Consider the following 55441-nt stretch of genomic DNA (forward strand, 5'->3'; position numbering starts at 1 on the left):
GGGCCGCCGGGGGGGGGGCGCCCCCCGGCCCAAGGGCGGGGGGCGCGCCGCGGTCTGCAGGCGCTCCGGCAGCAGCGCCATCGCGCCGCCGCCGGTCGCGCCGATCAACCGCAGACCCGGGTACTTGTCCAGCCATCCCGCGAACGCGATCATGGCCATGCCCAGGGTGACGTCGTCGAACCGGCCGATCTGCTCGACGAAGCCGATCTCGTCCACCCGTTCCGTACCGACCGGTTCGGCCGGCGCGTGCACCAGGACCGGCACTTCCGCCTCCGCGGCCAGCGCGAAGAAGGAGTCGGCGCGCTGCGAGCCGAGCAACTCCCCGTGGACGCTGGACGTGGTGATCAGGCCGACGAAGGCGGGATCCTCCAGGGTCTCCCGCACCCCGTCGAGATGATCGTCGTCTCCGAACGGGTTGGCGTAGACGTACCCGCGCAACTGGTCCGGGAACTTCCGGATCAGGTCTGACATCCAGGCGTGGAAGCCGCGCAGCCGGTCGCGGGGCTGGGCGTAGTTGTCGACGCCCGGTACGCGCGCCATCGCGCCGGCCCCGACGGGGCTGCCGATGATGGTGAGATCGATTCCTGCCTCGGCGCGAGCGGCGAGCATGCCGTCGACGTCGGTCAGGCTCGGGGGCATGGGGAAGCGTTTGGCCGCTTCCGGTGGGGACAAGTGTCCGTGTATGTCGATGATCACGTGTCGGGTCCCGGTTTCGGTGTGAGTGCGCGGACGACCGCGGCACAGTCCTGGTCGCCCAGTCCTTGCTCGGTGGCGCGGACGTGGGTCTCCGCCGCGGCGGTCGCCAGCGGCAGACTCAGGCCGACTGCTGCTGCCTGCTTGGAAGCGAGCATGAGGTCTTTCGCCATCAGCCGCAGCCGGAAGTCCGGCTCGTCGAAGCGGTCGGAGGCCAGGCGCCGCGACTTGAACGCCATGACCGGCGAGGCGAAACCGCTGCCCGCGATGGTCCTGAGGACCTGCTGTCGGTCCAGGCCGCAGGCGGCCCCCAGCGCGCCGGCCTCGGCCATCGCCTGCACCTCGATGCCCATCAGCAGGTTGAGGAGCAGTTTCATCCGCATGCCGGAACCGAGTGCGCCCAGATGGACGACCTCCTTGCCCAGCGTCTCCAGCAGCGGTCGGGCAGCCTTGAACGCCTTCTCCTGGCCGCCGACGAAGAACCGCAGCTCTCCCTCGCGGGCGTGGTCACGGTTGCCGAGCATGCCGACGTCCAGGACCGAGGGGACGTCCCCGGCGATCTGCACGACCTCGTCGGGGGAGACGGTGCTGGCGCAGATCAGGACGCCGGGGTAGGGGCCGTCGGCCAGTACGCCACCCGGTCCGTGCAGCACGGCGCCGAGGGCCTGGCCGTCGGCCACGACGCAGATGGCGGCGCTCGTCCCCGCCACGGCCTCGGCGGGGTCGGAGGCGATGCGGGCGCCCGCCTCGGCAAGCGGCCCGGCCCGCTCCGGGGTACGGTTCCAGACGCGGACCGGTATCCCCTGGTCGAGGAGGCGACGCGCCAGGCCGGAGCCCATGGCGCCCAGACCGAGGACGGCGACGGGGCTCTGGGTGGTGCGCGTCATGACGACACCCCCTTGGTCTCCTTGATGATGCGGAACCGCATCGACTGCCTCTGGTCGACCCACTGGCGCAGCGGGGCCACGAGCTCCTGGTGTTCCTCGCTCTGCTGCCACGCGAAGAAGTGCTCGGGTGTCTCCCACTCGCTGGTGATCACCCACATACGGGAGTCGTCGACGGGCTCGCCGAGCCTTTCGACGATGTGGCCGGGGGTGCTGGCCACGGATTTCCGGAGCTGCTCGTACAGATCCAGGAATCCCTGCTCGCCGCCCTCGATCACGCGGACCGCGAAGACGACGCCCATGCGTTCGGCCGACGGGCTCTTGTGGTTGGTGCCCATGTCTCCTCCTGATGGTTGAGATCCGGCAGGACACGCATCCAAGGACTCATGTCGCCCATACGGCTGCAACTCCGAATGGGGGACGGCCCAGTCGGGACAAGGGGTTCACGTTCCGTGATTAGGCAATTCGGGTGAGTGATGGGCTGCTCCATCAGGGGGGTGTCGGCGGTGAGGAACGGGCCTGGCGGTCCTCGATCACGCGGGCCAGGGCGGGGAGTGCGACCGTCACCGCGCGCTGCTCCGGCTCCGGCAGTTCGTCGATGAGCTGCTGCAGGGCGGCGGCGCGCTCGGTGCGCCGCCGCCGGAACAGCTCGAGGCCGGTGTCGGTGGCCTCCACCAGGACGCCCCGGCCGTCGGTGCGGTCGGCGGTGCGGCGTACGAGGCCCGCGCGCTCCATGCGGGTGACGAGCTGGGTCATGTTCGGCTGGGAGACGTTCTCCGCCCGGGCCAGCTCGGTCAGGCGCTGGGGCCCCTCGCGGCCCAGCCGGCCGAGCGCCGAGGAGGCCGCGGTGCTCAGCCCCCCGGCCGTGGCGCTGCGGCGTACGTACCGGACCAACTGCTCCACGGCGATCATCAGGCCCTCGGCCGACCCGTTCCCGGGAGCAGGCTCCATAACATGCTTATGCATATCCAGATCATGCATCCTCGCGCACGTCGGGGCAAAACAGGCCGCGCGCGGTTCGACGCGGCCGAATCCGACTCGAACTGCGGTCGCACGGTGTGCGCGGCTGCAACGAGGCGCGAGCCTCCGATGGTTGGGCCGTCACCGGGCTCGTCCGATCCCAACGCGGGTGACCCTGGCCGTTTCTGACACGCGAACTTAACGTTCCTGATGGTGAGGAAGTGGCGTAGGCCACGGTGATCGGTGCCGTGATCAAGGTACGGTCTGACTCGTACCTCCGAATCAGGGGGTACCTGAATGCACGAGCAAAAAAGGGGGAACTCCGCCATGTCCGCAACCCTGGACGGCACTCTCAGCTACTCGAACACCGTGCCGCGTGCCGGCGTCCACCGCGCCGCCATCTGCGAGGTGTTCCTCACCGACTCCACCCGGGTCGGCGAGGACGAGTACCTTTTCGCCGCGCAACTTCCGCGTGTGCACAGCTACTACAGCGATCACGTCACCGCACCCGCCGCCTACGACCCGCTGCTCCTCGTCGAGGTCTTCCGGCAGGCGTCGATCTACGCGGCGCACACCTTCCTCGACGCGCCGCTGGACAACAAGTTCATCTTCAACGGCGGCGAGCTGATCGTCACCGACCCGGCCGCGCTGCACATAGGGGCGCGGCCCGGCCAGGCCGAGATACGGGCCCGGCAGACCGGACTCAAGCACCGGGAGGGCCTGGTCACCGGCAGCACCCTCGACATGGTCCTGACGATCGACGGGCAGGAGGCCGCCACCATGCGCACCACCTGCCAGTGGATGCCGGGCCCCGCCTGGAACCGGATGCGCGACAAGGGCCGCGCCGCCCTCACCCTCACCCCGGCCCGCCCGCACCACACCGGACGCCGCGTGGCCCCCATCACCGTCGGCCGCACCTCGCCGCACAACGTCGTGCTGGCCGAGGCCGAGGTGCGCGACTGCGAGGTGCTCGCCCAGGTCGTCGTCGACCAGGCCAACCCCGCGCTGTTCGACCACCCGCTGGACCACATCCCGGGCGCGCTGATCTTCGAGGGCTTCCGGCAGTCCGCGGTGTACGCCGCCTACGAGCTGTTCGGCCTCTCGCCGCGCGGCCTGCTGCTGTCGCGTGTGGAGACGGACTTCACCCGCTTCGGCGAGTTCGAACTGCCCACCGACTGCCTGGTGCGGGTCGTGGACTCGCCGGCGCCGGACACGGTCGCCTTCGAGATCACCATGGTCCAGGAAGCGGAGCAGATCGCCCGGGCCCGGGTGCACCTGGCCCGCACGAGCCCCATCACCGGCGCCCTGGTGAATCGCTTCTCCTATGCCGCCAGTGTCTGAACCTCCTGGGCCGTCTGAGCGACCCGAGCCCTCCGCCCCACCGTTTCCGGTACCACAAGGAGACATCGCAGTGCCCCAGCCCATGATCTGGTTCGACTTCGGCGGCGTGCTCTCGCCGCCGCTGGACGACCTGTTCGACGCGTACCACGCGCGCACGGGCATCACTCCCCGTCAGTTGAAGACCGCCCTCGCCGCCGTCGGCGCCGAACTGGGCGTCGAACCCCTCGCACCCATCGAGCTGGCCCTGCTCACGGAGGCCGAGTGGGGACGGTCCATGGTCCGCGTGCTGCAGAAGGCGAACCCCGGCATCGATCTGTCGCGGGCGCGCTTCGACCGGTTCGGCGAGCAGTGGTTCGAGGGAGTGCGCGCCAACCCGGTGATGACCGCGACCGTGCGGCACGCCAAGGAGCACGGATTCCGCGTCGGCATCCTCAGTAACAACGTTGTCGAATGGGAGCCGTACTGGCGTGCGATCGTGGCGCCCGCCGGTGAGGTCGACCACGTCGTCGACTCCTGCAAGGTCCGCGTCCGCAAGCCGGACCCGGAGATCTTCCGCCTCGCCGAGCGGGAGGCGGGCGTGGCCGCCGAGGAGTGCGTGCTGGTCGACGACCTGCCCGAGAACTGCGCGTCCGCCCGGCGGTGCGGCTGGCGCGCGGTGCGCTTCCGCAACAGCGCCCAGGCCGTACGCGAACTCGCGGCCCTCACCGGCCTGCCCGCCCTCGTCTGACCCACCGCCCCTGTCCTGGAGGACACATGACCACCGCTGTCCCGCCCGCGACCGTCGCCGTCACGGACATCCCCCACCTTGACCCCGTCCCGGCCTTCACCCCGCTCGCCGAGCGCGGCCCGGGCGGAGTGCCGCTGATCCTGCTGCCCAGCGGCCACCGGGCCGTCCATCTCACCCGCTACGCCGATGTGCACCAGGTCCTCACCGACCCCGCGTCGGGCCGCACCGAGACCAACGTCGAGGGCGGACCGAGCTTCCTGCCCACGGTGATGCCGAAGGAACTGCTGCTCAACCTGGACGCCCCGCACCACGCCCGGGTCCGCGGCTTCGTCGCCGCCGACTACAGCGCGGCGGGCGTGGAGCGGCTGCGCCCGGTGCTGGACCGGGTCCTGGACGAGGGGATCGCGCGGCTGCGCGCCGCCGAGTCCCCGGACCTGTTCTCCGACCTGGCCGACCGCGTCCCGATCACCGTCAACTGCCACTTCCTCGGGGTGCCGGTCGACGACGTGCCGTACTTCCGGCCGTCGGCGCGCGTCGTGCAGATCGCCTCGCACGAGAACGTCCCCGATCTGGTCGAGCACTTCTACCGCGTCTACGGCTATGTGCAGGACCTGGTGACCGGAGTCCGCCCGGCGCTGCCCGACGGGCTGATCGACCGGTTCCGGGCCGGCCGCGACCGTGCCGAACCCCCGCTGGACGACGCCGAGTTGACCGGCATCTTCTTCGGCTCGCTGCTGGGCGCCGACCAGAACATCGTGTCCGTGCTCACCAAGTCCCTGTACGTGCTGCTGTCCGCGCCCGCCCTGTGGCGCCGGCTCGTCGAGGAGCCGGAGATCGCCCCGCGCCTGGCGGAGGAGCTGATCCGGCTGATCCCGCTGGGCACGATCTCCGCGTTCCCGCGCATCGCGGGCCGCGACCTCGAGACCAGCGAGAGCGTCGTGCCGCGGGGCAGCGTGGTCTACCCGGACGCCTTCGCGGCCAACCGCGACCCCGAGGTGTTCCCGGACCCGCTGGTCGTCGACCCCGACCGGCAGCCGGCCAAGCGGCACCTGCAGTTCGGCTACGGCATGCACCACTGCATGGGCGCTGCCCTGGCCCGCATGGAGATCGTGGCCGTACTGACCCGGCTGGCCCGGGAGTTCCCGACGCTGGCGCTGGACATCGACCCGGCGCAGGTCCCCTGGGACAACGGCACCGTGCTGCGCCGGCCCACCTCGCTGCCCGTGCGCTGGTGAGGAACCCCGGCGGACGCCGCCGGGGACGACCGGTGCCGTGAGGCACCGCGAAGGGCGGGTGCGGGACGCCGTACCCGCCCTTCGGCGCGCCGTCATCGCGGCTCGCCGAACCACTCGCGCAGCGTGCCGGTCAGCGGGCCCCCGTCGGAGGCCCAGGCGACGTAACCGTCCGGGCGGAGCAGGACGGCGTCCCAGGGCAGCGGCCGGGCACCGGCGGCCCGTACGGCCCGTACCGTGCGCAGCACATGGGACCAGCCCTCGGCCTGCTCCGCGTGGGTCGCCCCGTCGCTGCCGAGGAGGAGCAGGACCGGGCGGCCGTCCAGCAGCAGCCGGGTCACGTCGGTCGGCCCGTCGTCCGTGGTCAGGGGCAGGTTGGGCAGGAAGTGCCCCTCCCAGCGGGAGGCGTCCGCGGTGCGCGCCGGGTACACCGTGTCCTGCGCGCTGATCATGTTCCCGAGGTGGGCGTTCGCCTCGTCCAGGCCGAGCAGTTCGGCGACCAGTTCGCGCAGCGGGTCGAGTCCCGGGTCGGGCCGCATCAGGGCGAGCTGGGCGCGGGTGTTGTCGACCACGCGCCGGGCGGCGGGCCGGCGTTCGGCGTCGTAGGTGTCGAGCAGGTCCTTGCCCGCGGTGCCCGCCAGGGTGTGGGCGAGCTTCCAGGAGAGGTTGAGCGCGTCCTGGAGACCGAGGTTGAGGCCCTGCCCGCCCACGGGGAAGTGGACGTGGGCCGCGTCGCCGGCGAGGAACACCCGGCCCTGGCGGTAGTCGCACACCACGCGGGCGAAGTCGCTGAACCGGGAGAAGAACACGGGGTCGGCCATCGGCACGGGACGGCCGAGGATGCGCTCGCCCTCGGCGCGCAGCTCCTCCAGGGTGAGCGGGGAGTGCCGGTCGGGGTGGGGTCCGCGGAAGTCGATCGTGATGAACCGGCTGTGCCCGTACGGGTTCACGCCCGCGACCGTCCAGCCGCGCGGGGTGCGGTGCCAGCCGTAGGGCACGCTCCCGGGGTCGGTCAGCCGCACCAGGCCGAGCAGCGCGGACACGGTCGCCGGATGGGTGTCGGAGGCGAAGCCCAGCAGTTCCCGCACGGTGCTGCGGGCGCCGTCGGCGCCGACGACGTACCGGGCGGTGAGGCGCCGCACGCCCTGCGGACCGTCCGCGGTGACCTCCACGGAGTCGGGCCCCTGCACGAGGTCGGTCACCCGGTGGCCGCGCAGCACGGTGACGCCCCGCTCGCGGGCCCGGCGCTCGAAGTCCCGTTCCAGATCGGCCTGGGAGCGGCCGACGACGGGTCCCGGTTCGGTGGCGGGGGCGGTGATGACCAGGCCCGGCATCCCCGCGAAGTGGAAGCCGTCGGCGGACTGCCGCGCGAGGCGCTCCTCGGTGGCGGGGTGCGCGCGCAGATGGCCGCGCCGGGCCAGCCCCTGCACGGTCCGGGCGTGCAGCGTGCCGGCCTTCGGCTGGTCCACCGTCTCCGGGTTCGCCTCCAGTACGACCGTGGAGACGCCGTGGTGTCCCAGCTCGGCGGCGACGAGCATCCCCACGGGACCGCCCCCGACGACGACCACGTGGGCGTCGACGGGGGCGGTGGCGGAGTCGTCCAGGGGGCGGTGCATGGCGTGGAGTCCTTTCCGGTTGCCCGCCCGCGCGGCCCGGGCGCGTGGCCCGGACCGGGCGGACAGGGGAGGCCCGGCGCCGCGACGGGGGGATGGGGGCGCCGGGCCGGTCTCGGGGTGACGAGCACGGTGCTCAGTGCTCGGTTCGCTGGGGCCCTTTAAAGCGTGCTGGTCTGCCAGCGTGCTGGCCTGCCGCTCAGCGGTTCAGGCGGCGCTCTTGCGCGGTCCGCCGCGCAGCAGGGCCGCGATGACGAGGCACAGCACCAGGCAGACGGCCGCGAGGCCCCACAGAACGGTGTGGAAGGCGGAGTCGTAGGCGTGCGCGAGGAAGTCCACGAAGCCCTTGCGGTCCGTGGCCCCCGACAGCTTCGCGGCCCCGGTCAGGTCGCCGCCCGCCGCCTGGTCGGCGACCCGGTCGGCGCCCGAGGCGCCGGCGTGGGAGCCGATGCCGTCGTGGATGCGGGAGCCGAGCACGGTCGCGAGCGCGGAGCCGTAGACCGCGACTGCCACGGCCTCGCTGCCCAGCCGCAGCGTGTTCAGGAAGCCCGCCGCCATGCCCGCCTTGGCAGGGTCGACCAGTTCCAGCGCCTGGCCGTCGACCAGACCGGCGGACAGGCCCATGCCGGCGCCGGTCACCAGCATCGGTACGGCGACCGCCACTACGGCCACGTCCGGGGAGAACAGGGTGAGCGCCACGTCGCCGACGACCAGGCAGGCCAGGCTGACGTAGATCAGGGTGAGCGCGGAGACGCCCTTGGTGACCAGCTTGGCCGCGAGCATCGGGCAGATCAGCACCGGAGCGGTCAGCAGCAGCATGATCAGGCCGGCGGCGCCGGTGTCGCGGCCGGTGACGGCGGTCAGGTAGCTCGGCAGGTAGGTCAGCATGGTGACGAAGCCGAAGGACGCGGCGACCGGGACCAGGCACAGGCCCACGAAGCGGCGGTCGCGCAGCACGCTCAGGTCCAGCATGGGGTGCTCGACACGGTTCTCGACGACCGCGAAGACGACGAGGGCGACGACCGCGCCCGCGAACAGCCCGAGCACGCCGGCGCTGCCCCAACCCCACTGCGAGCCCTGCACGATGGCCGTGGTGAGCAGTACCATCGCCACCACGAACAGCGCGCTGCCCGGCACGTCGACGCGCGCGCCGCTGCCGCCGTCGGCCGGCATGGCACGGGAGATGGCGGGCACCGCGAGCAGCACCAGCGCCAGGGCGACGGCGTGCACCGCGAACACCCAGCGCCAGCCGAGGCCCTGCACCAGCGCTCCGGCGAGCGAGGGGCCGATGGCGACACCGACACCGGCGATGGTGCCGAACAGCGCGAAGGCCTTGGCGCGTGCCGGGCCGTCGAAGACGGTGGACACGATCGCCGCGCCGCACGAGAAGATCGCCGCGCCGCCGATGCCCGCGAGGGCGCGGGCGACGTCCAGCCACAGCACGTCGGTGGCGACGGCGCTGGCCAGCGAGGCGACGGCGTACACGGCGGCGCCGGCCGCGAAGGCCTTGACCCGGCCGACGATGTCGGCGACCGAGCCCCAGACGAGGGTGAAGCAGGCGAACGCCACGTTGAAGGCGTTCACCACCCACTGGAGGGGGGCGAGGCCGGCGTGCGTGTCCGTACCGATGTCGGGGAGGGCGACGGCGGTGCCCGAGATGGACATGGGCACGACGAACACGGCGAGCAGGACGGCGGCCAGGGTCAGCGCACGGCCGGGCTGGGTCCCCTCCGCCGCCACGGGGGGCGCCGACGACGTGGTCTGCGTACTCATCAGGGCACAACTCCAGGTTCGGCCCGGCCGTTGACGGCCAGGTACGGATTTCATCGAACCTTAAGCTGGCACACTCGGCAGGTACGATGCAACCCATACCTCTGGAAGGAGGGTCCGATGCCCGACCTGGAAGGCCACCCCGCGCTCGAGGAAATGGACCTGCGCGCGGTCCTGAACGCACTCGCCGACCCACTGCGCTACGGCGTGATCTCCGCCCTGCTCCGGGAACCGGAGGGCACGGCACGCACCTGCGCCTCCTTCAACCTCCCGGTCTCCAAGTCCACGACCACGCACCACTTCCGCATCCTGCGCGAGTCCGGGCTGGTCCGGCAGGTGGACCGGGGCAACAGCAGGGCCGCCACGCTGCGCAAGGACGACCTGGACAAACGCTTCCCCGGCCTCCTGGACCTGATCCGCGCCAACCCCTGACGGGAGCCGACGGCACAAGGGGAACGGGCCACGCCTCGACGCCGTTCCCCTTCCTTGACCCCCTCGGCGCACCGGCCTAGCCTTGAAATGGACACGTCTGGACAGGTAGAGCGACTGGACAGGTAGGTCGGCGATGACGCACCCGCAGGTCCCAGTCGGCAGCAGTGAATCCGACCGCCATCGGATCCAGCTGGAGATCCACGGACTCGACGTGATCGGGGACGCGGAGCGCAAGGGCAGTCCCCGGACGCTGTTCTGGCCCTGGTTCGGGGCGAACGTCTCCGTCCTCGGCCTGAGTTACGGCGCCTTCGCCCTCGGCTTCGGCATCTCGTTCTGGCAGGCCCTGGCGGCCGGAGTGCTCGGCATCGTCGTCTCCTTCCTGTTGTGCGGCTTCATCGCGGTCGCGGGCAAGCGCGGCTCGGCGCCCACGATGGTGCTCAGTCGCGCCGCGTACGGCGTGCGCGGCAACCGGCTGCCGTCCGTGATCTCCTGGGTGCTCACCGTCGGCTGGGAGACCGTCCTCACCGCGCTCGCGACCCTGGCGACCGCGACCGTCTTCAGCCGGCTCGGCTGGGGCGGCGGCACCCAGACCAAGGTGGTCGCCCTCATGGCGGTGGCCGCGCTGACGGTCGTCGGCGGAGTCATGGGTTTCGACCTGATCATGCGGCTGCAGGCCGTGATCACCCTCGTCACCGGCGTGCTCACCGTCGTCTACATCGCTCTCGTCGCCGACCGGATCCACTGGAGCACCGTCAGCGCCCTCCCGGCGGGCTCCACCCAGCAGTTCATGGGCGCGCTGGTGTTCATGATGACCGGCTTCGGGCTCGGCTGGGTCAACGCCGCCGCCGACTACTCCCGCTACCTGCCCCGGAGCGCGTCCAGCCGGGGCGTGATCGGCTGGACCGCCTTCGGCGGCGCCCTCGCCCCGCTGCTCCTGCTGGTCTTCGGCCTCCTCCTGGCCGGCTCCTCGGGCAGCCTGAGCCAGGCCGTCGCCGCCGACCCCATCGGCGCGCTGACGACCCTGCTGCCGACCTGGTTCCTGGTCCCGTTCGCCGTGGTGGCCGTGCTCGGCCTGGTCGGCGGTGCCGTGCTGGACATCTACTCCTCCGGCCTGGCCCTGCTCTCCGCCGGACTGCGCGTGCCCCGGTATCTGGCCGCGCTCCTCGACGGCATCCTGATGATCGCCGGCTCGATCTACATCGTGTTCTTCGCCGACACCTTCCTCGGCCAGTTCATGGGCTTCCTCACCACACTCGGCGTGCCGATCGCCGCCTGGTGCGGCGTCATGCTCGCCGACCTCGCCCTGCGCCGCCGGGACTACGACGAGGGCGACCTGTTCCGCCCGAACGGCCGCTACGGCGACGTACCCCTGCCGCCCCTCGTGCTCACCCTCGGCGCCACGGCGGCCGGCTGGGGACTGGTCACCAACACCGCGGCGGACTGGCTCACCTGGCAGGGCTATCTGCTCCAACCGCTCGGCCTCGGCGGCAAGTCCGGGACATGGGCCCCCGCCAACCTCGGCGTCCTGGTCGCCCTGGCGCTCGCGTTCCTCGGCACACTGCTGCTGGGCCGGGGCCGGGTCCGCGCCCAGGAGGCGCGGGCGTCGAGCCCGCCCCTGCACGAGGGGGAACACGTCACATGACCGGCCCGGCCCCGTCCGAGCGGGAATCCGCCCCGACACAGGCGGGTGCCGCCCCCGCCGGGCTGCTCGCCGTCATCGACATGCAGCGTGTCTTCGCCGACCCCGCGAGCCCCTGGGCCACCCCCCGGTTCGCCGACGCGGCGGCAGGCGTACGACGGCTGCTGCCCGCCTTCGGCGACCGCGTCACCTTCACCCGCTTCCTGGCACCCGAGCGGCCCACCGGCGCCTGGCGCGCCTACTACGCCCGATGGCCCTTCGCCCTCCAGCCCCCGGACGCCGAACTGTGGCAGCTGACCGACGAGTTCGCCGGCCTGGCCGACCACGTCGTGGCCACCACCACCTTCGGCAAGTGGACCCCGGAACTGGCCGCCCGCGTGGGCCCCGAGGGCCGTCTGGTGCTGGCAGGCGTCAGCACCGACTGCTGCGTGCTGTCCACCGCCCTGGCCGCCGCCGACACGGGCACCGAGGTGCTGGTCGTCGCGGACGCCTGCGCCGGCGCGGACGACGACTCGCACATCAAGACCCTGCACGTACTGGACCTCTACCGCCCCCTGGTCCGCGTCACCACCATCGACGACCTGCTCGCGGAGGCCGGGCCGTGACCGGCGTCCCGCTCAGGCACCAGCGCGTCAGCCGGGTCCTCGCCCGGGAGATCCGGGGCGGCCGCCATCCGGCCGGGGAGCGGCTGCCCGGCGAACACGCCCTCGCCGAGCGCTTCGGCGTCAGCCGTACGACGGTCCGCGCGGCCCTCGCCGAGCTGTTCGAGCAGGGCCTGATCACGACCCGCAGCGGCAAGGGCTCCTACGTCCTCTTCGACGGCCGCCCGCCGGACGACCCGCTCGGCTGGGCCCGCGCCCAGGCCCTGCGGGGCGACGCGAGCCGGGAGCGCCTGCTGGCGGTACGCGAGACGCACGACACCGCACTGGCCACCGAACTCGGTCTGGAGAAGGACGCGTTCGTGTGCGTGGAGCGGACCCGGGAGCTGGTCGCCGACGGCACCGTGCTGTCGTACGAGCGCAGCCACCTGCCGCCCGTGCCCGCCGTCCGGGAACTGCCCGCCCGCGGGCTCGGCACGGGGGAGTCGCTGTCCGAGGTGCTGCTGCGGGCCGGGCTGCGCCCGGACCACGGCGAGCAGCGGGTGTGCGGGCGGCGCATCGACGCCCACGAGGCGGAGCTGCTGCACAGGGCGCCGGGGGAGTGGTTCCTGGAGACGCGGCGCACCAGCCGGACGGCCGACGACGCCTTCGTCGAACACGTCGTCAGCCTGCTCGACCCCGACCACTTCCGCCTGACCCTCACCTTCGGCTGACCCGCGACGGACGGCGCCCCGGGTGTCCGGTGCCGCCCGCCGCGTCAGGTGCGCCCGGTGCCCCGGATACAGGTCCAGTTCTCCGTCCAGTTCCACGGCGAGCACGGTGGCGTGCTCGTCCACGTCGGGCGTCGTGGGCGCGTCGATCCAGGTCACGCCGGGCACCTCGTGCAGTCCGCCCTCGACCTGAGGGCCCAGCTCGGCGCCGGTGCCGAGCACGGTGACCCGGCGGACCCGGTTGTGCAGCCCGCGCACCGACACCGCCTCGCGCGGCGGGTCGAAGCAGACCAGGTACAGCGTGCGCCGGTCGGCCGAGAGGGAGCTCGGGCCGTAGTGGTGCCCCGCCGGCAGCCCCGCGACCGTCCCGTACACGGCCGCCGCATGCCGGCCGATCCAGGCCCCCAGCCCCTCCAGACGTTCGGCCTGCGCCGCCGGGATCGTGCCGTCCTCGCGCGGGCCCACGTCCAGCAGCAGATTGCCGCCGTCCGGGCGCCGGCCCTCCCCGGAATCCTCACGCATGCCCCGAGGCCGACGGGGTACGCGGCCGGAAGCACGCGCGGGTGCCACCCGTGCGCGAGACCGTACGACCGCCGCTATCTGGGGATCTGCCATGGACACACCCACTCACGACGCCTTTCCGACGCCGGCCCAGCAGGCGCTCGACGCGCTGGCCGTGAATGCCGAGGACCAGGCCGCCCTGGACACCCTCGCCCACAGCGACGTGCTGGTCCCGGTGCCGGACGACGCGGCGGACATGGAGGCCGCCGACCCCTCGACGGTGTCCCTGCCCGTCCTGGACCAGCCCGGAGGAGAGCCGGTCGTCCCCGTGTTCACCACGGAGGGGATGATGGCCGAGCTGCTGCCGCAGATCCACCGCTACCGGCTGATACCGCTCGGCGCACTGGCCTCCCAGTGGCCCGAGGAGGACCTGTCGCTCGTGATCGACGGCAGCTCGCCCCACGGGCTCACGCTCACGTCGCAGGGGGTGCGCACCCTGCTCGCCCGGTGAGACCACGATGAGCCCCGGTGAGCCCACGGTGAGCCGGGGCTTTGTCCCGCCGGACGACACAATGTCCGCATGGCACTGATCTCCGGTGTGGCCGGCGGGCTGGTCCTCGTACTGGTCCTCGGCAGCATCCTCCGCACCCTCGTCGTGCCCCGAGGCCTCTACTCCTCGCTGGTGTTCCGGCTGTGGTGGGTGCTGCGCAGGCTGCTCCGGCTCACCACGCTGCGCCGCGGCTACGACGCCATCGACCGTACCCAGACCTGGCTCGCCCCGCTGATGCTGGTCGGCACGCTCGCCACCTGGCTCGGCGGGGCCCTGCTCGGCTTCGGGCTGCTGCTGTACGCACTGTCCCCGCTGTCCTGGGCCAGCGCGTTCCGCGAGGCCGGCTCCAGCCTGTTCACGCTCGGCTTCGCCAGCGGCGCCCGGCTGAAACTGTCCGTGATCGACTTCATGGCCGCGGCCACCGGCCCCGTCCTGATCGCCCTCCAGATCGCCTACCTGCCCACGCTGTACGGCGCGTACAACCGCCGTGAACTGGAGGTCACCCTGCTGCAGGCGCGGGCCGGAGAGCCCGCCTGGGGGCCGGAGATCCTCGCCCGGCAGTGGCTGGTCGACACCGAGAGCGCGCTGCCCGAGCTGTACCGGTCCTGGGAGCGGCTCGCCGCGGACATCGGGGAGAGCCACTCCACCTACCCGATCCTGCTGACCTTCCGCTCCCCGCGCCCGCACTGCAACTGGCTGGTCGGACTCATCGCCGTCATGGACGCGGCCGCGCTGCAGCTGGCCCTGGCCCCGCGGACCGCCCCGCCAGAGGCCCGGCTGGTGGTGCGCGCCGGATTCACCGCCCTGCGTGACATCGCCCGCGCGCTGCGCATCCCCTTCGACCCCGACCCGATGCCCGAGACGCCCGTCCAGCTCACCTTCGAGGAGTTCGACGCGGCCGTCGCCATGCTGGAGACGGCGGGCTTCCGGGCGGAGCGGACCCCGAAGGAGTCGTGGCCGCACTTCCGGGGCTGGCGGGTCAACTACGAGGCGATCGCCTACGAGCTGTGCCGCCGCTGCGACGCCGTACCCGCCCTGTGGACCGGTCCGCGCGACTTCCCCGGCGAGCCCGTCCCGCCGCGGCGCCCGACGGACCGGCGGCCGCCCGAATCAGGACGGCCGGAACTTCCCCCCGCCTCCGGGTAGTCAGCCCGCCCTCCGGAGGGAAGATCCCAGCGGAAAGGTCCGCGCCTGTGCGAAGGAGCCGATGATCGTGAGGGTCGTTCTGCTGGGCACCGCCGCCGGGGGCGGCTTCCCGCAGTGGAACTGCGCCTGCGCGCTGTGCGCGGCCGCCCGGGACGGCAAACTGCCCTCCCGCACCCAGGAATGCGCCGCCGTCACCGGCAACGGCCGCGACTGGTGGCTGCTCAACGCCTCCCCCGACCTGCGCACCCAGCTCACCGCCACCCCGGCCCTGTGGCCGGGCCCCGGGCCCCGGGACACCCCGCTGCGCGGTGTGCTGCTCACCGACGCCGAGGCCGACCATGTCACCGGGCTGTCCGCACTGCGCGGAGCCGCGGGCCTCAAGGTCTACGCGGCCCCGCCGGTCCGTGCCGTCCTCACCCCCGCACGCGCCGCCCTGGACCGCTACGCCGCCTGGGAGTGGGCCGACAGCCAGGCCGACGGGGGCTTCGTGCTGGCCGGCGGGCTGGTCGTCACGGCCCACCCCCTGGGCACCAGGATCCCGAGGTACGTGCCCGCACAGGCGCCGCAGCCGGAGGGCCCGTGGGTGACGGCGTACCGCGTCGAGGACCTGGCCAGCGGGGGAGTGCTGGTCTACGCGCCCAGTGTCGGGGCCTGGAGCCCCGCCCTGGACGAGCTGTGCGCGTCGGCCGACTGCGTGGTGCTGGACGGCACGTTCTTCGCCGCCGACGAGATGGGGACGGCGGTGCGGGCCGGTGCCGGGCAGGCGGCCCTGGGACACCTGCCGGTCACGGGCCCCGAGGGATCGCTCGAGGCACTGGCCCGCCACCTGGGCACCCGCCGGATCTACACCCACCTCAACAACACCAACCCGCTGCTCGACCCGGCCTCACCCGCACGCGCGCGCGTGGCCGAGCACGGGGTGGAGGTCCTGCCGGACGGGACGGAGCTGCTGCTGTAGGGCCTGTCTTCCGGATCTTGCCGCGTCGCGGACCCTAGCCGACCCGTTCGGCCAGCATGCGCTCCAGCACCGCTCGCTGCAGTGGCAGCACCTCGGCGTACAGCTCGCGGCCCCTGGGGGTGAGCGCGACCCAGACACCGCGCCGGTCCTCCGCGCACACCGAGCGCTCGACCAGGCCCTCCTTCTCCAGCCGGCCGATCAGCCGGGACAGCGCCGACTGGCTGAGATGGACCCGTCCGACCAGGTTCTGCACCCGGCACTGGTCGCCCTTCCCGGGCGGCTCGGTGGCCAGCAGGTCCAGCACCTCGAAGTCGCTGGCGCCGAGCCCGTACGGGTGCAGAACCCGGTCGATCTCGCACATCGTGTGCGCGTGCACCGTGAGGATGTCCCGCCAGCGTTCCTCGAGCCGGGTGTCGGCCGTCTTGACTGCCATACCCGCACCGTAGCACCGTTTCGGCCAATTGTTGAGAGTGCAACTAGTGCGGGTGCAAGCGCTCGTACGCCGCTCGGGCGGCGGCTCAGGCGGCCGGGTCCTGGAGCAGCCCCACCATGTTCCCGTCCGTGTCCTTCACCGAGGCGATCAGCCTGCCGCCGCCCACGTCCTTCACGTCCTGCACCAGCTCCGCGCCCGACTCCAGCAGAGCCGCCAGCCGCTCCCGCAGATCGGTCACGTGCCAGTACGGCACCGGACCGGTGAGACCCTTCGCATGCCCGCTCGGGTCGAGGCCGACGTCCTGCCCCTCCGCCTTGAAGCCGACGTAGTAGGGCTCGTCCGCATACGGCTCGACCCCCAGCAGGGCGGCGAAGAGGGGCTTGGCCTTCTCCAGGTCCTTCACGGGGTAGATGATCGTCTGCAGGCCGGCGCTCATGGCACTCACTCCTTGTCGATGCGTGTCCGACGGGCTTCCGTCGGTGCATTCACGCTAGAGAAGGGAGCCCGCCGCCGCTTCTCCGATCCTGACCGGTTGCGGCGGCGGGCTTCCCGGACCCCGTCTCACTCGTTGTGCAGCACCTCGGCGACGGTCAGACGGGCGGCGCGGCGGGCCGGGACGAGTGCGCCCATGACCGCGATGACGACACCCGCGAGGGCCGGCCCGGCCAGCGTCGGGGCGTGCCAGACGTCCGTCATGTACGCCGGCAGGGTGATGTCGACCCCCGCCGCCATCCGCGGCAGCACCAGCTCGTAGCCGACGATCCCCAGCGGGATCCCGATCAGGGAGCCCACCGCGCCCAGCACCGCCATCGAGGTCACCGTCATCACCGTGACCTGGCGGGGGGTCATCCCGATCGACTTGAGCATGCCGAGGTCGCGGCGCCGGTCGTGGGTGTTGAGGACGGCCGTGTTGAACACGCCGAGCGAGGAGACCAGGGCCAGCATCAGGGTGAGCGCGGACGCGGAGCCGACGATCGTGCGCGTGACGTTGTTCGGGCCGCTCACCTGGGGGGACAGACCCGGGTCGGCGGCCCGCACCGCGCGCGCGTAGGCCTGCCGGTCGGCGCCCTCGCGGAGTCTGACGTGGTAGGCGATCGGCTGCACGTCCGGCATCAGGGCGGTGACCGTCGGCCAGGCGCCGACGACCAGCCGGTCGTTGTCCATGGTCTCGCCGACGATGGTCAACCGGACCTCGCGGCCGCCCTCGCGCAGCCGCAGGTGATCGCCGACGTGCAGGCCGTTCCGGTGCAGGAACGCCGTGCCGGTCACGACCTCTCCGGTGCGGTGCATCCAGTGGCCCCGGACGAGAATGCCGTTCAGGGGCAGTTCACCGCGCCGGCCCTCGAACATGACCACCTCGGTGGAGCCGACGAGCAGCGCCTCCTCGTCCGACCGCGCCGTGACCCGGGTCGCTCCGGGCAACGACTCCAGCAGGGCCTGGAGCTGCCGGTCATCGTGCACCGGCCGCACCTCCTTGCCGTGCCGGTGGTTGCCGACGTAGACGGTGACGTCGAAGGGGTGCTGTCCGGCGTTCCCGAAGTCGGTCAGCGTCGCCGCCAGACCCGTCGCGAACGTCACCGTCGTCACGCCGAGGGCCACGGCGGCCAAGGTGAGCGCGCTGCGCGCCGGACGGGCGAACGGCAGCCCCAGGCCGAGGCTCACCGACCGGGGCAACCGGGCACTCGCCAGCCGTCGCTGGATCCCGAGCGCCCGCCCGGCCCGTGGAGCGCTTCCCGCGCTGATGGCCCGCGCCGCCGACATCCGGCGCGCCCGCATCGCGGGTCCCAGCGCGGCCAGCACGCAGACGAGCGGCATGCCGAGCAGCGCGACCACGTTCACCCAGGGCGCGATGCCGACGCTGTCGTGCAGCACCCCGGAGTTCGGCCCGGTGAACACGAACTGGAAGAACGGGTGCGCCAGCAGGTTTCCGGCGACCGCCCCGAGCGCACAGCCCAGGACGGACGGTACGGAGATCATCACGAGGTAGACGCCCAGCACCTGCCCCGGCGTGAACCCCAGCGCCTTCAGGATGCCGATGTGCCGGAACCCGGAGACCACCGCCCCGCCGACCACGTTGGCGACGATCAGCACCGCCACCAGGATGCCCAGGACGCCGAACGCCATCAGGTACGGCGCGTACGCGCGCGCGTTGCCGCCGACCCGGTGCTTCAGCGCCAGATACGTCTCGGATCCGGCGAGCGCGCCCTTCGGCAGGCTCTGCGTCACCTCGGCCAGGCCCGCGCGCAGCGCGCTCTGCGACGACGCGTCCCGGAACCGGAACAGCATCTGGGTGCCGGTCGGGTGCAGGGCCGCGATCTGGTCCGGGACGACCCAGGCGTCCGCCGTGTGGCTCAGGTCGAAGGCGAACCCGACGACGGTGAGCGTGGGCCCCGACGGCACGCGGAACTTCTTGCCCATGTCGTCGGCGGTCCAGTCGGACTGCCGGTTCAGGACGATCTCCCCGGGCCGGCCGGGCCACCGGCCCGCCCAGAGGTTGACCCGGTCCACCGGCCCGCCGGGACCGGAACGTCCCACCACCGTGACCTCGCCGCCGAGACCGAAGTCGTTCGCACCGCGCGGATGGTCCACCGTCGCCCGCCGGAACGGTCCGGCCGTCGCCAGGACCCCGGACCGCCGTGCCGCGTGCGCGAGTTGGGCGTCCGACACCTTGGCCGAGTCGAACGCGGCGACGACATGCGGCCCGTGCTGCTTGCCGAAGGCCCGGTCGAACGGCGCCGACGCGGCGTCCACCAGTCCCAGCGCGACCACCATCGACCCCGTCGACACCAGCGTGACCAGCCAGATGACCAGCGTCTGAAGTCTCCGCCTGCGTACGGCCGCCCGGGCGGCCTTCCACACCGCCCTCATGCGGACGGCTCCAGGGTGTGCTCGCCGGTCACCCGGCCGTCGGCCACCCGCACCAGCCGGCTCGCGCAGCGCCGCGCCAGACGTTCGTCGTGCGTGACGATGACCAGCGTCTGGCCGATCTGGTTCAGGTCCAGCAGCAGGTCCATCACCTGCTCCCCGGCCCGGCTGTCCAGAGCCCCGGTCGGCTCGTCCGCCAGCAGCAGCGCCGGACGGTTCATCAACGCCCGTGCCACGGCGACCCGTTGCCGCTCGCCTCCGCTGAGGACCGCGGGGTACGCGTTGCGGCGGTCCGCGATGCCCAGCTCCTCGAACAGCTCCAGCGCCCGCCGCCGGGCCTGCCGGGCCGGCGTCCCGGTCAACTGGGCGGCCAGGGCCACGTTGTCGAGGGCCGACAGGTCGTCGACGAGGTTGAAGAACTGGAAGATCATGCCGATCCGGCGCCGCCGGTACAGCGCGAGTCCCTTCTCGCTCAACTCCCCTACGTTCTCGCCGTGGACGACGACCGTGCCGGCCGACGGCCGGTCGAGACCGGCGATCATGTTGAGCAGCGTGGACTTGCCGCATCCCGAGGGCCCCATCACCGCGACCGCCTCCCCGGCCCGGATCTCCAGCGACATCCCGTCCAGGGCGACCGTCTCGCCGTACTCCTTGCGCACCCCGTCGAGCCGTACGACGGTGTCTCCCGTTCCCACCTCAGTGACCATGCACAGGACGCTAAGGGGGAGACGGGGCCCCGGGCATCCCTCCCCGGACGGCACTGCGCGGCGGGACTCATCCCAGGGATGCAGGGCGCTGAATCCCCAGGTCGATGCGGATGTCAGTGCCGTCTGAGAGAGTGAAGCCATGGGGGAGTACGACGTGTTGACGGCGGCGCTCGCGGTGGCGTGCGCGGCCGTCGTGGCGCTCACGGTGGCGCTGGTGCGCACCCGGCGCCGCTGGCAGGCGGCCGTGGGGGAGCGGGGCTGGCTGCTGGAGCGGGAGCGGGAGAGCGCCGCCGAGGCCGCGATCGCGGCCGAACGCGACCGGATCGCCCGGGAGTTGCACGACATCGTCAGCCACAACGTCAGCCTCATGGTCGTCCAGGCGAGCGCCGCCCGCGAGGTGCTCGGCACCATGCCCGACGAGGCGGCGACCGCGCTGCGGGCTGTCGAGGACGCGGGGCGGGGCGCGATGACCGACCTCAGACACCTGCTGGGACTGCTGGCGCCCGCGCAGAACGGCGAGGACGCCGACCCGGGCCCGGCCCGCGCAGTCGACCCGGGCCCGCCCCGCGCCGACTCGGGAACGGTCCGCGCCGCCGACCCGGGAACGCCGCTCGCCCCGCAGCCCGGTCTCGACCGGCTCGGTCACCTGGTCGACCGGATATCGTTCGCCGGCCTGCCGGTCGAGGTCCGGATCTCGGGCGAGCCGCGTCCGCTGCCCCAGGGCATCGACGTGACCGCCTACCGCATCATCCAGGAGGCCCTGACCAATGCGCTCCGGCACGGCGACGGCGGCAAGGCGGAGGTGACCGTGCGCTATGCCGACCACGCCCTGCGCGTCGAGGTGCTCAACACCGGCCCCAGCGTGCTGACCGGCACCGCACCGGCTGCCGCGCTGGCAGCACCGAGACCGCACAGCGCGGGCACCGGGCGCGGCCTGCTCGGGCTGCGCGAGCGGGTCGCCGTCTACGGCGGTGATCTCGACGCCCGGCGAAGACTCGGCGGCGGCTACCGCGTCCGGGCCCGCATCCCCCTGGACCGCCCGTGACCGCGCACGAGCCCGAGCGGGCGCCCCGCGTGCTGATCGCCGACGACCAGACCCTGATCAGGACCGGCTTCCGGCTGATCCTCACCGCCCGGGGCATCGAGGTGGTGGGCGAGGCCGCCGACGGCATCGAGGCGGTCGCCGCCGCCCGCGAACTCGAGCCGGACGTCGTGCTGATGGACATCCGGATGCCGGCCATGGACGGCCTGGAGGCCACCCGGCTGATCCTGCGGCAGTCCCCGGACCGCAAGGTGCTGATGCTGACCACCTTCGACCTGGACCGCTACGTGTACACGGCCCTCGCGCTCGGGGCCAGCGGCTTCCTGCTCAAGGACGTCACCCCCGAGCACCTGGCAGCGGCCGTACGGCTCGTCGGCACCGGCGACGCCCTGCTGGCGCCGCAGATCACCCGGCGCCTGGTGGAGCGCTACGCGGCCGAGGCCGAGCGGACGGCCCAGGCCGTTCCCGCCGACCTGGCCGCCCTCACGCCCCGCGAGCGGGAGGTGCTGACCCTGATGGGACGCGGCCTGTCCAACACCGAACTCGCCGCCGAACTCACCCTGAGCGAGGCCACGGTCAAGTCCCACGTGGCCCGGATCTTCGCCAAGCTGGGTCTGCGCGACCGCGCCCAGGCGGTGGTCGTCGCCTACGAGACGGGGCTGGTCAGACCGGGCCGCTCCTGACGGCACCGCCGCACTCAGGTCGAATCGCGGCGCACCAGTTCCGTCGGCAGGATCACCGCGGCCGGGTCCTCGCCGCCGATCTGCGCGAGCAGCACCCGCACCATCTCGGCGCTGATCCGGTCCCCCGGCTGGCGGATGGTGGTGAGCGCCGGGGAGGCGGCGGTCGCGGCGGGCGAGTCGTCGAAACCGCCGACGGCGATGTCCTCCGGCACCTGCTTGCCCGCCCGGGTGTGTTGGCCCGCCAGTGACGGGGACCTTGGGCGGGAAGTTCACCAGCGGGTGGACGGGGTTGTCCTCACAGTTGAACTCCATCAGCTCGCAACGGCTCGACGACTGAACCGGCTCGGCCACGACGACAGGGCGTTCTCCCCGATGACGTGGTTCGGCCATCGCCGGTCCACCCCGGGCCGGGCTCGGCCGCGAGGGGGCGGCCGGGCCCTTCGTCTTGGCAGGCCCGGCCCGGGCGTGTACATACCGCAGTCGTACGGCCGTTCGGTACCGGACAACGGCGGCCGAGACCCGGACGCGATCGTGCTGCCTGCGCCACAGTGGGGAACACCGCGCACGAGGACGCCGGGAACGGAGGCGGACGCATGATGGGCACTCCCTCGGGCCACATACGGCGGACCATTCTGGCCTGGCTCCAGGACCCGGCGGCCCACTTCCCCACGGGCCGCCGCCGCGACCCCGCCGAGACCGGCGTGACCGCGCGGGCCGTCGCCGCCAAGCTCGGCGTTCCGCGCCGCACCGCCACGGCCCACCTCGACTTCCTCACCCGGCTCGGCCTGCTGCGCACCCACCGCGTCCGCTGCCGCACCTACTACCGCCGCGACGAGATCCGCATCGCCGAGGTGACCCGCATCTTCGAGAAGGGCTGGTGACCACCGGCACCGGCCCGCCCCCTCCCGCGATCCGCGCGGGAGCGGGCGCCGGAGGGCCCGGATGGCCTGGGCGGTCCCGATGGCCCGGCTGGCCCCGGCGGCCCGGCTGGCCCGGCTGGCCCCGGCGGCCCGGCTGGCCTGGGCGGCCCCGACTGTCCGGTTGGCCTGGGCGGCCCCGGCGGGCCGGACGGCCTGAGCGGTCCCGGCGGCCCGGACGGCCTGAGCGGTCCCGGCGGTCCGGTTGGCCTGGGCGGTCCCGGCGGTCCGGTTGGCCTGGGCTGCCCCGGCGGTCCGGTTGGCCTGGGCGGCCCCGACTGTCCGGTTGGCCTGGGCGGTCCCGGCGGTCCGGTTGGCCTGGGCGGTCCCGGCGGTCCGGTTGGCCCGGCTGGCCCCGGCGGTCCGGTTGGCCTGGGCGGCCCCGGCGGCCCGGACGGCGTGAGCGGTCCCGGCGGTCCGGTTGGCCCGGTTGGCCCCGACGGCCTGGCTGGCCTCGGCGGTCCCGACGGTCCGGTCGGCCTCGGCGGCCCGGGCGGCCCCGATGGGCCGGGCGGTAACCTGGTGCCCGGCCGTGATCGCCCGTCGGGGCGGGGGTCGAACAGGAGATCTGCGCACATGACAGCCCCGGAAGCCGAGAGCATCCGTGTCCGCCCCGGACCGCCGCAGCGGCCCGAGTGGCGTGCCCAGGCGCCCGTCGTCGCGGTGGTCGCCGCGGGCGGTGCCCTCGGGGCGACGGCCCGCTACGCGCTGCTCCTGGCGTGGCCCACCCCGCCCGGCCACTTCCCGTGGCCGACGTTCTGGACCAATGTCATCGGCTGTGCCGTGATCGGCGTGTTCATGGTGCTGATCACCGACGTGTGGGCCGCCCACCGCCTGATGCGGCCGTTCTTCGGCACGGGCGTGCTCGGCGGCTTCACCACCTTCTCCACCTACGCCGTCGACATCCGCCGCCTGATCGGCGTCGGCCACGCCGGTACCGGGCTGCTCTATCTCGCCGCGACCCTGCTCGCGGCCCTCGCGGCGGTGTGGCTGGCCTCGGCCGCCGCCCGCCTGCTGTTCCTCCGGAGGCGGCGATGACCTCACTCGACGGCAGGGCCCTGCGGCTGACCGTCTACATCGGCGAGGACGACACCTGGCACCACAAGCCCCTCTACTCCGAGATCGTGCACCGCGCCCACGCCGCCGGGCTGGCCGGTGCCAGCGTGTTCCGGGGGATCGAGGGGTTCGGTGCCTCCTCCCGCATCCACACCAGCCGGCTGCTGTCCCTGAGCGAGGACCTGCCCGTGGCGATCGTCGTGGTGGACACGGAGGAGCGGGTCCGGGCCTTCCTGCCGCAGCTGGACGAGCTGGTCGGCGAAGGTCTCGTGACGCTTGAGGAGTGCGAGGTCGTCCGGTACGTGGGCCGTGCGCCCGGCCCGGACGGAACGGATGCGAAGGGTAAGAACTCGTTGTGAACTGGCTGCTGGTCGTCCTGGGGGCCGTGGTCGGCGCACCCCTGCGCTATCTCACCGACCGCGCCGTCCAAGCCCGCCACGACTCCCTCTTCCCCTGGGGCACCTTCGTGGTGAACATCACCGGCTGCCTGATCCTGGGCCTTCTGACCGGCGCGGCCTCGGCCGGGGCCGCGGGCCCGCACCTGCAACTGCTGCTGGGCACCGGTCTGTGCGGCGCCCTGACGACGTACTCGACCTTCTCCTACGAGACCCTGCGGCTGACCGACGCCGGTGCCTGGCTCTACGCTGCCGGGAACGTGGTCGCGAGCGTGACCCTGGGCCTGGGGGCGGCCTTCGCGGGCACCGCTCTCGCCGATGCCTTGTGGGGCCAGGGTCCCTAGGGTCGGTCCGCCGGACAAGGCCTAGGCGCTTGGCGTACGGCCGGGCATAGTAAGTACTGTCTACAGCACTGTCGACCAACTCTCCTCAGAACTGGATTCCATGAGTGCCATCTCCGTCGGTCAGGCCGTCGTCCTCGGAGTAGTCGAGGGGGTGACCGAGTTCCTCCCCGTGTCCTCCACCGGCCACCTCAAGATCGCCGAGGGGCTCATGGACATCCCCGTCGACGACAAGTCCGTCGTCGGGTTCTCCGCCGTCATCCAGGTCGGCGCCATCGCCGCCGTGCTCGTGTACTTCTTCAAGGACATCAAGCGGATCGTCTCCGCGTGGTTCCGCGGCCTGACCAACCGCGAGGAGCGCTACCACCACGACTACAAGTTCGCCTGGTGGGTGATCGCCGCGACCATCCCGATCGTGCTGGTGGGCCTGGCCGCCAAGCCGCTGATCGAGGGCCCGCTCGCCTCGCTGTGGGTGGTGGCCGGATCGCTGATCGTCGGCTCGGGTGTGATGTGGGCGGCGGACCAGATGGGCCGGCACAAGCGCGGTGAGGACGACACCTCCTTCAAGGACGCGATGCTGGTCGGCTGCTCGCAGATCCTCGCCCTGCTCTTCCCCGGCTTCTCCCGCTCCGGCGCCACCATGTCCACCGCGCTCGTCCTGGACCTGGACCGCGTCGCCGCCACCCGGCTGTCCTTCTTCCTCGGCATCCCGGCGCTGACCGGCGCCGGCATCTACGAGCTCAAGGACGCCCTCGGCGCGGGCGTGGGCGCCGCCCCGCTGGCCGCCGGCACGATCGTGTCCTTCGTGGTCGCCTACGCCTCCATCGCCTGGCTGCTGAAGTTCGTCGCCAAGCACTCCTTCAACGCCTTCGTCATCTACCGCATCGTCATCGGCGTGGCCCTGCTCGGCCTGCTCGCCAGTGGCACGCTCAGCAGCTGAGCGCACCTCTCACCACCCCACGGGGTGCGGATGCCCGTATTCAGGGCGCCGCACCCCGTGCATGTTTTCGTACATCCCGCCTTGACAGGCGCCTTCCGCAACCCGCAGGATCGCTCCCGTGAACCTGTCAGACAGCCAGACAGGTGGTCGGACCCCGCGGCGCGTGAGCGCCATGGAAGCGGTTCTCGGCCACCTCCGCGGCGCCATCGAGCGCGGCGAGTACGCCATAGGCGACAAGCTCCCCTCCGAGGCCGAGCTGTGCCGCACCCTCGAGGTGTCCCGGCCCGTGCTCCGCGAGGCGCTGCGCGCGCTGCAGACGATGGGCCTGACCATCTCCCGGACCGGCAGGGGCACCTTCGTGGTGGCCAACGCCGTGGAGGACCCGACCTTCGGCGACTACGCGGCCAGCGATCTGCTGGAGGTGCGCCGGCACGTCGAGATCCCGGTCGCCGGGTACGCGGCCCTGCGCCGCACCCCGGAGAACCTGGACCACCTGGCCCACCTGCTGGACCGCATGGAACGGGAGACGGACACCACCGCGTGGGTCGCGATGGACACCCTCTTCCACCTCGCCGTGGCCGAGGCCGCCCAGAACCCGGTCTTCCGCCGGGTCATCGAGGAGATCCGCGACGCACTGGCGCGTCAGTCGGCCTTCCTCAACGAGCTGGGCGGGCGCCGCGAGCAGTCCAACCGCGAGCACCGGGCCATCGTCGAGGCGCTGACCGACGGTTCCGAGCACGACGCGATCGAGGCGATGAGCCACCACCTCGACCGCGTCGAGACCACCCTCACCGACATCGTGCGCCCCGGGCGCACGGAGCAGCCCACGGAAGGCGGACCCGAGGCGTGAGCGAACAGCACCTCAAAGACGAGACGCGCCCATCGTCCACCCATGTAGACGCCGGAGACGCCGGCTACAGCAAGAGCCTGAAGCACCGGCACGTCAACATGATCGCCATCGGCGGTGCCATCGGCACCGGCCTCTTCCTCGGCGCGGGCGGCCGGCTCGCCGACGCCGGACCCTCCCTGTTCGTCGCCTACGCCGTCTGCGGCGTCTTCGCCTTCCTCGTCGTCCGCGCCCTCGGCGAACTCGTGCTCTACCGCCCGTCCTCCGGCGCCTTCGTGTCGTACGCCCGGGAGTTCCTGGGCGAGAAGGGCGCGTACACCGCGGGCTGGATGTACTTCCTCAACTGGGCGACCACCGGCATCGCCGACATCACGGCGGTGGCCACGTACACCCACTACTGGGGCATGTTCTCCGACATCCCGCAGTGGGTGATCGCGCTGATCGCCCTGGCCGTCGTCCTCACGGTGAACCTCATCTCCGTGAAGATCTTCGGCGAACTGGAGTTCTGGTTCGCGATCGTCAAGGTCAGCGCGCTGGTCGTCTTCATGTGCATCGGCATCTTCCTGCTGGTCACCCAGCACCCCGTGGACGGCGGGACCCCCGGTCCCTCCCTGATCACCGACCACGACGGCGTCTTCCCGAACGGGCTGCTGCCCATGCTGCTGATCATCCAGGGCGTCGTCTTCGCCTACGCCTCCGTCGAGCTGGTCGGCGTCGCGGCGGGCGAGACCGAGAACCCCGAGAAGATCATGCCCAAGGCGATCAACTCGATCATGTGGCGCGTCGGCCTGTTCTACGTCGGCTCGGTCGTCCTGCTCTCGATGCTCCTGCCCTGGAACGAGTACACCGCCGGCGAGAGCCCCTTCGTCACCGTCCTGTCCCACATCGGCGTCCCCGCGGCCGGCGACGTGATGAACCTGGTCGTCCTCACCGCGGCCATGTCCTCGCTCAACTCCGGTCTGTACTCCACCGGCCGCATCCTGCGCTCCATGGCGGTCAGCGGCTCGGCCCCGAAGTTCACCGCGAGGATGAGCCGCAGCCAGGTCCCGTACGGCGGAATCCTGCTCACCAGCGGTATCTGTGTCCTCGGTGTCGGCCTGAACTACGTCGTCCCGGCGGACGCCTTCGAGATCGTCCTCAACTTCGCGGCGATCGGCATCCTCGCCACCTGGGGCATGATCATGATCTGTCACCTGCTCTTCTGGCAGAAGACCCAGAAGGGCGAACTGGCCCGGCCCTCCTACCGGCTGCCGGGATCCCCGTGGACCGAACTCGTGACGCTGGCCTTCCTCGCCACCGTCCTGGTCCTCATGTACGCCGACGGCGGCGCCGGACGCACCACCGTGCTGTGCCTGCCGCTGATCGTCGGAGCGCTGGTCGCGGGCTGGTACGCCATCCGCGGACGCATAGCGCGCACGTCCACCACCGGAGCCGACGCGTGATCCGCGCCGCACTCCCTGACAAGCAGGCAGTGATGTACAGCAGTTCCCCTGCGGACGCACCCATCGTCCGCGAGCCCCTCCACGCCCCCGTCGCCCACCTCATCCGCGGCGGCGTCGTCGAGGGCATCCACTACGGCTCCGTCGTCGTCCTCGGCGCCGACGGCCAGGTCCAGTTCCAGCTCGGCGACATCGAGGCCGCCTTCTACCCGCGCTCGGCCATCAAGCCCGTCCAGGCCGTCGCCATGCTGCGGGCCGGGCTGCCGCTGGACGGCGAACTCCTCTCGCTGGCCGCCGCCAGCCACTCCGGCGAGGAACGCCACCTCGCCGGCACCCGGCGGATCCTCGAACTCGCCGGCCTCACCGAGGACCGGCTGCGCAACGTCCCCGACCTGCCGTACGACCCCGCGGTCCGGGACGCCTGGATCCGGGAGGGCCGTGCGCCCTCCCGGCTGGCGCAGAACTGCTCCGGCAAGCACGCGGCGATGCTCTGGACCGCGCGGCTCAACGGCTGGTCCCTGGAGGACTATCTGGACCCCGCGCACCCCCTCCAGCAGGCCATCGCCGAGATCGTCGAGGATCTGACCGGCCAGCGCGTGGCCCAGGTGACCGTGGACGGGTGCGGCGCGCCGCTGTTCTCCATCTCCCTGCACGGCCTCGCCCGCGCCGTCTCCCGCATCACCACCGCAGCTCCGGGCACGCCCGAGGCCCGGGTCGCCGACGCGATGCGCTCGCACGCCGACATGGCCTCCGGCAAGGGGCGGGACGTGGCTGCGTTGATGCGGGCCGTGCCGGGGCTGCTCGCCAAGGACGGCTTCGAGGGCGTGCAGGTCGCTGCGCTGCCTGATGGCCGGGCCATCGCCGTGAAGATCGCCGACGGGGCGAATCGCGCCCGCGTTCCGGTCGCCGCGGCGGCGCTCGCGCGCGCGGGCGTCGACCCCGGGCTGCTGACCGAGTTCGCCGGAGAGGCGCTGCTCGGGGGCGGGGAGCCGGTGGGCTGCGTGCGCGCTGTCCGCGCGCTGGACCCGGTTCCGCTGACGGCTTGCGCCTGATGGTCTGCGGACCGGCGCGTTCGTAGGGGCGCTCCGGTCGCGTTCTCGCTGCGGGCCGTCTGTGGCTGGTCGCGCAGTTCCCCGCGCCCCTTCCAGGGGCGCTGTCACCTCTGTATCTCAGAAAGAGAACCTCTTCGTCATGACTGCCGCCACCCGCCCCGAGCACGATCTCCTCGGCGACCGTGACGTACCCGCCGACGCCTACTGGGGGGTTCACACCCTGCGCGCGACGGAGAACTTCCCCATCACCGGAACTCCGATCTCCGCCTACCCGCACCTGATCGACGCGCTGGCCGCCGTCAAGGAGGCCGCCGCCCTCGCGAACGAGGAACTCGGTCTGCTGGCGCCGGAGAAGGCGGCCGCGATCGTCGCCGCCTGCCGGGAGATCCGCGACGGCAAGCTGCACGACCAGTTCGTCGTGGACGTCATCCAGGGCGGCGCCGGCACGTCGACCAACATGAACGCCAACGAGGTCGTGGCGAACCGGGCGCTGGAACTGCTGGGCCACGCCAAGGGGCAGTACGCGTTCCTGCACCCCAACGAGGACGTCAACCTCGGCCAGTCGACCAATGACGTCTACCCGACCGCCGTCAAGATCGCGACGGTGTTCGCGGTACGGGGACTGCTCAAGGCGATGTCCGTCCTGCAGGACGCCTTCGCCCGTAAGGCCGTCGAGTTCCGTGGCGTGCTCAAGATGGGCCGTACCCAGTTGCAGGACGCCGTGCCGATGACGCTCGGCCAGGAGTTCTCCGCCTACGCCGTCATGATCGAGGAGGACCGCAGCCGTCTTGCCGAGGCCGTCGAGCTGATCCATGAGATCAACCTGGGCGCCACGGCGATCGGCACCGGCCTCAACGCCCCCGTCGGCTACGCCGAAGCCGCCCGCCGCCACCTCGCCGCCATCACCGGGCTGCCCCTGGTCACCGCCGCCAACCTGGTCGAGGCCACCCAGGACTGCGGCGCGTTCGTGCAGATGTCCGGCGTGCTCAAGCGGATCGCGGTCAAGCTCTCCAAGAGCTGCAACGACCTGCGTCTGCTGTCCTCCGGTCCGCGTGCCGGCCTCGGCGAGATCAACCTGCCCCCGGTGCAGGCCGGTTCGTCGATCATGCCGGGCAAGGTCAACCCGGTGATCCCGGAGGTCGTCAACCAGGTCGCCTTCGAGGTGATCGGCAACGACGTGGCCATCACCATGGCCGCCGAGGCCGGACAGCTCCAGCTCAACGCCTTCGAGCCGATCATCCTGCACTCCCTGTCGGAGAGCATCACCCACCTGCGGGCGGCCTGCGTGACCCTCGCCGAGCGCTGCGTGGACGGCATCAGCGCGAACACCGAGGCACTGCGCGCCACCGTGGAGAACTCCATCGGCCTGGTCACCGCGCTCAACCCGCACATCGGGTACACGGCCGCCACCGACATCGCCAAGGAGGCCCTCGTCACCGGCCGGGGCGTGGCCGAACTGGTCCTGGAGAAGGGCCTGCTCCCGGCCGAACGGCTGACGGATCTGCTCCGCCCGGAGGTGCTCGCCGGCACCCCCACCGCGCCGGCCATCTGACGGAGCCGGCAGGCCGCGTGCCGCCCGCCCGACCGGGAACACGGGACGGGCGGGCGGCACGCGAGTTGCGTCGTCACCCCCGGGGACAACACCCCCGGGGACAACACCCCCAGGGACCACACCTTCGGGGACCGAACCCTCACGGCGCCCGGAAGACAGGAGTGCGGCATGATGACGATCATGACCTCGCAGTTCCAGCCGGTGCTCGACCGCATCATGGACGAGATCGACCGCACCCCGGGACGCGGCCGGTCCGCCGACTACATCCCGGCCCTCGCCGCCTGCGACCCCCGCAGCTTCGGCATGGCCCTCGCCGAACTGGACGGCACGGTGTACGGGGTGGGGGACTGGCAGCAGCCGTTCTCCACGCAGTCCATCACCAAGGTCTTCACGCTCGCCCTCGACCTGGCCCGCGAGGGCGACGCACTGTGGGAGCACGTGGGGCGCGAACCCTCCGGCAACCCGTTCAACTCCCTGGTGCAGCTGGAGTACGAGAACGGCATCCCGCGGAATCCTTTCATCAACGCGGGCGCGCTCGTCGTCACCGACCGCCTCCAGACCCGTACCGGAGACGCGGCCGGGGAGCTGCTGGCCTTTTTGCGCGCCGAGAGCGGCAACCCGGACCTGGACTTCGACTTCGAGGTCGCCGCCTCCGAGACCGCGCACGGCGACCGGAACGCCGCCCTCGCCCATTTCATGGCGTCCTACGGCAACATCGACAACCCGGTGCCGGCCCTGCTCGACCAGTACTTCCGGCAGTGCTCCATCGCCGCCTCCTGCGCCGACCTCGCCCTCGCCGCCGGCTTCCTCGCCCGGCACGGCATCCGCGCCGACGGCAGCCGGCTGCTCACCCGCAGCCAGGCCAAGCAGGTCAACGCGGTGATGCTGACGTGCGGTACGTACGACGCGGCCGGCGACTTCGCCTACCGCGTCGGGCTGCCCGGCAAGAGCGGCGTCGGCGGCGGGATCATCGCGATCGTGCCCGGCCGGTGCACGCTGTGCGTGTGGAGCCCGGGACTCGACGAACGCGGCAACTCGGTCGCCGGCGTCGCCGCCCTGGACCGGTTCACCACGCTCACCGGACTGTCGGTGTTCTGACGGAAGTGATCTGAGGAAGTGGTCTGAGGGAGCGTTCTGAGGGAAGTGATTTGACGGAAACGTCATCGGTCCTCACACGCCGGACACGTACGGGCTGCCTGCAGGGGAGGGGAACGTCGCCTCCCGGCCACCCGGTGTCGACACGCTGAGCCAGTGTTGGCCATCGCATTCCCCGTCGATCTCCGCCGCTGCCGGCTGCTCGGCCTGACCGGCACCGCCTGCCTCGCGCTGGGCGGTGAGACGGCCGGTGCCCTGCCCGTGCGCGATCTCCTGGCGCCCGCCTCCGCGCAGGCCGCGCTCGGACTGGTCGGGGTCTACTTCGGTGTCGTGCTCCTCATAGCGGCCTGGGTGCTGCTCGGGCGCCTGGTGCGCGGCCCCCAGCCGCCGACCCCGCGTGCCCTGCTGCTGGTGCTGGCCGTCTGGGCCGGCCCGCTGCTGCTGGCGCCCCCGCTGTTCAGCCGGGACGTCTACAGCTACCTGGCGCAGGGCGCCATGGTCGACGCCCACATGGACGTGTACGCCGAGGGGCCCGACACGCTCGGCGGGCCGCTGGCCGACGAGGTCGCCCCGGTCTGGCAGCACACCGCCGCACCCTACGGTCCCGCCTTCCTGGGCCTGGCCTCCGCGCTGAGCGCGCTGACCCGCGGCGAACTGCCCGCCGGACTCCTCGGCATGCGCCTGCTCGCCCTGCTCGGCGTGGCCCTCATGGCGGCGGCGCTGCCCCGCCTGGCCCGGCACAGCGGCGCCGACCCGGCGGCCGCGCTCTGGCTCGGCGCCCTGAACCCGCTGGTCCTGCTGCACCTGGTCGCGGGCGCCCACAACGACGCGATCATGCTCGGCCTGCTGGGACTGGGGCTGGTCGCCGCGCGCGGCCGGTGGCCCGTGCTCGGAGCCGTCCTGGTCACGCTGGCGGCGCTGGTCAAGGCGCCCGCCGTGCTCGGCCTCCTCGCGGTGGTGGCCCTCCAGGCCCGCGCCGGGCGCCCGCCGCTGCGCGCCGTCCTGACCACCGCCGTCGGCGCCGCCGTCACCACGGTCGCCGCCACCGCCGTGGCCGGCACCGGCTACGGCTGGATCGGCGCCCTGGACACCCCCGTCTCCCCGCACAACTGGGCGCTCACCAGCCTGCTCGGCCGGGCCACCGGCGCTCTGCTCGACCACCTCGGCAGCAACCTGGCCCCGCTGGCCGTCCCGGCCTGGCATCTGCTCGGCCTCGCCGCGACCGCGGTCGCCGTCCTGCTGATATGGCTCAGGCTGCGCTTCCGGCCCGTGTACGCGCTCGGCCTCAGCCTGCTGACGGTCGCCGTGTTCGGCCCGGCGATCCGGCCCTGGTACGTGCTGTGGGGCCTGTTCCTCATCGCGGCCGCCGCGCCCAGCACCTCCGTACGGCACCGGGTGGCGGCGCTGGCGGGCGTGCTCGCCCTGGCCGTCCTGCCCAGCGGCGGACCGGCGGACGCCGGCCAGCTCGTGCTCGCGGTGTCCGGCGGGGTGCTCGGCGTGGTCGTGCTGTGGCAGGCCCACCTGACGGCGCAGGCTCCGGCACCGGGGCGTACGGCATGAGCGGGACACCACAGACGTTGCCGACGACGAGGAAACCGACGTTGCCGAACCCTCGCACCGACCGGGGCCGCCTGCTCCTCGTGCTCGCCCTCGCCATCGCGGTGACCGTGTTCACAGCGACCGTGCCGCTGCTGCGCGACTTCTTCGACCTGCGCGTCTACTACGGCACCGTGCACACCTGGGTCCACCACGGCGGCCGGATCTACGACTACCACGTGCCGGGGACGTCGTACGGCTTCACCTACCCGCCGTTCGCCGCGCTCGTCATGCTGCCGCTGGCGGTCCTCGGCCGGAACACCGCGATCGTGGCGTCCCTGCTGGTGAACCTCGCCGCGCTCGCCGTGGTCCTGCGGATCCTGGCGGGGCCCCGCTGGCGGCGGCACGGCTGGTACCGCTGGTCGCTGGCCCTGTGCGGGCTGGCCCTGTTCGAGCCGCTACGGGACACCGTCAGCTTCGGCCAGGTGAACCTGCTGCTGCTCGCCCTGGTCCTCGGCGACTCCTGGCTGCTGACGACCGGTCGGGGCCGCTGGGCGGGCGCCGGGATCGGGCTCGCCGCCGCGATCAAGCTCACCCCTGCCCTGTTCATCGGTCTGCTGCTGCTCGCCGGGCGCCGGCGCGCGGCCGGGACGGCGACCGCCGTCGCCCTGGCGGCGACCGCGCTGGCCGCCTGGGCGGACCCGGACGCGTCCCGCTTCTACTGGACCGAGGCGCTCTGGGAGACCGGCCGGGTCGGCCGGCTCGACTACGTCTCCAACCAGTCGCTGCAGGGTGTCCTGGCCCGGCTCGGCGAGCCGGACCGGGCGCTGTGGGCCGTGGCGGTCCTGCTGGTGCTGTGCGTATGGGCGGCGAAGGCGCGCCGCGCGGTGGCGGCTGGCGACTGGACCGCGGCCTTCGCCCTCACCGGAGCGGCGGCCTGCCTGGTCAGCCCCATCACCTGGGTGCACCACCTGGTGTGGCTGCTGCCGTCCTTCGTGGTGCTGGCCCGCGCCGGACACCGACGGATCGCGGGCGCCCTGTACGCGGTGCTGTGCACCAGCGTGGTGTGGCTCTGGTTCGAGGACGCCTCGGGCATCGACGGCTTCCTCGGCAGCAACGTCTACACCTGGATCACACTGGGCCTGCTGCTGGGTCTGCCGACCGGTCAGCCGCCTGCCGCCCGGCCGCCCTTGACGCGCAGCGCGATCGCCACGGCACCCGCGCCGAGCACGGCGAGACCCGCGACGGTGGCGGTCCCCGACCAGTCCGAGTCGTCGTCCGGCGCCGGGGACGTGGCCGCCGCGACCGGTACGGCGGTCTGCCCGCCCTTGGGCGCGGGGCGCAGCCCGTCCAGCGACCCCACCGGATCCACCCGGCCGGCGGCGGCGAAGCCCCAGTCGAGCAGCTCGCGGGCCTCCTCGTACACCGCCAACCCGCCGCCTTCCTGAGGGTTCATCACCGTGACCACCAGGGTGCGGCCGCCCCGGCGGGCCGCCGCGACCAGGGTGTTGCCCGCGTTGCTGGTGTAGCCGTTCTTGATGCCGATCAGCCCCGGATACGGCGCCACACCGTCCTCGCCGGTCAGCAGCCGGTTGGTGTTCTCGATGGCGTACGGCCATCCGTCGCCGGGGAACTCGGCGCGCGCGGTGGAGCAGTACCGGGCGAAGTCGGGGTTGCGCAGCCCGGCGCGGCCGAAGACCGCCAGGTCGTACGCCGAGGACACCTGGTCCGGGGCGTCGTAGCCGTCGGGGGAGACGACGTGGGTGTCCAGAGCGCCCAGGGAACGGGCCTTCGTCTGCATCCGGGCGGCCGTGGCGTCCCAGCCGCCGTTCAGGGACGCGAGCACGTGCACGGCGTCGTTGCCGGAGTTGAGGAAGACCCCGTTCCACAGGTCGGACACCTGGTAGGTGTGGCCCTCCTCGACACCGACGAGGCTGCTGCCCTCGCCGACGCCCGCCAGCTCCTCGTACCGGACGGTGTGCCGCAGCCCGGCGGGCAGGCCGGGCAGCACGGTGAGGGCGAACAGGGTCTTCAGGGTGCTCGCGGGCGGCAGTTTGCGGTGCGCCTCGTTCGCGGCCAGCACCTCACCGCTGTCCGCGTCCGCGACCAGCCAGGACAGCGCGGAGACGTCCGGCACCTGCGGCGCCCCGGCCAGCGGGCGCACCTGAACGCCGGAGCCGTAGAGCAGCGACGGCTGCGGGACGGCCGCGTGCGGCCGGGGCGGAGCGGGTTCCCCCGCGCGGTGACCCGTGGCGGCAGCGGCCGGCCCGAGTGCCAGCGCGCCCGCCACGCACAGGGAACAGGCCGACACGACCGCCCGACGAGAGAATCCGGTGTTCATATGATCAAACTAAGAAGGGGAGGGTGGCGCGGCGCGCTGCCCGCGCCGAACGGCCCAGCGGAGCAACCCGGATGCCGCACTACGGGGTGCCCGGGTACCGCTCATGCCGTGGCGGGGGCGGTATCGCTCAGCCAGCGGGTAGCGTCGGCTGGACGCGGCGCAGGAACGCGGCGTTGTCGGGGGTGTCCCGCATCCGCTCCAGCAGCGTCTCCAGGGCGGCCGGACCGCCCTCCCGGGAGCGCAGGGCGCGCCGCAGCCCCCGTACGGCCGTCAACTCGGCCGGGGTGAGCAGGAGTTCCTCGCGGCGCGTGCCCGTGGTGTCGATGTCCACGGCCGGGAAGACCCGGCGGCCGGCCAGCTCCCGGTCCAGCCGGAGCTCCATGTTGCCGGTGCTCTTCAGCTCCTCGAAGAAGTAGCCGTCGGCACGCGAGCCGGTGTCCACCAGCACGGTGGCGAGGATGGTGAGCGAGCCGCCCTCCTCGGCCTGCCGGGCGGCGCCGAAGAACCGCTTGGGGCCGAGCAGCGCGCCCGCGTCCACCCCGCCGCTGAGGGTGCGTCCGCCGGCGGCGGAGGCGTTGTTGTGGGCGCGGCACAGCCGGGTCAGGGAGTCCAGCAGGACGACGACGTCCTCGCCGGCCTCGACCAGCCGCTTGGCCCGCTCGACGACGAGGTCCGCGAGCGCGATGTGTTCCCTGGCCGGCCGGTCGAAGGTGGAGGCGTACACCTCGCCGCGCACCGAGCGGCGCATGTCGGTGACCTCCTCGGGGCGCTCGTCCAGCAGGACGACCATCAGCCGGCACTCGGGGTGGTTGCCGGCGACGGCGGCGGCCAGCTGCTGGAGCAGTACGGTCTTGCCGCTCTTCGGCGGGGCCACGATCAGTCCGCGCTGCCCCTTGCCTACCGGCGCGAACAGGTCGGTGACGCGTCCGGCGAGGCCGGACGCCGGGTGTTCGAGGCGGATCCGCTCGTGCGGATGCAGCGGGGTCAGATCGCGGAAGTGACGGCGGCCCCGCAGCCGGTCGGGCGCGAGCCCGTTGACGCGGGCGACCTCGGTCAGGGTGCGCTGTGCCCCGCGGACGCCCTCGACGAGATCGCCCTTGCGCAGGCCGTACCGGCGGATCAGCGCCGGGGGCACCTGGGGGTCGGCGGGGGAGGAAAGGCAGGTCGGGGCCCGCAGATACCCCTTCCCGTGCCCGTCGATGTCGAGGACACCGGTGACGAGGCGTTCGGCCGGGGCCTGCGGCGCCGCTGGAGTGGGTTCGAGTGTGGTGGTCATGGATGGGACGTCCTTTCTCGGACGGTCTCGGATGGTCTCGACGGAAGGGGAAACAGAGGGGGAGGGGGAAGCCGCGTGGGGGAGACGGACGGACCTGCCTCCGGGCGGCGCGAACGACACCTCGGGTACGGCGATGAAAGCCCTGGTCACGAGGTGATGCTGAGAAGAAGCCCGGGCCGGACGGAAACCATCGGCACGAGGGCTGGGTGAAGAGACAGCGGCAACGGCGCCCGGACGACGGGACGCACACCTGCGCTGATCGCACTATACCGGTGCTCTCGGGATGGTCAACAGGAAGCCGTGCGCCGATATTCCCTCGCTGTTTTCCGGCCACCGCGCCCGCCGGGTTGACGCGCGACCCGGCTCCGTCGCGGCCCGCGCATGCCTACGATCGACCACGTACCGTCGCCCGGACGACCGTCAGGAGCATCGTGGAGACCTCGCCCGCCAGACCCCCGCACCGCCTGGACCCCGCCGGGGGCTGCCCGCACGCCGACAACGCGCGGCTGCTGGCGCACGGTGCCGTGACCCCGGTCGAACTGCCGGGCGGGATCGAGGGGATGGCCGTACTCGGGCACGAAGCGCTGAAGGAGTTTCTGCAGCATCCCGAAGTCGCCAAGGACGCACAGTACTTCACGGCACTGCGGAAGGGGCGGATCGCCCCCGGCTGGCCGCTGCTGACCTTCGCGACGGTGCGGGGCATGACCACTGCCGACGGTGAGGACCACCGGCGGCTGCGGTCCCTGGTCAGCCGGGCCTTCACGCCCCGCCGGGTCGAGGAACTCCGCCCGCGTGTCGAAGAGCTGACCTCCTCACTGCTGGACGACCTGGCGGCCGCCGCTGAGGCCGGCGACGGTGTCGCCGATCTGCGCCGGCACTTCGCGCTGCCGCTGCCCATGGGCGTCATCAGTGAACTCCTGGGCGTCGGCGTGGAGTTCCGTGCCCGGCTGCACCACCTGAGCAGCCAGGTCGTGGCCACCGACATCGGCCCGGACGAGGCCGTCGCCGCCAACCGGGAACTCGTCGCCGTCCTCGGCGAGATCGCCGCCGCGAAGGCCACGCAGCCCGGCGACGACCTCACCAGCGCTCTCATCGCCGCGCGCGACGAGGGCGGCGACCGGCTCGACCAGCAGGAGCTGATCGGCACCCTGGTGCTGATGATCATCGCCGGGCACGAGACCACCCTCAACCTGATCACCAACGCCGTACGCGCCCTGTGCGGCCATCGCGACCAGCTCGACCTGGTGCGCGCGGGCCGGGCGAGCTGGGCCGACGTCGTGGAGGAGACCCTGCGCTGGGACGCGCCGGTCAGCTACTTCCCGTTCCGCTACCCGGTGCGGGACCTCACGGTCGACGGCACGCTGATACCCGTCGGCACCCCGGTCCTCGCGGGCTACTCCGCCGCCGGACGCGACCAGGACGCCCACGGCCCGGACGCCGACCGATTCGACGTCACCCGGCCCGCCCGCGCCGACGCGGTACGCCACCTCTCCCTCGGGCACGGCGCCCACTACTGCCTGGGCGCTCCGCTGGCCCGCCTGGAGGCCACCGTCGCGCTGGAGCGGCTGTTCACCCGCTTCCCGGCACTGGAACTCGCCGTCCAGGAACCGGAATTGATCCGGCACGCCAGCTTCGTCGGCAACAGTGTGCGAGCCCTTCCGGTGCGCCTGGTGCCCTGAGGCGCGCACGGGGCGGGGCGGCCGGGGGTGTCGCGATGTCGTGGATCCGTATCAGATGTCCTTAGACCATAACGATCCCGGACGTCAGGGGACTTGACCGCCAACCGTGCACTATCGTCACGACATGTCCACGCCACCGCAGCCCTCGCAGCCGGCCGACCAGCCCGCGCCGCAGCCCGGTCCGCCGGCGCCGCAACCGGGTGCGCCTGCGCCGCAATCGGCAGTCCCAGCACAGCCGGCCGCCTACCCGTATCCCCACCCGCAGTCGCCTCCGCCGGGGAACTTCTACGCGCAGCCCACGCTGGTCGGTCAGCCGGCCCAGCCGCAGCCCGGCCTGCCGGCCCAGCCGCAGCCGGGAAACCCGTACGCCCAGGCCCCGCAGTACGGGCCGGTGCCCGTCCCGCCGCCCGGCGGCGGTGGCGGTGGCGGTGGCGCAGGACGGGCGGTGCTGTGGGCCGCCGTCGGCGCCGTGGTGGCCTCCGCGGCCTGGGCGGCCGGCGTGTTCCTGCTCGGTGGCGTGGGCGACAGCGCCGATCTGCGGGGCTACTCGGCGCCCGCCAACATGTGCTCCGGCGCGGACTACTCGTCGTTCAAGGACGAGTACCCCGAGAACGACACCTCCCCGACGCACAACTCCCTCAAGGACAAGGCGCTGGACGAGAGTTACTGCAGCCTGAGCCTCAAGAAGTCCGGATCGACCTACGCGGACGCCTATCTGTCCGTCCAGGTGGACCTGCACCGGAAGACCGACCCCGCACCGGAGTTCACCGCCACCTGGAAGAACTACGGCGACAGCCACACGGGTTACGACGTGAGCCCGGTCAAGGGCATCGGCGACGAGGCCTACCTGGTGAGCCAGGACACCACCAGCGGCTCCTCCTCCAGTGGCTCGCGCTACGCCACCCTCGCCGTGCGCGACGGCTGGATGACGTACACGATGAGCTACAGCGCCTACCTCAGCTCGTACGACCAGGACAAGAACCCGCCCGCGCTCAGCGACGTCACCGACTGGCTGAAGACCGACACCAGGGCCACCCTCGATCAGCTGAAGAGCTGACGGCGTGCACCTAGGGCCTGTCTTCCGGATCTTGCCGGGGTCGCGGGCCCTGGCACGCACATCTGCGGCGTTGTCGTCGGTCGCCGACTCCCCCACGCTCGAATGGGGCTCGCGCGGGGGGACCCCCACGCGTCGACTCCCTCCTCCGCCTTGCAGCTGCACGCACCAGACCCCGCTCGGGTCCGCCAGGAAGCTCGGTCGGCCGGAGCCGGCCTGATCCGGAAGACAGACCCTAGGCTGAAGGCATGTTCAGCCCCGAAGGCCCCACGCTGCGCGAGCTCGCCGTACAGGCGCTGTCGTCCGTCGAGCACGGCTACGACCTGCTCGCCCCGAAGTTCGACCACACCCCCTTCCGCACCCCCGACGCGGTGCTGGAGGCCGTGGCGAAGGCGCTGGACCCGCTCGGCCCGTTCGAGGACGGGCTCGACCTGTGCTGCGGCACGGGCGCGGGCCTGGAGGTGCTGACCGGGCTGTGCCGCGGCAGCGTCACCGGGGTCGACTTCAGCGCGGGCATGCTGGAGGTCGCCCGGCGCCGGAGCGCGGGTGCGGCGCGGGGGCAGCGGGCGCGGACCGCCGGGCCGGACATCGCCTGGGTGCGCGCGGACGCCCGCGCCCTGCCGTTCACGGCCGCCTTCGACCTGGTGGTCAGCTTCGGCGCGTTCGGCCACTTCCTGCCCCGGGAGCTGCCCGGGCTGTTCGCCCAGGTGCACGCGGCGCTGCGGCCGGGCGGCCGGTTCGCCTTCCCCGTCCTCGCCCCGCCCCGCCCGTCGGGCCTCGCGTTCTGGATGCTGCTCGGCTTCGACGCGGTGATGCGGGTGCGCAACGCCGTGTGGCGGCCGCCGTTCGTCATGTACTACCGATCCTTCCGGCTCGGCGACGTCATGGGGGAGTTGACGCGGGCCGGCTTCGCGGTCGAGCTGCGGGCCCTGCCCGAGTTCGGGCGGCGCGACGACGGCAGTCCCCGCGCCCGGCTGGTCGTGGCCCGTCGGCGGACGGGGGTCACCCGGCCGCAGGAAGGGTGAACTCGTAGACCAGCGCGTCCTGTTCGGCGTTCACCACCAGATCGGTGATCTCCAGCGGGCGCGCGTACTGGTCGTGCACCCGCCGGGTCACCCGGACCGAGGAGGCGTCGCCGACCTGGGTGATGGCGTCCCGGTGGTGCAGGGCCAGGCCGGCCTTGCGCATCCAGTCGTAGGCCCGGCGCAGTTGCGCGGGGGTGGCCCCGTCGGCCCGGTCGCGGTAGCGGCCCAGCTCCGCGACCTCGGAGAGCGCCACCGCCGAGAACGACGTCACCGCCGTGCGCAGCGACCGGCCGTCGGGGGTGTCCGACCGGTAGCGGTGCACCAGCGTCGGCCGGTGCGGGGCCAGCCCCAGGGCTCGCGCATGCTCGGGCGGCGGCGCCTCCCAGGTCACCGTCGCCCGGTCCACCGCGTACGGGTCGTCCGGCCGGGCGCCCACCGGGAAGGTCAGCGAGAGCGGGTCCTGGACCGGCCGTCCGGACAGCGTGGCGTGGCTGCCGCGCCGGTCGGTGGCGACCTGACCGTCGCGCCGCAGCACCTCCAGCGCCTGCCTGACCGTCTCCCGGCTGACCCCGAAGTGTGCGGCCAGGTGCCGCTCGCTCGGCAGCCGTTCCCCCGGCGGAACGGTGCCGTCGCGCAGTTCGTCGAGCAGCAGCGACGCGACCCGCCAGTACAAGGGCCGGTCGTCGCCCTGCGGGGAACCGTCCGGGAGAGCATGCGGCGGATCGCTCGGGGCATCGTGCGGGGCATCGTTCGGGAGATCGTGCGGGGTGGTGCGGGCCATGCCGCGCCTCCTGTTGGTGACCAGACGTAGCCGTGCGGGCTCATTGCGCGACCACATCTAGCATTGGTCTAAACCACAAGGGAAGAGCGGCCTGCCGGTTCGGCCGAAACCGACCCGCGTGATCCGGACGTCACAGGGCCCGGTACAGGGCCTCCACCAGGGCCATCTTGCGCGGGTCGTCCGCGATGTGCGGCCCCATCCGGTTCATCGTATAGCCGAGGGAGACGCCCGCGTCGGGATCGGCGAGCCCGCAGGAACCGCCGAATCCGTCGTGTCCGAAAGCCCGCGGATCGGGGCCGTAGGAGCCGTTGGGCCCGCTGAGCCACAGACCGAGCCCGACTTCCGTCTCATGCTCGAAGCCCGCCCCCAGCACAAGATCGCGACACCTGCCCTGCCCCTCGCGCACCCGCTCCGCCGCCTCGGGCGACAGGATCCGCCGGCCGCCGTGGGAGCCGCGCCCGGCGAAGACGCCGTAGAGCGCGGCGACGGCCCGCGCGGTGCCGTGCCCGTTGGCCGCCGGGATCTCCGCCGCCCGCCACTCCGGCGAGTTCGCCTGCGCCGCGCCCACCAGCGGATTCGCCAGCGCGGCGATCGCCGCCGGATCCAACTGACTGAAAACGGCGGCCTGTTCGCCGGCGTCCACGACCCGCGGGTGCACCAGTTCGGCCGCCCGGCCGGACTCCTTCTCCGGCAGACCGATGGTGAAGTCGATCCCCAGCGGACCGGTCACCTCCCGCTCCAGGAACGCCCCCGGCCTCAGTCCCGAGACCCGCCGCACCACCTCGCCGACCAGGAAGCCGTACGTCAGCGCGTGATACCCCGAGCGCGTGCCGGGCTCCCACCACGGCTCGGCCGCCGCCAGCCGCGCGGTCGTCAGCTCCCAGTCGTAGAGCTGCTCCAGGGCGTGCGGCTCCCGCAGGCCGGACAGTCCCGCGCGGTGCGACAGCAGATGCCGGACGAGCACCCGCTCCTTGCCCGCCGCCGCGAACTCCGGCCAGTACGCGGCCACCGGCCGGTCGAAGTCCAGCAGCCCCCGGTCGGCGAGGATGTGCGCGCACAGCGCCACCGGGCCCTTGGTGGTCGACCACACGTTGACCACGGTGTCCCGCTCCCACGCGCGGGTGCGGGCCGGGTCCGCCCAGCCGCCCCACAGGTCCACCACGGTCGCGCCGTCGACGGTCACCGCCACCGCGGCGCCCAGCTCGTCCCGCTCCCGGAAGTTCTCCTCGAACGCCTCCCGCACCGCCGTGAACCGCGGGTCGCAGTGGCCGTGGACCTGTGCCTCGTGCGCGGACATCGAACCTCCGTCGTCGCCGGGAAACCCGGGCCGCGACACACCACCGGCCCGGGGCCCCCTGAACGTACCGACTGGTCGGACTGGAGGGAAGGGTGCGGACGCGCACCCTCAGGCGTACGACCGCAGCCAGCGCAGCTTGCGCTCCTCCTGGAACGGGCCGCCGCCCTCGTGGTCGTTGAAGTCGTACACCTCGATCGCCTTGTCCTCGTGCGCCCAGGCGTTGAACGCCGCGAACACGGTCGACGGCGGGCAGGTCTGGTCCTCCAGGGCGGCCGAGAACAGGGCCGGGGCCCGGCCGCGGGCCGCGAAGTGCACGCCGTCGAAGTACGAGAGCGTGCGCAGCACGTCGGCTGCGCGGCCGCGATGCGTCTTGAGGAACAGGCCTATCTCCCGGTACGGGTGACGGTCCGTCAGCGTCACGGCGCGCGGGAAGTCGCACAGGAACGGGACGTCCGGGGCGACCGCGGCCAGGTCGGGGACCAGACCGCCGACGGCGAGCGCGATGCCGCCGCCCTGGCTCTCCCCGATCACCACGGTCCGCGAGGCGTCGGCCAGCGGGTGCGCGCGGGCCGCCTCGACCGCGCGGACGCCGTCCGTGAACACGCGGCGGTAGTAGTAGTTCTCGGGCGCGTCGACGCCCCGGGTCATGAACCCCGGATAGGCGGGCGCGGCGCCCACCGGGTCGGTCGTGCCGCCCCCGCCGCCCCAGGCGCTGCCCTGTCCGCGGGTGTCCATCACGAAGTGCGCCCGGCCCGTCGACGCCCACAGCAGCTTCTCGTGCGGCAGCCCGCGCCCGCCGCCGTAGCCGAGGAACTCCACCACCAGCGGCAGCGGCTCCTCCGCCCCGGCCGGCAGCAGCAGCCAGCCCTTCACCGGGTGACCGCCGAACCCGGCGAACGTCACGTCGTACACCCGCACCGTGGCCAGGCCGGTGTCCACCGGCTCGAAGCGGACGTCCAGGTCGTGCTCGCGAGCCTCCTGGAGGGTCTTGCCCCAGAAGGCGTCGAAGTCCTCGGGCGCGCCGGACTCCGAGCGGTACGTGCGCAGTTCGTCGAGGGGGAGGTCGAACAGGGCCATCAACAACCGCCTTGGTGAAGGGAGGACACGTCAGGCCACCGTACGGGTGCGGGCGGGCCGCCCGGTACGGGGAGGAACGGGTCAGGGGCGGGTCAGGGGCGGGTCAGGCTCGGGGCTGGGTCCATCGTGGTCCCGTGCGTGCCCACTCCCGCTCCCACTCGTCCAGCCGGTGACGCAGCGCGATCCGGCGTTCCACGGCATGGCCGAGGAGCACCACCCCCGCCGCGCCGGCCGTCGCGCACACGCCGATGGTGACCGTGTGCTGCCACACCGCCACCTCGTTGGGCGGCGGGGCCACACCGCGCCCCTGGCCGTCGAACCAGACGGTCACCACGTCGCCGGCCCGGGACCCGGCCGGCACCCGGGCCAGGGCGGTACGCATGCCCTTGCCCGGCTCGGTCCAGCGGACCTGCGCGCGGTACGGATGGTCGCGGTCGCCCTGCACCGTGGGCAGCGGCTCGGCGGCGGAGCCGACCACCACCGCGTGCACCCGGTGCCGCTCGGCCCGCTGCGTCAGGGCGAGGTTCTCGGCCCGGTCATGGGCGTACAGGCCCGCCGCCACCCCCGTCAGAGGCGCGACCACGAACAGCAGGACGGCGACAACCAGCACCGTCCACGCCTCCACGACGTCCGACCGGCGCCGCAGCGGATTGTGCCGCCAGCGCCAGCCACGCATCCGGGTCCGCATGTCCACCTCCTCGCCGTCGGCCGGAGCCGGAGGACCGGAGGAACCGGATCACCGGTCCGCCGCCACCCGCGCACGAGCGTCCACACTCGTTTCGTACCCCGTACGGCGCACCTCGTTCACCCGGCGTACCGCGACTTCAAGCCCACCTGGAGCACGGTTCGCGGCACGCGCCCCACGGCCACGCCAGCGGCGCACCGGCGCGTTACGCGGTCCCTCAGCCGAAGCGTTCGATGCGGATCCGGTCCACCGGCTGGCCGACCGCCACCAGCAGCCGGGAGGCGTGCTCGGCGAACCCGTTGGAGCCGCACACATAGGCCTCCCACCCACCTGCAGGCGGCTCGGTCAGGAGCGGCGCCACATGTGCGGCCGCCATACGACCCACCGGCGTCCCCGCCGGGGCGCTGCGCGTGAACACGGCCGTCGTCTCCGCGCCCAGCTCCCGGGCGTAGATCAGCTCCTCGGGGCTCCGCGCCGACACCAGCATCCGCAGCGGCACGGACAGGCCCCGCGCCCGGTGGTACCGCACCATCGACATCAGCGGTACGACCCCGGAACCGGCCCCGAGAAGCAGCGCGGGCCGGTCGCCCGGCCAGGCGAAGAAGCCGCTCAGCGGACCGCGCACCTCCACCGTGTCACCGGGCCGGGCCACCGTGTGGAACCAGCCCGAGACCTCACCGTTCGGCACCCGGTCCAGGGTCAGCTCGATGTGTCCGGAATCGTCCGGCGCGGACGCGATCGAATAGTGGCGCTGCGCCACATAGCCGTCCTCGGCGGTCAGCCGCAGCATCAGATGCTGTCCCGGCAGATGCCCCGCCCAGCCCGGCACCGCGAACCGGAAGGTGGCCGCGTGCGGCGTCTCGTGCCGGATCCCGGTCAGCGTGGCCGTCTGCCACGCCGACGCCACCTGCTGGTCCACGGCGATGCGTGCGGGCACCGCGAAGCGCGTCCGGGGTGCCGGGAGAGCGGCCGGGGCGCCGGGGCCTGTGGGCGCCGACGCGGCGGGGTGTGTGGGCGCCGGTGCGGTGAGGCTCGTGGCCGTCGTCTCGGAAAGCGGATCAGTCACCGGAGTACCGCTGTTCCTCCCACGGGTTGCCCCGCTCGTGGTAGCCGTTGCCCTCCCAGAAGCCCGGCTCGTCGTGGTCGAGGAGCGTGATGCCCGCGATCCACTTGGCGCTCTTCCAGAAGTACAGATGCGGCACCAGCAGCCGCGCGGGACCGCCGTGTTCGGGCGCCAGCGGCTCGCCGTCGTACTCCCAGGCGATCCAGGCCCGCCCGCCGGTGAGGTCGGCGAGCGGCAGGTTCGTGGTGTAGCCGGTGTGCGAGCGGGCGACGGCATGGGTGGCGGACCCATGGGGCCGCACCACATCGAAGAAGGCGTCGAGCGAGACACCGCCGAAGCGGACCCCGAACTTCGACCAGCCGGTCACACAGTGGATGTCGCCCTCGTACGCCGACGCGGGCAGCGCCCGTGCCTCGTCCCAGCTCCAGGTGGACGGCCGTTCCACCATCCCGTCGATGCGGAAGGACCAGTCGGCGGGCGCGAGGTCGGGGGTGACCTCGGCGGACAGGACGGGCCAGTCGTCGCCGGCGTCGTACTGCCCCGGGGGCAGCCCGGGGTTGTGGACGCGCCGACGGCCCGTGAAGCCTCGGGTGACGTTCATGGTTCAACCGTACGCTGTCGCCGTGGGTGCTCCGTCCCTGGTCAGCGCGTCGGCCATTGCGGCTGTATGAACACGGGGCGGGCCCGGGAATAGCCGTCCGGTGGTCCCCCTTGATCTTGAGTGCCGGTCCGTGCGCCGGTGACAGTACGAGGGAAGCGACGGAAGTGACGGAAGCGAGGAAGAGGATGCCCAAGGCGTACGTCTTCACGCGGTACGGCGGCCCCGAGACCGAGGCGCTGGCCGACGTGGACCGGCCCAGCCCCGGCCCGGGCCAGATCCTGGTGGCGGTCCGCGCGGCGGGGGTGAACCCCGTCGACTGGAAGCAGCGGGAGGGCTACCGCCGGCCCGGTGAGACCGCCGAGCGCGTCTTTCCGGCGGTGTTCGGCAACGAGGCCGCCGGTGTCGTCCAGGAGGTCGGCGAGGGGGTGACCGGGTTCGCCGTCGGCGACGACGTGTTCGGCAACACCGTCGACGGCGCGTACGCCGAGTACGCCCTGCTCAGCACCGCTGTGGCCGCGCACAAGCCCGCCGCGCTGTCCTTCACGGACGCCGCCACGCTGCCCGTCGCCGCGGCCACCGCCTACGACGGCGTCCGTGAGCTGGATCTGCCCGAGGGCGCGACTTTGCTGGTGACGGGCGCGGGCGGCGGAGTCGGCGCCGCGGCCGTACAGATCGCCCGTGCCCGAGGACTGCGCGTCGTCGGCGTGGCGAGCGAGGGCAAGAAGGAGTTCGTCGAGTCGCTGGGCGCCGTGCACGTGCCGAGCGGCCCGGACCTGGCCGCGCGCGTGCGCACCGCCGCTCCCGAGGGCGTGGACGCGGTGTTCGACCTGGTGGGCGGCGACACGTTCGTCGAGGCGGCCGACCTGGTCGACGACGGGGCCCGGCTGATCACCGGTGCCAGGCCCGTGCCCGAGGCCGTCGCCGCGAAAGGCGGGTCCCGGGTCGTCCGCGCCCGCACCGCCGCCGTCCTGGACGCACTGGCCGACCTCGTCCTGCGCGGCGCCCTGAATCCTCATGTCACCCGCACCTTCCCGCTCGACCGGGCCGAGGAGGCCCTGCGCACGGTCGAGAACGGCCATGCCCGCGGGAAGATCGTCATCGAGGTGACCGCATGAGCGACCTGACGAAGCCCGCGGAAGCGTTGGGCGGCGGCGCGACCGCGCCCGACCCGGCGGACCTGCGGGAGCAGGCAGCGCCCAGGGCGGCGGAGATTCCGCAGCACGCGGGCCGCGCGCAGGACGCGGGCGCCGGCGTCCCGCACGTCCTCGACAACCCCGGGCGTGCTTCCCTGACCGGCCCGCACGCCCACTTCGCCGAGCGGCGGGGCCGGGTGCTGCGCTACCCGGTCGACGTCTCCCCGTGGCTGGCCCTGCCCGACGAGCCCGACGCGGACGACTGGGCGAACGTCGCGGCGCTGGCCGGACCCGGAGCGGAGGTACCGCTGCTCGGTTTCCGTGGCGAGGTGCCCGAGGACTGGGAGATCACCTTCCACATGGAGGGCGTGCAGCTCGTGGACGACGGCCTGGCCGCCGCGCCCGACCCGGAGGCGGTCCCCCTCGGCCCGGCGGACGTACCCGAGATGCTGGACCTCGTGGCCCGCACCCGGCCCGGACCGTTCCTGCCGCGCACGATCGAACTCGGCACCTACCTCGGCATCCGCCGTGACGGCGCCCTGATCGCCATGGCGGGGGAGCGGCTGCATCCGCCGGGCTGGACCGAGATCAGCGCGGTGTGCACCGACCCGGCCTTCCGCGGCGAGGGCCTGGCCACCCGGCTGATCCTCGCGGTCGCGCACGGCATCCGGGAGCGCGGCGAGACCCCGTTCCTGCACACCGGCGCGCAGAACACCAGCGCCATCCGGCTGTACGAGTCCCTCGGCTTCCGGCTGCGCCTCCGCACCGCCTTCCTCGCGGCCCGCGCGCCCGAGCACCACACGGACGGCCGGGCCGCCGTACAGGTGCCGTAGCCGACAGCCGTCATCCACCGGCCGTCAGTCACCAGCCATCGACCGCCGGGCGGCCCGCTCCTTCAGGCGGACTCGGCTCCCGCCGGGCCGGCGTTGTAGCGCTCCAGGTAGGCGGCGAAGCGGACCAGGTCCTCCTCGGGCCAGTCCGCGAGCCGTTCCTGGAAGGCGGCGCGGCGGCTGCGGGTGACCTGGGCCAGGATCTCCTGGCCCGCGTCGGTCAGATGCAGCACCTGGACCCGGTGGTCCTCGGGGTCCACGCGCCGCTCGATCAGCCCGGCCCGCTCCAGCGCGGCGACCTGGCGGCTCACCGTGGACTTGTCCAGCGCGTAGTGGGCGGCCAGGTCGGTCGCCCGGCAGCCGCCGCTCTCCTCCAGGTGGCCGAGCAGGGTGTACGACACCAGCGACAGCTCGGGATGCATCCGCCCCGCCGAGGCACGGGCTCGACGGGCGAAGCTCGTCATCTCGCGCTGGATCGTCTCCACGGCCGTCTGTGCCGCAGTCATCGGAACACCTCCACGGAATATCTCTCCGCCGAACTGGTTGTATAGTACAACTTGAAACGAGAGTTGTATAAGCCAACCATTGGAGGTCGCGTCCGATGAGGTCACCGGCACTGCGCCATGTGCTCACGCACCTGATCACCCCGCTGCTCATGTGCCTGGGCATGGGGCTCGCGTACATGGGGGCCTTCGTGACCCCGGAGCCGCACCACCTGCCCGTCGCCGTCGTCGGCGCGGGACCGAAGGCGAAGGTGTTCGCGCAGACCGTCAAGGACACCGCGGGGGACAAGCTCGACGTCCGCACCGTCGCCACCCGCGCCGACGCCGTCCGGCTGCTCGAGTCCCGTGACGTCACCGGCGCCTATGTGCCGAGCGCCAAGGCACCCGAGCTGATCGTGGCGAGCGCCGCGTCCGACATGGGCGCGACCGCCGTCGAGAAGGTCTTCACGCCGGTGGCCGCCGAGCAGGGCGCCCCGCTGAAGGTCACCGACGTGGCCGCACCGGCCGCCGACGACCCCACGGGACAGGGGCTGTTCTTCCTGCTGATCGCGGTCAGCATCGGCTCCTACGCCTCTGTCGCCGCCCTCGGCGCCGCGGGCGCCACGCTTCCCCTGCGGATACGGGCACTGCTCGCGCTCGGTGTCTCCGCCGTGGTCAGCGGCATCGGCGCGCTGCTCGCCGGTCCGGTGTTCCACCTCGCGCACCACGACCTCGCCGGTGTGTGGGGGATGGCCTGGCTCTACTCCGCGGGCATCCTCTTCATCGGCGTCGGCCTGCACACCTTCCTCAAGCGCTGGACCACGCTGACCATGATGGTGCTGTTCGTGATGCTCAACTTCACCAGCTCCGGGGGGTTGTTCCGGCCCGAGCTGCAGAACGCGTTCTTCGGCACCCTGCACGCCTTCTGGAACGGCGCCGGCTTCGTCGAGGGCCTCCGCAGCCTGCTGTACTTCGGCAGCGACGGCCTCGCGCGCAACGTCTGGACGCTCGTCGTCTGGCTGGTCCTCGGCCTCTCCGTCACCGCGGTCGCCGGCGCCTTCGAGCGGGCCGGGAAGCACGTGCCGAAGCATGCGGCCACCGCGTCCCAGCCGGCCGAGGCCCCTCTTCCCGAGCCCGCGTCCGGCGTGGACCGTGCCGAGGAACAGGAGGAGCGGCAGACGCGGCGGCAGGCCGAGGCGGAGGCCGAGGAAGAGGTCGAGGAGACGGTGGGGGTCTAGGGGACAGCGAAGGGCCGAGAGGCGGGTGGGGGTCCAGGGGGCAGCGAAGGGCCGGGAGACGGTGGGGTCCGCGGGGCCGTCGTGCCGGGTCGTGGCGACCGGCTCACCGGGCCGGTGACCCGATGACCACCACCCGGGCCCACTCCGGTGGCGAGTCCGGCCGGTAGTCGGGATCGTCCTCGTTCCACGAGCCACCGGGCCGGGAGAACAGGCCCACCACCGTCCGGCAGGACGGCCGTGTCCCCGGCCACGGTGTCTGGCCGTCGGTCAGGACCACGACGACGTCGGGCCGGGACCGCAGCGCGCGGGCGAAGCCCGTGCGCAGGTCCGTCCCTCCGCCGCCCACCAGCGGGATTCCGGCGGAGCGGCACAGCGGGTGCACGGTCTGGGCCGCCGCGTCGCAGGACACCACGGTGACCAGGTCCCGACGGCCGCCCACGGCACGGGAGATCGCGGCGACCTCCAGGAGCGCGCTGCCCAGTTCGGCGTCGCTGACCGATCCGGACGTGTCGACGACCACACACACCCGGGGCGGCCGGCGTCGCAGGCTCGGCAGCACGGTTCTGGGCAGCGCGGTCGAGCGCCGGGCCGGGCGGCCGTAGCTGTAGTCGTCGCCGGCGCCCGGACCCGAGGTCGCCGAACGGACCGCCGCGCCCAGCAACTCCCGCCAGGGCTGCGGCGGATGGAACACCTCCTCGGCCCACCGCCGCCACCCCTCCGGCGCGCTCCCCGGCCGTCCGGTGATGCCCTGCGCCACCCGGAAACGGACCAGATCCCGTTCCTGCCCGGCGAGTCCGTGCGCGCCGTCCGGCCCCAGGTCCCACTCCCGCCGCCGTCCGTCGGCGCCGCTGCCGCAGTCCAGCCAGGCCAGGTGCTGCAGGCGTGGCCCGAGCCGGAACTGCCGCAGGTAGTCCTCCATCAGCTCGCCCTCGGGCAGCCCCAAGTCCGGCGGGCAGACGGCTCCTTGGGGCCGGACGAGCCCGTCGCCGTACACGTCGTCGTTGATCTCGAGGTCGGCGGCGATGTTCATGCGCAGCCGCTCGCCCGCGCCGGTCAGCCCGCGCTGCCGGGCGACCCGGTCGCCGCGCCCGTGATGGTCGCGCAGCAGATGCGCCACCTCGTGCACCCACACCCCGGCCAGGTCCTCGACGGGGGTGCGGTCCACGAACGCGGGCGACACGTAGCAGCGCCAGTGCTGGTCGACGGCCATGGTCGGCACCTGTCGCGACTCCACGGGGTGCAGCGCGAACAGCGCCGTCGCCAGATACGGGCGCACCCGGGCCGCGTGCAGCCGGGCGGCGAGCAGCTTCTCGAGGTCCAGCGTCCCCGGTGCCTCCGCCGTCATCGGCCCGCCTTCGTGGTGGCCGAGGCCCTGCGGGCGGCGTCGGCGCGGCGGGACAGGGACACCACACCGGCGAGCCGCTCGATCACCTCCGGTACGTCCCAGTCCTCCCGGCGCAGCGAGGCCAGCGTGGTCGCGGGAACCACCACCACGTCCGGGGCGCCGGTCTCCATCGCGTGGACCAGCAGCGTCCACGCGGCGTCCCAGCGGGCCCGCTCCGGCCGCTTGCGGACCGCGTCGACCACGCCGTCGAGTGCGGCCTGCCGCAGATCCCCGCGCTCGGGCAGCACGGCGCCCTCGGGGTCGGCGAGCAGTTCCTCCGGGTCCGGGAGGTCCATCCGGTCCAGGTGCGCCAGCAGCTCGAGGCCCGGCCCGTCCCCGACCGTCCCCCTGACCAGCAGGGCCAGCACGTCACGGGCGGACCCGGCGGCGGTCGTGAAGGCGATCAGCCGCAGCGTCATGTCCCAGCTGCGCGGCGACGGCCAGGCACCGCCCCGGCGGGTCTCCGTGGTGGGCAGCCGGTGCACGAGCGCCGGGCGCGCCGAGAGGAACCCGCACACCGCATGGCGGGCGAGGGCCACCGCCTCCGGCAGCTTCTCCGCGTCGAGCCGGGGCAGGGTGGCCCGGGGCCAGGTCCCGCCCAGGCCGCGTACGACGACGTCGTGGTCGTGGGTCCACTGAAGGTGGACGAACCGGTTGGCCAGGGGAGGGCTGAGTTCCCAGCCGTCGGCCGCCGAGGACCGGGGATTGGCGGCGGCCACGATCCGCACGCCCGGCGGCAGCCGCAGCGCGCCGATCCGCCGCTCCAGCACGAGCCGGAGCAGGGCCGCCTGGACGGCAGGGGGCGCGGTGGACAGCTCGTCCAGGAAGAGCAGCCCGCGACCGGCCCGCACGAGCCGCACCGCCCAGTCCGGCGGGGCCATCGGGACGCCCTGCTCCGCCGGATCGTCCCCCACGACGGGCAGCCCCGAGAAGTCGGACGGTTCGTGGACGCTGGCGATCACGGTGGTGAGAGGCAGATCGAGGGCGCTCGCGAGCTGGGTCAGCGCCGCGGTCTTGCCGATGCCCGGTTCACCCCACAGCAGCACGGGCAGATCGGCGGCCACCGCCAGCGTGAGCGCCTCCAGTTGGGTGTCCGGGCGGGGTTCGGTGGCGGTGTCCCCCAGCAGGGCCAACAGATCGGCGGCGACGTCGAGTTGGGAGGAGGAGGGAGCGGCGGACGAAGCGCTGAAGGGGACCGCGGAGGGTGCACTGGGCGTGACGAAAGCCGTGAAGGAAGACATGAGTGATCACCTGAGGGTGTGTGAGGTGCCGACAGCAGGAGCCGAGAGGGCACAGAGGACGAAGACGTGGAATCGGGAGGGGAGCAGCGCGGAGGCGCGATCAGTAGAAGGTCCGGTAGGAGGGCGGGCGGCGGCGGACCCGGGTCCGGTGGCGCTCCGGGCCGGCCGGGCCCCGGGTGCGTCCGGTCAGCCCCGCCCGGTAGAGCCCGTACGCGATCCGTCGTTCGGCGGCCGCTTCGAGCTCGTCCCGCAAGGGGCCGTCCCGCAGCAGCGCCTCCGGGCCGAGCAGCTCCTCGACCACGGCCAGCGCACCCGCGATGTCTCCGTGGTCCAGGCGTTCCCGGACGCCGTCGAGGCAGTCCGGACGCCGGTGCGCGGCGTCGATGGCCTGCAGGCAGGGAAGTGGCGGTCCGCCGAGCGCGGCCAGCAGTTCCTCGCGGCGGATCTCGTCCGGGCTGTGGTCCAGCGGGGCCAGCACCCCGTCGGCCAGGCCGATCCGGTGCCGGGCGCCCCGGCACTCCACGAGACGCGGTCCTCCCGCCGCGCCGGCGGGCAGGGGTGTGTCGGCGGGCCGGTACCCAGGCACCAGCGCGGAGGCGACCAGCGGGTGCAGCCGGTCGGGCGGGAGCAGCCCCGCGCGGAGCAGCTCCAGGTCGGGAAGGACCCAGGTCGCGGCGTCGGGCAGCACGGGCAGTGCGGCGAGGCCGTCTTCCGGAGGGGCGACGGCGGCCCTCGGCATGACGGGTCCGGCGCGGCCCGCGCCCTCGCCGGCTTCCGGGACCTCCAGGACCAGCCGATGCCCGGCCCCGCACCGCACCACGAACGCCCCCGACGCCCGCCCCTCCGCGCGCAGCAGGATCCGGGCCTCCTCCGCCCACCGGCCCACGGCACAGGCCCGCTCGGTCGCGAGGTTCGCGAGGTCCGGGAGGTCCGCGAGCGGGGCCGGCACCGGGGGACCCGCGTCGGGCGGCTGGTCGGCGCCGGACCGTACCCGCAGCTCAGCGGCCCTGCGCGCGTCCCACAGATGCCGGTGCAGGTCGAGCCGGAACCGTCGGCTGGGCCGGGGATGCGGATGCCCCGCCCCGCTGCCGGCCGCGGGGCCGGCCCGGGGATGCGGATGCCCCGCCCCGCTGCCGGCCGCGGGGCCGGCCCGGCCCCCGGAGGGCGCACCGGAGCCGTCCCACAGCGCGAGGCCGATCCGCTGACCGGCGTCCGCCCAGGCCGGCGGCGTACGGGCCACCAGGTGCACCGGGGCCGGCCCGGCGCGTCCCGGGACGTCGTACCGCGCCAGGGTGAGGGTCAGCCCAGGGCGCAGCAGCCCGTCGGGCGCGATCCTCGGCATGTGCCAGCGCAGCAGGTCGGGAGCGAGGTGACGGAGGTCCGCGCGGATCCGGGCCGCGAGGTCACGGCCATGGACGCGGGCGACGGAACGCAGATCGAGGTCGATGTCGACACCGGCGGCGGCACAGGCCCCCGCCCAGTCCCCGGCACGGCGGCGGACGGTCGCGGTCTCGATCACGGACGGCGGCACGGCGAACTCGCGCACGCGCAGCCACTGGGAGAGTCGGGAATCCCCGTACGCGGTCTGAGTGAGCATCAGCACTCACCTTGCGCGGACGGGACCCCCAATCTGGCAGCAGAGTGAGTGGTCATCGCCGCGATCGTAACGGGCCCCTGCCGCGGTGCGCCAGGAAGTTTCGAACTCGGCTCCGACGACGGCGGATCGGGGTGCTGGGGTATGGTGGCGGTCCGGCCGCGGACGGTTCGCGGCCACAGACTGCCGAGGAGGTGAGACCCATTACCGCTGTGTCAGCTCGGGTGCTCGCTCCTCGTCACCGTCATGTGTGACAGCGCGGACCACCGGTACCGGTGACCGCGAGCGTGCCCTTCGGCCTCAGGTCTCCGAAAGGCTCTCGGCTTCCATGACCTCTGCTTTGCCCGTTCTTTCCCCCACCGCCGTCGTCTCCGCGCTGCGTGCCGCCGGGTGCGTCTTCGCCGAGGACGAGGCGGAGTTGCTCCTCGCCACCGCCCGCACCCCTCGCGAACTGGCCGCGATGGTCGACCGGCGTGCCGCCGGACTCCCGCTCGAACACGTCCTCGGCTGGGCCGAGTTCCACGGACTGCGCATCGCCGTGGAGCCGGGAGTCTTCGTGCCCCGCCGTCGTACCGAGTTCCTGGTCGACCGGGCGCTGGAGCAGGCGCCGGACGCGCGGGTCGTCGTCGACCTGTGCTGCGGCTCCGGCGCGCTCGGCGCCGCGCTGGCCGCCCGGCTCGGCGCCGTCGAGGTGCACGGCGCCGACATCGATCCCGCCGCCGTGCGCTGCGCCCGCCGCAACCTCGCCCCGTTCGGCGGCCACACCCACACGGGCGACCTCTACGACGCCCTGCCCTCCGGTCTGCGGGGCCGCGTCGGCATCCTGACGGCCAACGTGCCCTACGTGCCGTCCGCCGAGGTGCCCCTGCTCCCGGCGGAGGCCCGCGACCACGAGCCGGCCGTCGCCCTCGACGGCGGCGCGGACGGCCTCGACGTGCTGCGCCGGGTGGCCGCCGGGGCGCCCGAGTGGCTCGCACCCGGCGGCTGCCTCCTGTCCGAGACCGGCGAACACCAGGCACCGGCCGCCGTCGAGGCCTTCGAGCGCGCCGGCCTGACCGCACGGCTCGCCGAGTCGGAGGAGTGGCAGGCCCATGTGGTGATGGGCATACGGGAGTGACCGGCGGCCCGGCTACGGCAGCCGCCGAGCCTGGGCCGAGCCCTACGGGAGTGACCGGCCGCCCCGCTACGGCAGCTTCTGAGCCCGGGCGATGAGCAGCGCCACGTCGTCGTGGTTGTCGGGATGGTGCAGCGTGCGCAGGAGCAGGTCGCAGACCTCCTCCAGGGGGCGGGCCGGGTCGTCGAGCAGGGCCAGCAGGGCGTCCAGACGTTCGTCCAGCGAGTGACAACGGGTCTCGACCAGCCCGTCCGTGTAGAAGACCAGCACGTCGCCGGGGTCGAAGTCGACGGTGACGGTGGAGAACTCGACACCGCCGACACCCAGCGGCACCCCGGTGGGCAGTTCCAGCAGCTCCGGCGGCCGGCCGGGGCGGAGCCGGGCCGGGGGCAGGTGCCCGGCGTTGGCGATCCGGCACTGGCGCAGATGCGGGTCGTGGACGGCGTACACACAGGTGGCGATGGAGTGGTCCAGGGCCGAGGTGGTCTTGTCCAGGTGCTCCAGCAGCAGCGCCGGGTCGAGATCCAGCGCGGCCAGCGTGGTGGTGGCGGTGCGCAGCCGGCCCATGGTGGCGGCCGCGGTGATCCCGCTGCCCATCACGTCGCCGACCACCAGCGCGGTCTTGCCGCCCTCCAGCGGGATGACGTCGAACCAGTCGCCGCCGACCTCGCTCGTGGCGCCCGCGGGCTGGTAGCGGGAGGCCACCTCCAGGCCGGTCGTGACCGGCGGATGGCTGGGCAGCAGGCTGCGCTGGAGGGTGAGCGCGGTGTTGCGGGCGTTCTGGTACCAGCGGGCGTTGTCGATCTGCACGGCCGCGCGCGCCGCCAGCTCCTTGGCCAGCAGGACGTCGTCCTCGTCGAAGGGGACGGGGTTGCGGGTGCGCTTGAGGTC

At 73.1% G+C, this 55441-nt stretch carries 54 protein-coding genes and 3 pseudogenes (1 of these 57 cut by a window edge); 32 read left to right on the forward strand and 25 right to left on the reverse strand.

Translation table 11 applies throughout. The features are described 5' to 3' along the window. The 4 genes from ABZ865_RS34615 to ABZ865_RS34630 all read right to left on the reverse strand — a co-directional run. Positions 1-639: amidohydrolase family protein (locus ABZ865_RS34615; RefSeq protein WP_361239347.1), on the reverse strand; the 639-nt coding region annotated here is incomplete at its 3' end. 53 nt (positions 640-692) lie between these two features. Beyond that, positions 693-1580, reverse strand: a complete 888-nt coding sequence (locus tag ABZ865_RS34620) for an NAD(P)-dependent oxidoreductase (protein WP_361239349.1) — start codon at positions 1578-1580, stop codon at positions 693-695. Then, on the reverse strand, positions 1577-1915 hold the full coding sequence (locus ABZ865_RS34625; protein ID WP_361239351.1) for an antibiotic biosynthesis monooxygenase family protein: 339 nt from the start codon (positions 1913-1915) through the stop codon (positions 1577-1579). The genes ABZ865_RS34620 and ABZ865_RS34625 overlap by 4 nt, the downstream gene beginning before the upstream one ends. A gap of 151 nt (positions 1916-2066) precedes the next feature. Next, positions 2067-2543, reverse strand: coding sequence for a MarR family transcriptional regulator (locus tag ABZ865_RS34630; RefSeq protein WP_361239353.1), 477 nt, complete (start codon positions 2541-2543; stop codon positions 2067-2069). A 321-nt stretch (positions 2544-2864) separates the two neighbouring features. Here ABZ865_RS34630 and ABZ865_RS34635 point away from each other — a divergent pair, with 321 nt between their 5' ends. From ABZ865_RS34635 to ABZ865_RS34645, 3 genes are all read left to right on the forward strand, one after another. Beyond that, positions 2865-3878 carry a ScbA/BarX family gamma-butyrolactone biosynthesis protein gene (locus ABZ865_RS34635; RefSeq protein ID WP_361239355.1) on the forward strand — a complete coding sequence of 338 codons (1014 nt, stop codon included), beginning with the start codon at positions 2865-2867 and terminating at the stop codon, positions 3876-3878. A gap of 70 nt (positions 3879-3948) precedes the next feature. Further along, entirely contained in the window at positions 3949-4605 is a 657-nt protein-coding gene (locus tag ABZ865_RS34640; RefSeq protein WP_361239357.1) for an HAD family phosphatase, read from the forward strand. 26 nt (positions 4606-4631) lie between these two features. Continuing rightward, complete coding sequence (locus ABZ865_RS34645; protein ID WP_361239359.1) at positions 4632-5840, forward strand: cytochrome P450; 1209 nt, start codon at positions 4632-4634, stop codon at positions 5838-5840. A 92-nt stretch (positions 5841-5932) separates the two neighbouring features. Here ABZ865_RS34645 and ABZ865_RS34650 read toward each other — a convergent pair whose 3' ends face one another. Both ABZ865_RS34650 and ABZ865_RS34655 read right to left on the reverse strand, forming a co-directional pair. After that, entirely contained in the window at positions 5933-7453 is a 1521-nt protein-coding gene (locus ABZ865_RS34650; RefSeq protein WP_361239361.1) for an FAD-dependent monooxygenase, read from the reverse strand. Positions 7454-7657: 204 nt separating this feature from the next. Then, positions 7658-9223 carry an MFS transporter gene (locus ABZ865_RS34655; protein WP_361239366.1) on the reverse strand — a complete coding sequence of 522 codons (1566 nt, stop codon included), beginning with the start codon at positions 9221-9223 and terminating at the stop codon, positions 7658-7660. Positions 9224-9340: 117 nt separating this feature from the next. Between ABZ865_RS34655 and ABZ865_RS34660 the strand changes: the two genes are divergently transcribed. The 4 genes from ABZ865_RS34660 to ABZ865_RS34675 all read left to right on the forward strand — a co-directional run bounded on the left by ABZ865_RS34660 (position 9341) and on the right by ABZ865_RS34675 (position 12603). Further along, positions 9341-9652, forward strand: coding sequence for a helix-turn-helix transcriptional regulator (locus ABZ865_RS34660; protein WP_361239368.1), 312 nt, complete (start codon positions 9341-9343; stop codon positions 9650-9652). Positions 9653-9785: 133 nt separating this feature from the next. Then, positions 9786-11294 (forward strand): cytosine permease, encoded by a 1509-nt coding sequence (locus ABZ865_RS34665; RefSeq protein WP_361239370.1) that lies wholly within the window; start codon positions 9786-9788, stop codon positions 11292-11294. Further along, positions 11291-11896, forward strand: coding sequence for an isochorismatase family protein (locus tag ABZ865_RS34670; RefSeq protein ID WP_361239372.1), 606 nt, complete (start codon positions 11291-11293; stop codon positions 11894-11896). The genes ABZ865_RS34665 and ABZ865_RS34670 overlap by 4 nt, the downstream gene beginning before the upstream one ends. Then, positions 11893-12603, forward strand: coding sequence for a GntR family transcriptional regulator (locus ABZ865_RS34675; protein WP_361239374.1), 711 nt, complete (start codon positions 11893-11895; stop codon positions 12601-12603). Before ABZ865_RS34670 ends, ABZ865_RS34675 begins: the two co-directional genes overlap by 4 nt. A gap of 60 nt (positions 12604-12663) precedes the next feature. On the opposite strand, the pseudogene ABZ865_RS34680 reads toward ABZ865_RS34675, so the two are convergent. Next, positions 12664-13086, reverse strand: a pseudogene (locus ABZ865_RS34680) (alpha-L-fucosidase); the annotation flags it as partial. A 127-nt stretch (positions 13087-13213) separates the two neighbouring features. On the opposite strand from ABZ865_RS34680, the gene ABZ865_RS34685 reads away from it, so the two are divergent. The 3 genes from ABZ865_RS34685 (at position 13214) to pqqB (ending at position 15755) form a co-directional block, all read left to right on the forward strand. After that, on the forward strand, positions 13214-13612 hold the full coding sequence (locus ABZ865_RS34685) for an SseB family protein (RefSeq protein WP_361239376.1): 399 nt from the start codon (positions 13214-13216) through the stop codon (positions 13610-13612). Positions 13613-13681: 69 nt separating this feature from the next. Further along, a complete protein-coding gene (locus ABZ865_RS34690; protein ID WP_361239378.1) occupies positions 13682-14797 on the forward strand; it encodes a hypothetical protein in 1116 nt (371 codons plus the stop codon). Between the two features lie 61 nt (positions 14798-14858). Further along, complete coding sequence (pqqB, locus tag ABZ865_RS34695) at positions 14859-15755, forward strand: pyrroloquinoline quinone biosynthesis protein PqqB (RefSeq protein WP_361239380.1); 897 nt, start codon at positions 14859-14861, stop codon at positions 15753-15755. A 34-nt stretch (positions 15756-15789) separates the two neighbouring features. On the opposite strand, the gene ABZ865_RS34700 is transcribed toward pqqB, so the two are convergent. From ABZ865_RS34700 to ABZ865_RS34715, 4 genes are all read right to left on the reverse strand, one after another. Further along, positions 15790-16188: a MarR family transcriptional regulator gene (locus tag ABZ865_RS34700; RefSeq protein WP_361239382.1), complete on the reverse strand. Its 399-nt coding sequence runs from the start codon at positions 16186-16188 to the stop codon at positions 15790-15792. 85 nt (positions 16189-16273) lie between these two features. Beyond that, positions 16274-16624 carry a VOC family protein gene (locus ABZ865_RS34705; RefSeq protein WP_361239384.1) on the reverse strand — a complete coding sequence of 117 codons (351 nt, stop codon included), beginning with the start codon at positions 16622-16624 and terminating at the stop codon, positions 16274-16276. Positions 16625-16749: 125 nt separating this feature from the next. Next, on the reverse strand, positions 16750-19056 hold the full coding sequence (locus ABZ865_RS34710; protein WP_361239386.1) for an FtsX-like permease family protein: 2307 nt from the start codon (positions 19054-19056) through the stop codon (positions 16750-16752). After that, positions 19053-19760 (reverse strand): ABC transporter ATP-binding protein, encoded by a 708-nt coding sequence (locus ABZ865_RS34715; RefSeq protein ID WP_361239388.1) that lies wholly within the window; start codon positions 19758-19760, stop codon positions 19053-19055. The genes ABZ865_RS34710 and ABZ865_RS34715 overlap by 4 nt, the downstream gene beginning before the upstream one ends. Positions 19761-19899: 139 nt before the next feature. Between ABZ865_RS34715 and ABZ865_RS34720 the strand changes: the two genes are divergently transcribed. After that, positions 19900-20805: a histidine kinase gene (locus ABZ865_RS34720; protein ID WP_361239390.1), complete on the forward strand. Its 906-nt coding sequence runs from the start codon at positions 19900-19902 to the stop codon at positions 20803-20805. Beyond that, complete coding sequence (locus tag ABZ865_RS34725; RefSeq protein WP_361239392.1) at positions 20802-21485, forward strand: response regulator transcription factor; 684 nt, start codon at positions 20802-20804, stop codon at positions 21483-21485. The genes ABZ865_RS34720 and ABZ865_RS34725 overlap by 4 nt, the downstream gene beginning before the upstream one ends. A gap of 14 nt (positions 21486-21499) precedes the next feature. Here ABZ865_RS34725 and ABZ865_RS34730 read toward each other — a convergent pair. Then, positions 21500-21712, reverse strand: a pseudogene (locus ABZ865_RS34730) (substrate-binding domain-containing protein); the annotation flags it as partial. Between the two features lie 366 nt (positions 21713-22078). Here ABZ865_RS34730 and ABZ865_RS34735 point away from each other — a divergent pair. From ABZ865_RS34735 to ABZ865_RS34795, 13 genes are all read left to right on the forward strand, one after another. After that, positions 22079-22366 carry a helix-turn-helix domain-containing protein gene (locus ABZ865_RS34735; protein WP_361239394.1) on the forward strand — a complete coding sequence of 96 codons (288 nt, stop codon included), beginning with the start codon at positions 22079-22081 and terminating at the stop codon, positions 22364-22366. Positions 22367-22427: 61 nt separating this feature from the next. Beyond that, positions 22428-22562 carry a hypothetical protein gene (locus tag ABZ865_RS34740; RefSeq protein ID WP_361239396.1) on the forward strand — a complete coding sequence of 45 codons (135 nt, stop codon included), beginning with the start codon at positions 22428-22430 and terminating at the stop codon, positions 22560-22562. A gap of 416 nt (positions 22563-22978) precedes the next feature. Next, entirely contained in the window at positions 22979-23440 is a 462-nt protein-coding gene (locus tag ABZ865_RS34745; protein ID WP_361239398.1) for a CrcB family protein, read from the forward strand. Further along, on the forward strand, positions 23437-23817 hold the full coding sequence (locus ABZ865_RS34750) for a DUF190 domain-containing protein (RefSeq protein ID WP_361239400.1): 381 nt from the start codon (positions 23437-23439) through the stop codon (positions 23815-23817). Before ABZ865_RS34745 ends, ABZ865_RS34750 begins: the two co-directional genes overlap by 4 nt. After that, positions 23814-24197, forward strand: coding sequence for a fluoride efflux transporter CrcB (gene crcB, locus ABZ865_RS34755; protein ID WP_361239402.1), 384 nt, complete (start codon positions 23814-23816; stop codon positions 24195-24197). Before ABZ865_RS34750 ends, crcB begins: the two co-directional genes overlap by 4 nt. A 100-nt stretch (positions 24198-24297) precedes the next feature. Beyond that, positions 24298-25134, forward strand: coding sequence for an undecaprenyl-diphosphate phosphatase (locus ABZ865_RS34760; protein ID WP_361239404.1), 837 nt, complete (start codon positions 24298-24300; stop codon positions 25132-25134). A 172-nt stretch (positions 25135-25306) separates the two neighbouring features. Beyond that, entirely contained in the window at positions 25307-25984 is a 678-nt protein-coding gene (locus ABZ865_RS34765; RefSeq protein ID WP_361239727.1) for a FadR/GntR family transcriptional regulator, read from the forward strand. Then, positions 25981-27423 (forward strand): amino acid permease, encoded by a 1443-nt coding sequence (locus ABZ865_RS34770; RefSeq protein WP_361239406.1) that lies wholly within the window; start codon positions 25981-25983, stop codon positions 27421-27423. The genes ABZ865_RS34765 and ABZ865_RS34770 overlap by 4 nt, the downstream gene beginning before the upstream one ends. 32 nt (positions 27424-27455) lie before the next feature. Then, on the forward strand, positions 27456-28472 hold the full coding sequence (locus tag ABZ865_RS34775; protein ID WP_361239408.1) for an asparaginase: 1017 nt from the start codon (positions 27456-27458) through the stop codon (positions 28470-28472). A 139-nt stretch (positions 28473-28611) separates the two neighbouring features. Continuing rightward, positions 28612-30024 (forward strand): aspartate ammonia-lyase, encoded by a 1413-nt coding sequence (gene aspA, locus ABZ865_RS34780; RefSeq protein ID WP_361239410.1) that lies wholly within the window; start codon positions 28612-28614, stop codon positions 30022-30024. A gap of 171 nt (positions 30025-30195) precedes the next feature. Further along, positions 30196-31122 carry a glutaminase gene (locus ABZ865_RS34785; RefSeq protein WP_361239729.1) on the forward strand — a complete coding sequence of 309 codons (927 nt, stop codon included), beginning with the start codon at positions 30196-30198 and terminating at the stop codon, positions 31120-31122. Between the two features lie 162 nt (positions 31123-31284). Further along, positions 31285-32679, forward strand: coding sequence for a polyprenol phosphomannose-dependent alpha 1,6 mannosyltransferase MptB (gene mptB, locus ABZ865_RS34790; RefSeq protein ID WP_361239731.1), 1395 nt, complete (start codon positions 31285-31287; stop codon positions 32677-32679). Between the two features lie 41 nt (positions 32680-32720). After that, entirely contained in the window at positions 32721-34103 is a 1383-nt protein-coding gene (locus ABZ865_RS34795; protein ID WP_361239412.1) for a glycosyltransferase 87 family protein, read from the forward strand. Between the two features lie 11 nt (positions 34104-34114). Here the strand turns inward: ABZ865_RS34795 and ABZ865_RS34800 are convergent. Next, positions 34115-34996: pseudogene (locus ABZ865_RS34800) on the reverse strand (serine hydrolase); the annotation flags it as partial. A gap of 127 nt (positions 34997-35123) precedes the next feature. Continuing rightward, positions 35124-36272 (reverse strand): transcription termination factor Rho, encoded by a 1149-nt coding sequence (rho, locus tag ABZ865_RS34805; RefSeq protein WP_361239414.1) that lies wholly within the window; start codon positions 36270-36272, stop codon positions 35124-35126. Between the two features lie 431 nt (positions 36273-36703). Between rho and ABZ865_RS34810 the strand changes: the two genes are divergently transcribed. The 3 genes from ABZ865_RS34810 (at position 36704) to ABZ865_RS34820 (ending at position 40030) form a co-directional block, all read left to right on the forward strand. Continuing rightward, entirely contained in the window at positions 36704-37951 is a 1248-nt protein-coding gene (locus ABZ865_RS34810; protein ID WP_361239416.1) for a cytochrome P450, read from the forward strand. A gap of 124 nt (positions 37952-38075) precedes the next feature. Continuing rightward, positions 38076-39008: a hypothetical protein gene (locus ABZ865_RS34815; RefSeq protein ID WP_361239418.1), complete on the forward strand. Its 933-nt coding sequence runs from the start codon at positions 38076-38078 to the stop codon at positions 39006-39008. A 245-nt stretch (positions 39009-39253) separates the two neighbouring features. Then, on the forward strand, positions 39254-40030 hold the full coding sequence (locus tag ABZ865_RS34820; protein WP_361239420.1) for a class I SAM-dependent methyltransferase: 777 nt from the start codon (positions 39254-39256) through the stop codon (positions 40028-40030). Here the strand turns inward: ABZ865_RS34820 and ABZ865_RS34825 are convergent. From ABZ865_RS34825 to ABZ865_RS34850, 6 genes are all read right to left on the reverse strand, one after another. Further along, positions 40008-40811, reverse strand: a complete 804-nt coding sequence (locus ABZ865_RS34825) for a GntR family transcriptional regulator (protein ID WP_361239422.1) — start codon at positions 40809-40811, stop codon at positions 40008-40010. The two genes, ABZ865_RS34820 and ABZ865_RS34825, sit on opposite strands and share 23 nt — an antisense overlap. A 130-nt stretch (positions 40812-40941) precedes the next feature. Continuing rightward, the gene (locus tag ABZ865_RS34830) at positions 40942-42108 is read right to left on the reverse strand and encodes a serine hydrolase domain-containing protein (protein WP_361239424.1); all 1167 of its coding nucleotides are present in this window, start codon (positions 42106-42108) and stop codon (positions 40942-40944) included. Between the two features lie 108 nt (positions 42109-42216). After that, positions 42217-43185, reverse strand: a complete 969-nt coding sequence (locus tag ABZ865_RS34835; protein ID WP_361239426.1) for an acetylxylan esterase — start codon at positions 43183-43185, stop codon at positions 42217-42219. 103 nt (positions 43186-43288) lie between these two features. Beyond that, the gene (locus ABZ865_RS34840) at positions 43289-43873 is read right to left on the reverse strand and encodes a hypothetical protein (RefSeq protein WP_361239428.1); all 585 of its coding nucleotides are present in this window, start codon (positions 43871-43873) and stop codon (positions 43289-43291) included. 214 nt (positions 43874-44087) lie between these two features. Next, positions 44088-44807 (reverse strand): ferredoxin reductase, encoded by a 720-nt coding sequence (locus ABZ865_RS34845; protein WP_361239733.1) that lies wholly within the window; start codon positions 44805-44807, stop codon positions 44088-44090. 121 nt (positions 44808-44928) lie between these two features. Continuing rightward, positions 44929-45534: a sulfite oxidase-like oxidoreductase gene (locus tag ABZ865_RS34850; protein WP_361239430.1), complete on the reverse strand. Its 606-nt coding sequence runs from the start codon at positions 45532-45534 to the stop codon at positions 44929-44931. A 185-nt stretch (positions 45535-45719) separates the two neighbouring features. Between ABZ865_RS34850 and ABZ865_RS34855 the strand changes: the two genes are divergently transcribed. Further along, the gene (locus ABZ865_RS34855) at positions 45720-46649 is read left to right on the forward strand and encodes an NADP-dependent oxidoreductase (protein ID WP_361239432.1); all 930 of its coding nucleotides are present in this window, start codon (positions 45720-45722) and stop codon (positions 46647-46649) included. Then, positions 46646-47500 (forward strand): GNAT family N-acetyltransferase, encoded by an 855-nt coding sequence (locus ABZ865_RS34860; RefSeq protein WP_361239434.1) that lies wholly within the window; start codon positions 46646-46648, stop codon positions 47498-47500. Before ABZ865_RS34855 ends, ABZ865_RS34860 begins: the two co-directional genes overlap by 4 nt. Before the next feature lie 62 nt (positions 47501-47562). Here the strand turns inward: ABZ865_RS34860 and ABZ865_RS34865 are convergent, their stop codons facing one another. Continuing rightward, the gene (locus tag ABZ865_RS34865) at positions 47563-48003 is read right to left on the reverse strand and encodes a MarR family winged helix-turn-helix transcriptional regulator (protein ID WP_361239436.1); all 441 of its coding nucleotides are present in this window, start codon (positions 48001-48003) and stop codon (positions 47563-47565) included. Between the two features lie 95 nt (positions 48004-48098). On the opposite strand from ABZ865_RS34865, the gene ABZ865_RS34870 reads away from it, so the two are divergent. Beyond that, the gene (locus ABZ865_RS34870; RefSeq protein WP_361239438.1) at positions 48099-49217 is read left to right on the forward strand and encodes a hypothetical protein; all 1119 of its coding nucleotides are present in this window, start codon (positions 48099-48101) and stop codon (positions 49215-49217) included. Between the two features lie 103 nt (positions 49218-49320). On the opposite strand, the gene ABZ865_RS34875 is transcribed toward ABZ865_RS34870, so the two are convergent. From ABZ865_RS34875 to ABZ865_RS34885, 3 genes are all read right to left on the reverse strand, one after another. Next, positions 49321-50562 (reverse strand): VWA-like domain-containing protein, encoded by a 1242-nt coding sequence (locus ABZ865_RS34875; protein ID WP_361239440.1) that lies wholly within the window; start codon positions 50560-50562, stop codon positions 49321-49323. Next, positions 50559-51842 (reverse strand): MoxR family ATPase, encoded by a 1284-nt coding sequence (locus ABZ865_RS34880; protein ID WP_361239442.1) that lies wholly within the window; start codon positions 51840-51842, stop codon positions 50559-50561. The genes ABZ865_RS34875 and ABZ865_RS34880 overlap by 4 nt, the downstream gene beginning before the upstream one ends. A gap of 100 nt (positions 51843-51942) precedes the next feature. Beyond that, on the reverse strand, positions 51943-53439 hold the full coding sequence (locus ABZ865_RS34885; RefSeq protein ID WP_361239444.1) for a hypothetical protein: 1497 nt from the start codon (positions 53437-53439) through the stop codon (positions 51943-51945). Positions 53440-53764: 325 nt separating this feature from the next. Between ABZ865_RS34885 and ABZ865_RS34890 the strand changes: the two genes are divergently transcribed. Further along, positions 53765-54553, forward strand: a complete 789-nt coding sequence (locus ABZ865_RS34890) for a putative protein N(5)-glutamine methyltransferase (RefSeq protein WP_361239446.1) — start codon at positions 53765-53767, stop codon at positions 54551-54553. A gap of 66 nt (positions 54554-54619) precedes the next feature. Here the strand turns inward: ABZ865_RS34890 and ABZ865_RS34895 are convergent, their stop codons facing one another. Further along, on the reverse strand, positions 54620-55441 hold the end of the coding sequence (locus tag ABZ865_RS34895) for a SpoIIE family protein phosphatase (protein WP_361239448.1). 1257 nt of this gene lie beyond the right edge of the window; only the last 822 of its 2079 coding nucleotides appear in the window; the start codon falls outside the window, past its right edge — the gene reads right to left on this strand; it ends in the stop codon at positions 54620-54622.

The organism is Streptomyces sp. NPDC047085 (assembly GCF_040643735.1).
In the GTDB taxonomy this organism is placed as follows: Bacteria; Actinomycetota; Actinomycetes; order Streptomycetales; family Streptomycetaceae; genus Streptomyces.

Bases quoted from the DNA above. Each gene is read 5' to 3' on its own strand.
- ABZ865_RS34620 (WP_361239349.1), bottom strand. From the start codon at position 1,580: ATGACGCGCACCACCCAGAGCCCCGTCGCCGTCCTCGGTCTGGGCGCC.
- ABZ865_RS34625 (WP_361239351.1), bottom strand. From the start codon at position 1,915: ATGGGCACCAACCACAAGAGCCCGTCGGCCGAACGCATGGGCGTCGTC.
- ABZ865_RS34630 (WP_361239353.1), bottom strand. From the start codon at position 2,543: ATGCATAAGCATGTTATGGAGCCTGCTCCCGGGAACGGGTCGGCCGAG.
- ABZ865_RS34635 (WP_361239355.1), top strand. From the start codon at position 2,865: ATGTCCGCAACCCTGGACGGCACTCTCAGCTACTCGAACACCGTGCCG.
- ABZ865_RS34645 (WP_361239359.1), top strand. From the start codon at position 4,632: ATGACCACCGCTGTCCCGCCCGCGACCGTCGCCGTCACGGACATCCCC.
- ABZ865_RS34650 (WP_361239361.1), bottom strand. From the start codon at position 7,453: ATGCACCGCCCCCTGGACGACTCCGCCACCGCCCCCGTCGACGCCCAC.
- ABZ865_RS34655 (WP_361239366.1), bottom strand. From the start codon at position 9,223: ATGAGTACGCAGACCACGTCGTCGGCGCCCCCCGTGGCGGCGGAGGGG.
- ABZ865_RS34660 (WP_361239368.1), top strand. From the start codon at position 9,341: ATGCCCGACCTGGAAGGCCACCCCGCGCTCGAGGAAATGGACCTGCGC.
- ABZ865_RS34665 (WP_361239370.1), top strand. From the start codon at position 9,786: ATGACGCACCCGCAGGTCCCAGTCGGCAGCAGTGAATCCGACCGCCAT.
- ABZ865_RS34670 (WP_361239372.1), top strand. From the start codon at position 11,291: ATGACCGGCCCGGCCCCGTCCGAGCGGGAATCCGCCCCGACACAGGCG.
- ABZ865_RS34685 (WP_361239376.1), top strand. From the start codon at position 13,214: ATGGACACACCCACTCACGACGCCTTTCCGACGCCGGCCCAGCAGGCG.
- ABZ865_RS34690 (WP_361239378.1), top strand. From the start codon at position 13,682: ATGGCACTGATCTCCGGTGTGGCCGGCGGGCTGGTCCTCGTACTGGTC.
- pqqB (WP_361239380.1), top strand. From the start codon at position 14,859: ATGATCGTGAGGGTCGTTCTGCTGGGCACCGCCGCCGGGGGCGGCTTC.
- ABZ865_RS34700 (WP_361239382.1), bottom strand. From the start codon at position 16,188: ATGGCAGTCAAGACGGCCGACACCCGGCTCGAGGAACGCTGGCGGGAC.
- ABZ865_RS34705 (WP_361239384.1), bottom strand. From the start codon at position 16,624: ATGAGCGCCGGCCTGCAGACGATCATCTACCCCGTGAAGGACCTGGAG.
- ABZ865_RS34710 (WP_361239386.1), bottom strand. From the start codon at position 19,056: ATGAGGGCGGTGTGGAAGGCCGCCCGGGCGGCCGTACGCAGGCGGAGA.
- ABZ865_RS34715 (WP_361239388.1), bottom strand. From the start codon at position 19,760: ATGGTCACTGAGGTGGGAACGGGAGACACCGTCGTACGGCTCGACGGG.
- ABZ865_RS34720 (WP_361239390.1), top strand. From the start codon at position 19,900: ATGGGGGAGTACGACGTGTTGACGGCGGCGCTCGCGGTGGCGTGCGCG.
- ABZ865_RS34735 (WP_361239394.1), top strand. From the start codon at position 22,079: ATGATGGGCACTCCCTCGGGCCACATACGGCGGACCATTCTGGCCTGG.
- ABZ865_RS34740 (WP_361239396.1), top strand. From the start codon at position 22,428: ATGGCCTGGGCGGTCCCGATGGCCCGGCTGGCCCCGGCGGCCCGGCTG.
- ABZ865_RS34745 (WP_361239398.1), top strand. From the start codon at position 22,979: ATGACAGCCCCGGAAGCCGAGAGCATCCGTGTCCGCCCCGGACCGCCG.
- ABZ865_RS34750 (WP_361239400.1), top strand. From the start codon at position 23,437: ATGACCTCACTCGACGGCAGGGCCCTGCGGCTGACCGTCTACATCGGC.
- ABZ865_RS34760 (WP_361239404.1), top strand. From the start codon at position 24,298: ATGAGTGCCATCTCCGTCGGTCAGGCCGTCGTCCTCGGAGTAGTCGAG.
- ABZ865_RS34765 (WP_361239727.1), top strand. From the start codon at position 25,307: ATGGAAGCGGTTCTCGGCCACCTCCGCGGCGCCATCGAGCGCGGCGAG.
- ABZ865_RS34775 (WP_361239408.1), top strand. From the start codon at position 27,456: ATGTACAGCAGTTCCCCTGCGGACGCACCCATCGTCCGCGAGCCCCTC.
- aspA (WP_361239410.1), top strand. From the start codon at position 28,612: ATGACTGCCGCCACCCGCCCCGAGCACGATCTCCTCGGCGACCGTGAC.
- ABZ865_RS34785 (WP_361239729.1), top strand. From the start codon at position 30,196: ATGACGATCATGACCTCGCAGTTCCAGCCGGTGCTCGACCGCATCATG.
- rho (WP_361239414.1), bottom strand. From the start codon at position 36,272: ATGACCACCACACTCGAACCCACTCCAGCGGCGCCGCAGGCCCCGGCC.
- ABZ865_RS34815 (WP_361239418.1), top strand. From the start codon at position 38,076: ATGTCCACGCCACCGCAGCCCTCGCAGCCGGCCGACCAGCCCGCGCCG.
- ABZ865_RS34820 (WP_361239420.1), top strand. From the start codon at position 39,254: ATGTTCAGCCCCGAAGGCCCCACGCTGCGCGAGCTCGCCGTACAGGCG.
- ABZ865_RS34825 (WP_361239422.1), bottom strand. From the start codon at position 40,811: ATGGCCCGCACCACCCCGCACGATCTCCCGAACGATGCCCCGCACGAT.
- ABZ865_RS34830 (WP_361239424.1), bottom strand. From the start codon at position 42,108: ATGTCCGCGCACGAGGCACAGGTCCACGGCCACTGCGACCCGCGGTTC.
- ABZ865_RS34835 (WP_361239426.1), bottom strand. From the start codon at position 43,185: ATGGCCCTGTTCGACCTCCCCCTCGACGAACTGCGCACGTACCGCTCG.
- ABZ865_RS34840 (WP_361239428.1), bottom strand. From the start codon at position 43,873: ATGCGGACCCGGATGCGTGGCTGGCGCTGGCGGCACAATCCGCTGCGG.
- ABZ865_RS34850 (WP_361239430.1), bottom strand. From the start codon at position 45,534: ATGAACGTCACCCGAGGCTTCACGGGCCGTCGGCGCGTCCACAACCCC.
- ABZ865_RS34855 (WP_361239432.1), top strand. From the start codon at position 45,720: ATGCCCAAGGCGTACGTCTTCACGCGGTACGGCGGCCCCGAGACCGAG.
- ABZ865_RS34860 (WP_361239434.1), top strand. From the start codon at position 46,646: ATGAGCGACCTGACGAAGCCCGCGGAAGCGTTGGGCGGCGGCGCGACC.
- ABZ865_RS34865 (WP_361239436.1), bottom strand. From the start codon at position 48,003: ATGACTGCGGCACAGACGGCCGTGGAGACGATCCAGCGCGAGATGACG.
- ABZ865_RS34870 (WP_361239438.1), top strand. From the start codon at position 48,099: ATGAGGTCACCGGCACTGCGCCATGTGCTCACGCACCTGATCACCCCG.
- ABZ865_RS34875 (WP_361239440.1), bottom strand. From the start codon at position 50,562: ATGACGGCGGAGGCACCGGGGACGCTGGACCTCGAGAAGCTGCTCGCC.
- ABZ865_RS34880 (WP_361239442.1), bottom strand. From the start codon at position 51,842: ATGTCTTCCTTCACGGCTTTCGTCACGCCCAGTGCACCCTCCGCGGTC.
- ABZ865_RS34885 (WP_361239444.1), bottom strand. From the start codon at position 53,439: ATGCTCACTCAGACCGCGTACGGGGATTCCCGACTCTCCCAGTGGCTG.
- ABZ865_RS34890 (WP_361239446.1), top strand. From the start codon at position 53,765: ATGACCTCTGCTTTGCCCGTTCTTTCCCCCACCGCCGTCGTCTCCGCG.